We start from the raw sequence: 46668 nt of genomic DNA, 5'->3' as shown, positions 1-46668 counted from the left end.
CCCTAGTACGAGAGGACCGGGGTGAACGATCCACTGGTGGACCAGTTGTTATGCCAATAGCAGTGCTGGGTAGCTATGATCGGACAGGATAACCGCTGAAGGCATCTAAGCGGGAAGCCCCCCTCAAAACAAGGTATCCCTGAGAGCCGAGGTAGACCACCTCGTCGATAGGCCAGAGATGTAAGCGTGGTAACACGTTCAGTTGACTGGTACTAATTGCTCGATAGGCTTGATTTGATCCAGTAGAAGCAAGACTTCAACTTATCAATCAAAAGCATACACATACAATCAGTGGTACATGACTTGGACAAACAACGCTCAGCGCTGCAGTGGTGACCCCGTCGCTCTGCTGCGCAGAGCGCTTTATCAGGAATTTATTTGGTTTGGTGATCATAGCGCGAGCAAAACACCTGGTCCCATCCCGAACCCAGCCGTTAAGTGCCGTAGCGCCGATGGTACTGCGTCTTAAGACGTGGGAGAGTAGGTCATCGCCAAACCTAATAAGTTCCTGATAAAAACAGTATCTCTCCACGATCAACAGAATAACAAAACCGCCGTAGCTATTAAGCTGCGGCGGTTTTGTGTTTTTTTTGGGGGGCGAATGGAGCGTTATCGGCACGTCTCTGTGCCCCCAAACTCACGCGCGAACTTCGGCGAAGCGAAAGTTAAGGGCGCTGCGTAAAATCTCAAGAAAAATCTAAATTCTATGTACGAATGCCCTTGCAGCCCTCGCACTATAAGTCTAAACGAAGGGCATTGGCGCGGGATGGAGCAGCCCGGTAGCTCGTCAGGCTCATAACCTGAAGGTCGTAGGTTCAAATCCTACTCCCGCAACCAGCTTCATTTGCCCGCCGGAGTCATCTTCGGCGGGCAAATCATGTCCAGATCGAGCCCCCGCAACCAGCTTGATTTGCATGAGGTCGTCCGGCGAAAGCCCGGCGGCCTTTTTGCTTGTCTGGCAGAGACTTAGGATACCGGCCAGATCGCCCTCGATGTCCATGACGAAGCCGCTGGCTTCATCGGACGACGGGTGCAGCACGATCCGGTCGATCAGGCCGCGCAGAATCTCCACCGCTTCATGCTGCGCGTTTTTATCGGCGAGTGACTCACGCAGCCGCATCACTCCCTGGCGATAGCGCTCCCCCATAGACGGATGCAGCAACGGCTTTTCCTCCTTGGGCTCGGCCTCAAGTCGTTTCTCGATCTCGGCGCGCTCGGCTTCCAGCGCGATCATGCGGTCCTTCACGCGCTCGGCAGGCACGCCGTCGCAGATGGCATCGATCATCCGGTCAAGCTCCCGGATGACCTTCTGGAGCCGCGCCTCATCCTTCGCGCGGTTGCCGCTCTCGGCCATGCGCAGCGCATTCATGTGCCGGGTGTATTCTTCGCAGAAAACCGCCAGCAGCTTGTCATCCATCAGGCGGTGCTGAAGGCCGTTCAAAACCGAGGCTTCCAGCACGTCGCGGCGGATCGTGCGCTTGCTCTCGCAGGTGCCTTTGTTGCGCGCACTGGCGCAGCCAAAATGTTGCTGGCTGATCTTTACGAACGTGCTGCCGCAGCAACCACATTTGATCAGGCCGGAAAGCAGGAAGCGGGGCCGGCGACGGTCCCAGAAACCTTCTGCTTTGGATTTGTCCTGCTTGCCGAGTGCCGTGGCATCCTGACGCGCTTTCACCTTCTGCCATAGATCATCGTCGATGATCCGCAGATGCGGCACATCCTGCACGATCCACTGATCGGGCGGATTGAGGCGAGACAGGCGCTTGCCCGTCTCGGGGTCCTTGACGTAGCGCAGGCGGTTCCAGACCAGCCGCCCGATATAGAGCTCATTGTTCAGGATGCCGGTGCCGCGATCCTTGTTGCCATGGATCGTGGACGGCCCCCACGTCTTGCCGGTCGGCCCTGGCACGTGCTCGGCATTCAGCGTCTTCGCGATCACACGCGGGGACGTGCCAGCAGCATACTCGTTGAAGATGCGGCGCACGATATCGGCCTGATCTTCGTTGATCTTGCGATCTCCGCGTTCGGGTTCGCCTGCGGCGTTGACCTTGCGGACGACATCATACCCATAAGAATTGCCGCCGCCGGATTTTCCGGCTTCGACACGACCGCGCAGACCGCGCCGCGTCTTGTCCGACAGGTCTTTGAGGAAGAGGGCGTTCATAGTGCCCTTCAGGCCGATATGCAGCTCGCTGACCGCCCCTTCGCTAAGCGTGATGATCTGCACGCCTGCAAAGCTCAGCCGTTTGAAGACGGCGGCAATGTCTTCCTGATCGCGGGAAATTCTGTCCAGCGCTTCGGCGAAAACCACCTGAAACTTGCCCGCCATGGCATCCTGCAAGAGCTGCTGGATACCGGGCCGCATGAGGCTGGCGCCGGAAATGCCGTGATCGGCGTAGTGCTGCGTCACCGCCATGCCCTCGCGCTCCACGCGTTCGGCGCACAGCCTGATCTGATCCTCGACCGAGGAGGCCGACTGCATATCGGTCGAATAGCGGGCGTATATGACGGCTGGAATCATGGCGGCGCTCATGAGGATGAGCCTTTCGGCGAATGCGAGGTCTGGGTTTTGCTTGCCTCATAATCAGCCTCGGCCGCCATTTTGGCAAGAGTCCGAACCAGTGCGCGCAGCTTCTCGTCAACCGCCGCACGTTGCGCGGGGCGCGCCAGTTCTGTTTTCTCCTCCAGCTCGTGGGCCATGGCCATCCATCTTCCGCGCTTGGTTGGCGATCCGTCTTCATCTTTTCAGATAGGTTCATGGTCCCCCCAATACTTGGACACGGATTGGACACCGCCTCCGGCCGTGCAGGCCGGCCGGCCTGCATGGCCGATCGGTGAAAACATTAGGGACGCGGCGCAGGATTTATGCGGATTGCGATTTCGCGCCGGATATTTTGCAGGTTTGCTGCATGCGCGAAGTGCTCGTGCGAGCCCAACTCACAGCTTTCCAGTTGTGCTTGTGCCTGGCGGAACAGGACATGCAGGTCCGGAAGGGATTGCTGCGCCAGCGCGGCGCGGGTGAATATCTCAGTCATAACGGCGACTCCTTGTCTGTATCGAGAGCCCCGACCATCGAGGCCTTTCGCCGTCCCCCGTCATCATCATCGGCCATAGAAGGCCCTCATGGACGGGGTGGAGAACAGATAAGGAGAGAAGTGCCGTGTGGGGTATTCACCAGCCCGATTGCAAATCAGCGAAGCCAACCTCGTATCAAAGTTCGCTACACGCAACCGCTGCAACGTACGGTCAGCGCGCGTTTCGCACATGCAGCAAATATAAAATGCAAAATATTATTAACAGAAAATTAATTACCATAATGGGAAAATGGCATTAGGAGAGCATTACAGAAATGTCCAAGAAGAAAACAGGAAAAGGGCGCGCTGGTATTACCGTTGACTATGCCAAGATGGGCGTCATGACCATCGAAGAGTTGAAGCAAGCGCTTTGGACCGATTTACAGATTCTGAAGGATGAGCGTCGCGTCAAATACATTGTCGCCCCACGGCTCAAGCTCCAGCCGACGGACGAGAGCGGAGACCCCGTGCCGGTGCGCGACCGTGACGGAAAAGCCCTCCACCGCATGCATACGAGCCATTATAGACCGGCGTGCATGGACTACGACTTTAGCTAAAGATGGAAAGGGGGTAACGATGAAGCCGCCATACTACATAGGACTGGACAGCGCGCGCGAAGTTCTTGCCGAGATTGGAATCGAACTTAACGAGCAGCAAATAAAACGGGCTGCCAATCCTGATTTATACGGACGCCGGAAATTGCCGTTTTTCGTTGATCCGATCGACGGAAGGCTCAAAATCGAAAAGCAAAGTCTTGTGGATATCTACAGGCAGGCGCAAATAGATGCAGAAAATAGTCTTCGTGATTGATACTTTATGAACCGTATTTGACAATTGTTGAACCGTTTTTATGAATAGCATTTTGAAATCATGGCAGACATCAGGAGAAGAGAGACGCCAGCGGGCGTTACATATCAGGTAAGGTATCAGAGCAGGTCAACAAAGTCCGGATACCAGTACAAGACGTTTCACTCCCTGAAAGCGGCACGCGCCTTCCTGGAAAGCGGCAAGACGCAAGCTGCAACAGAAACGACCCATCCCGAGATCGACACGGTTGCCAAGGCTGCCGACTGGTGGCTCCGCATCTGTGAAAAGGAAGGGCTGAACGGCCGCGAGCCCGTGACCTACTACACCCTTAAGAACTACAGCTACCGCGCACGGTTCATCGAAGATTATGACTGGAAGAAGGGTCTACGCCAGATCACGGCGCCCGATGTGGTCGCGTTCCGCTCCTGGTTGCTTCAGAGCGGCGTCAGCCGGTCCCTTGCGTCCAAAGTCCTTTCTGTTCTTCATTCGATCATGAAAGAGATGACCATTCGCGGTGTCATCCCGTACAACGTCGCGTCCGGGATCAGCATTCGTCAGGAATCCCGTTACACCGAGCCTGTCACCATCCCCAGTAAGAACGATGTCATGGCCTTGTTGAACACGGCCGACGCGCTCGCCGCATCGACAAACGCCCAGACTGCAAGAACATGGCAGCGATATCGTCCGATCCTCTATCTCGCTGCAGACTCGGGTATGCGGCCTCAAGAATACCTTGCGCTGAGCCGGAGCAGCATCTGCGACAAAGGGGTGTCGGTGGACCGCGCAATCGACGGAAGCGGTCGCACGATCTCGGTGACGAAAACGAAGGCCGGGCGGCGTTTCATCGATCTTTCGCCGGAGACGGTGGCGATGCTTCGCCATTACGTTGAGCACCATAGCGTGCCGAATGACTATGACCTCGTGTTTCCTGCGCAGAATGGAAAATGGATGTGCCGAAAGAACTGGCAGCGCCGCGGATTCAACGTCGCCTGCGTAGAAGCCGGCTTGACCAATATCGAGGTTATCAACGGTAAGAAGGTCGAAAAACCGCGTTATCGCCCCTATGATCTCCGCCATTTCTTCGCTTCAATGCTTATCGAGCGCCAGCTAAATCTAAAGAAGATTCAATCCCTGATGGGCCATAATAGTATTGAGACCACCTTGAATGTCTACGGGCACTTGCTCGAAGATGGCGACGATGATAAAATCACTAACGTCGGTATGCTCGGCACCTTGCTGAATTGACTATTTGTGGCGCAGTTGTGGTCTGAAAGACTTATCTATTAAGGCTTACAGCTATTTTGTCTCAATGGGGTGCAAGGGGTCGGAGGTTCGAATCCTCTCGCTCCGACCATAATAAAATCAATAACTTAGCGGCATATTCTGTAAGGAAACCCCTCATTTCCCCGATTTTTGCCACAAATAGCGACCCGCTGTAACCCGCATGAATCCGCCATTCTCTTTTTCGCTCTGCCACAACTTGTGGCGCGTTTGTGGCAAGACTTGAGAAGCTCGCATGCCGTTTTCGCGGAGCAGCGCTCCCCGTTATTGCAGACAGCTACGGTCATCATCCGGGCGCCTGCCGGTTCCATTCTTGTCATTTGCCACAATGCGCCGCAATTCAGCGCGCGGTCTATCCTGTTTGCAGCGGGTTCAGAATGCACCGGGGCGGGCGTACTCTTGTTTGCGGTATGCCATCCAGAGAACTGTCCTTCCGGACGATGATCCTGTTCGGTGAACAATGCCGGGTTGCCGCGTCGCGGTAACGTTCCGGCACGGTCATGTCGCCTTCCGTAAAGGCGTTCCTCAAGTTTCAGACGCATCAATGGCCGGGCGCGCCGTCCGGTCAACGGCCTGCCCGCACCATCCGTCTCCGCCTTCGGCTCCACCGGACCGTGTTGGCCGTACACGCGCCTGACGGCGCGATGACCAGCCGTCTTATCCGCCCGTCCTTCCGTGACGCGTCTTGAGGAAACGCCAAACGGAAGGAGAAAGACATGACCAGCAAGACCGAAAAGAACCGCGCAGACATCTACACCCGCATCACCAACCAAATCGTCACCGCCCTGGAGCAGGGCATCAAACCCTGGACACAGCCCTGGAACGCCGCGCACGCCGCCGGACCCGTCTCCCGCCCGCTGCGCCACAACGGACAGCCCTATAGCGGCATCAACATCCTGACGCTCTGGGCTTCATCGATGGAACGGCACTTCGGCGCCCCGATCTGGATGACCTTCAAGCAGGCCCGCGAACTTGGCGGCCATGTCCGGAAAGGTGAAAAGGGCTCGCCTGTCGTCTATGCCAATACGCTCACGCGCACCGAGACCGATGAAAAGACCGGCGAGGAAGTCGATCAGACGATCCCCTTCATGAAGGGTTACACGGTCTTCAACATCGAGCAAATCGAAGGGCTTCCGGCGCATTACTACGCCCCCGCCATGTCACAGCTCAATCCCGATCAGCGGATCGAGGCTGCGGACGCGTTCTTCGCCGATACCGGCGCCGATGTCCGCCACGGTGGCAGCAGCGCCTACTACTGCCCCCCGGAAGACTATGTCCAAATGCCCGTCTTCGAGACCTTCCGCGATGCCGAAAGCTACTACGCCACACTCGCGCATGAATGCACTCACTGGACGCGGCACAAGAGCCGCCTGGATCGTGATTTCGGCCGCAAGCGCTTCGGTGACGAAGGCTATGCCCGCGAAGAGCTCGTGGCCGAGCTTGGCGCTGCGTTCCTCTGCGCCGATCTAGGGCTGACCCTCGAAGATCGCGAAGACCACGCCGCCTATATCGGCAGCTGGCTGAAGGTCCTGAAGGATGACAAGCGCGCCATCTTCACCGCCGCCGCGCACGCGCAGCGGGCGACCGATTATCTCCACGGCTTGCAGCCTGTGATCGACGAAACCGACGAGGCCGCCGCATAGGCGGCCTCTTCAACCATCTCAATTGAACTGGCCTCGTGATGGGTCGATTATGAATAGTGAGATTTGAAGTTTAAGCCGAAGGTTTTTACATACAGATGGTTCAGTTTTTTTCGATTTTCTTGCCAAAGTGGGTCTTCTAATATCTTTATATCGCTCTTGTCCCAAGGCTGTTGGTCGAAATAGTTCTTAATAATTTCAGCCATTTGCCGGATAACCATTACCTGCATATGGTCAAACCCTAGCGTTCGTAAATCAACTTCCTCGATATCTATGTCATCGAAGAGAATTGAGTACATTTCCCCCGAGTTAATACAAAAATCCAGATTGTACCCCGCCCAGACCTCTTCTTGGAATTCACGCGAAGAGAACCTTTGCAGTGTCTCCAAAATCTCATTGCGCAATCTTGTTTTGTGATCTGTTTTTCTCATTAAAATTTTACCTAATTAAATCATGGAATTTACTAAGTTTAAATTTGTTTGCCGGTATGTGCGAGTCTTGGCTCGAATTTCTAGTCACTTTTCCCAAGGAATTATAATACTGCCCATCAATTCTGACCTTGACATACGGGCGTCGTTGCGCAGGGAAAGGACTATTCGGGTTTCCTGGCATAGATCGGATTTCATTGTATTCATCCTTTCTATATCTAACACCATTTCCCCTTTTACTTGGCATTCTCTGCCAGCCTTTTGGCGCCTCAATTGCCTTTGCCTTCAGTTTCTTTGAGGGAGAAGAGTTTTGTAACCGAATAGGCTCCTTAGCTCGAAGTCGCATTTTAGTTGAGATAGCATCTTTTGATGTCGAATTTCCCTTTGACCAAATCCGAGCAGAAGCCTTTATGCGTTCACTGACATTCTTCCCGGCAGCGTGACTGACAGATATCCGTCCCGTTGGAAGGGTCGCTTTCGGCATTGCGCTGACACTGCGTTTTTTGGACCTTTGGCCTATGGGTTTTTTCAGCGTCGCAACTGGCTTGGTTCGTTTGGTCGGCTTCTTTGCCGCTTGCTTGAACTGCGCCTGCGGCCGCTTGCCGCCCTTGGCCAATACAGCCGGTGGTTCCGTGGGCACCTCTTCCAGAACCAAATCAGTCAACGGCAACGCGATGCGGTATCTGGCCGTTGCGTCCGTGGTGAACCCGATGGATATGACAAGTATTATTGGAAGAAAGACAATCAGTTTGCGCAAAAACATGAGTGACACCCTCTACAGGCTAGAGCTGACGCAGGGTAACCTCCTAGGCTCATCCTGTGAAGCATGACGGTTCCGGCGCTTATGGGTTGGTACTTGTGTGCTGGTAAGTGATCGGGCAAAGGCGAAAGGGCTGATGGCTTTTCATAGAGCGTGGGGGGCTCGTGGGCACGAAGTATACGACCCACAAAAGTCTGAGGATTGTATTACTGGCTGGGCATCAGACTAATAAGCTACTACGCGCACCCTTGCGCATGAATGCACTCATTGGACGCGGCACAAGAGCCGCCTCGACCGCGACTTCAGCCGCAAGCTTTTCGGTGACGAAGGCTATGCCCGCGAAGAACTCGTGGCCGAGCTGGGCGCTGCGTTCCTCTGCGCTGATCTCGGGCTGACGCTCGAAGATCGCGAAGACCACGCCGCCTATATCGGCAGCTGGCTGAAGGTCCTGAAGGATGACAAGCGCGCCATCTTCACCGCCGCCGCGCACGCGCAGCGGGCGACCGATTATCTCCACGGCTTGCAGCCTATGGTAGACGAAACCGCTGAGGCCGCCGCATAGGCGGCCTCTAGCCGAGGCGGTAACTTGCACCAGGCACCAATGCCAATCATGCTAAGTAATAAGCAAGAACGGCCACTCAAAAAAGTTCCAGAATATCATGTAATAAACGGGGGCAGTTTATCGAAGGAAATGCGATGATTCAGAAATTAGAAAAGAGGTAGTTTTACAAATTAAGATCAGCATTCTCGACACTACAATCATATAAGCGCACCAAGTTATATATAGCTTTGCCATATTTGCTTGATGCGAAATCAGGATCACCTGAGCAATCCACCATGACTGTCAGAACACTGTCAACCATATTCACTCTTTTAGACTCGTCTGTTTCAGCAAGAAAGCTATGAACCTCGCCAGCCATAAGGTCAATAAAGTCAGGATTATATTCTTGCTTAGCCGCCTCTTTTAAGTTCAAGAACAAGAGTGTGACATCACGCTCAGCCGACGTTTTTCTCTCTGCATTTATTTTATTCATAAGTCATTTTATCGTGAAATTGAGAGATTTTGCAAGTTTCGGATTCACCAGGTATATTTGCTCGCCGCCTCCTTTTGAGTGCTTCGTGAAGCCATGAGAATTGCTCTTATCAGCCGCCTTACCAACTAAAACAATTGCGCCTTTCGGGTAAATCATAGTCGATTTTTGAGATAGATTGTTGCTGCCATGTGTTGCCTGATATCTGGCCGCATTGCCGGACTTTTTGTATGTTTGACGCCCAGAATACGGGCTCCCCAATTCACTTGCACCACCTCCCCACCTGCGATGAACAACCATTGGGCTTTCGAGACGGTAGGCGCGGACTTCCCCAGAGAAAGAGGCGGCTGCTTGAGCACGATATGCTTTGTTTTTAATTGCCGAGAAAGCTAGGCTCCCTTTTCCAATTAAGGTGTGGCCCTTTAAGCTGCTCTTCTCGCCTTGTTTGGTCAGTTTTAACCCGAAACCAACCTTTGACTTTTGCCGGAGAGAAGCCTTGACGTCTTTCAGACGTCGGTTCTCTAGCGGTCTTGACTTTCCTAGCTTTGCTGCACCACTAACGGACAAGTTTTTGGTTTGAAACTGTATATTCTTGACGTGATGTGAAACAGAAGGTTTCCGCTGCCCCGCTGTTGGCTTCTTCAGGGTCGCAACTGGCTTGGTGCGTTTGGCCGGCGTCTTTGCCGCTTGCTTGACCTGCGCCTGCGGCCGCTTCCCGCCCTTTGCCAAAACAACCGGTGGTTCCGTGGGCACCGCTTCCAGAACCGAATCAGTCAACGGGACTGAGATGCGGTATTTGGCCGTTGCGTCCGGGGTGAAGCCAATGGATGCGACGACCATTACAGAAATGAAAACAATGAGTTGGCGTAAAATCATGCGTGACACCCTCCACCGGCTAGACCTGACGCAGGGTAACCTCCTAAGCTCATCCTGTGAAGCATGACGGTTCCGGCGCTTATGGGTTGGTACTTGTGTGCTGGTAAGTGATCGGGCGAAGGCGAAAGGGCTGATGGCTTTTCATAGAGCGTGGGGGGCTCGTGGGCACGAAGTATACGACCCACAATAGTCTGAGGATTGTATTACTGGCTGGGCATCAGACTAATAAGCTACTACGCGCACCCTTGCGCATGAATGCACTCATTGGACGCGGCACAAGAGCCGCCTCGACCGCGACTTCAGCCGCAAGCGCTTTGGTGACGAAGGCTATGCCCGCGAAGAGTTCTTAGCCGAGCTTGGCGCTGCGTTCCTTTGCGCCGATCTCGGGCTGACCCTCGAAGATCGCGAAGACCACGCCGCCTATATCGGTAGCTGGCTGAAAGTCCTGAAGGGCGACAAGCGCGCCATCTTCACCGCCGCCGCGCACGCGCAGCGCGCAACCGACTATCTCCACGGCTTGCAGGCCGTGATCGACGAAGCCGACGAGGCCGCCGCATAGGCGGCGTTCCTATAAAGCCGAGATAAAAACTCATTTCCAAAAGTTTTCATACGGATTTGAGATGTTTTCTCCAGCTGCTTCACGGTATTCAGCAAGCTCAGATGCCGAAAACTCTGAGAGACTCCCGTTGGCGCACAGATTTAAAAGATGCTCATAGGCGCGCTGCAAGCCTAGTCGATCAATGACAGTTATTATTTCTTCGATCTTCAAATCAATATGCTCCAATGGAAGCGCAATTAAGTAATCCTCAATTTCATTTTCCGTGATTGCATCTAGTTTTTCGTAGTTTCGCCACTGTATTTCGCTTAACTCTGATAGCGCTTCCAAAATCCTCACATGTTGTTTGTTGCAACCATGCTTCGAGGATTTAGGGATCAACTCTCTAGCGATCGCACCTACTTGATTAGATGGAACAGTCTCAGGCAAGCTGAATATTTTTTCGATGACATCCATTACTTAAAAATCTACCGGAATGTGTGTTTTATTGGAATGCTTATTGTAGAGCTTTCCATCAGTGCCAAGCAACTTGTTTCCGATTTTGATTTGGGCCGTCCAGCCTCTTTGAGAGTTTGATCCCTTTGGAGCACTGCTATCTGGGCTGTGCCATTTGACTTCAACCTGGCGGCCTTTAATTCGGAACTTGTGCTTGTGACCGCTTGATATCCGAGGGCTCTTCTTAAAGCTATTTAATGACTGCTGAGGAACCACGCTCTTTAGAGAGCTCTCACTTATTCTGCCATGAGAAATTGACTTTGTGAAACTCAGTCTTGCCTTTTGATCTCTCAGCTTTCCATAAGCCCCAAATTCCTTGCTCTGATTTGTCCTAATTTTTACTCCATTGGCCCCAGCCTCTCGTAGTTTTCCGGTAGAAACTCGAATCTGCTTTGCTGATAATGGTGTTCTGGCGAATGCTTGGCTATGTGTTCTAAGTTGACTAGAAAAGTGCTTCCCGGCGGTTGGACTAACAGATATCCGTCCAGTTGGAAGAGTCGCCTTCGGCAGTGCGCTTACACTGCGTTTGTTGGCCTTTGCCCCGATCGGTTTTTTCAGCGTCGCAACTGGCTTGGTTCGTTTGGTCGGCTTCTTTGCCGCTTGCTTGAACTGCGCCTGCGGCCGCTTGCCGCCCTTGGCCAATACAGCCGGTGGTTCCGTGGGCACCTCTTCCAGAACCAAATCAGTCAACGGCAACGCGATGCGGTATCTGGCCGTTGCGTCCGTGGTGAACCCGATGGATATGACGAGTATTATTGGAAGAAAGACAATCAGTTGGCGCAAAAACATGAGTGACACCCTCTACAGGCTAGAGCTGACGCAGCGTAACCTCCTAGACTTATCCTGTGAAGCATGACGATTCCGGCGCTTGTATGATGGCCGCCGATCGGATGAAGATGAAAGGGCTGCTGGCTTACCATAGAGCGTGGGGGCTCGTGGGCACGAAGTATACGACCCACAATAGTCTGAGGATTGTATTATTGGCTGGGCATCAGACTATTAAGCTACTACGCCACTCTTGCGCATAAATGCACTCACTGGACGCGGCACAAGAGCCGCCTCGACCGCGACTTCGGCCGCAAGCGCTTCGGTGACGAAGGCTATGCCCGCGAAGAGCTCGTAGCCGAGCTGGGCGCTGCGTTCCTCTGTGCCGATCTCGGGCTGACCCTCGAAGATCGCGAAGACCACGCCGCCTATATCGGCAACTGGCTGGAAGTCCTGAAGGACGACAAGCGCGCCACCTTCACCGCGGCCGCGCACGCGCAGCGCGCGACCGACTATCTACACGGCTTGCAGCCCGTGATCGACGACGCCGACGAGGCCGCCGCATAGGCGGTCTCTATGTGAGACCGAATTGTCCGATTTCTCCGTTCCCTCGCTCGCCAATTAGAAATCCCATTGTTGATGTAACACTTGCCAAGAGCCAATCACAGATTCAGGCCCTCACGCGGGATAATAAAGCCTTCAACCGAAACTCAGCTGCCAAAAACGGTTCTCTGATTGCGGCTTTGTCAAGCGGATGAGCGGTCTGTCCGTCCGGGGTCGCGGGTGCGCCTCATGATAGTTTTCGGTGGTGGATTGTCTCCAATCGAAGTCCACCCGATCTGCCCACTGCGAGCCCGCACCCTTTGGGTGATCCATGATACGCGCCCCTCTCAGCCATCAACACCATGTTTTATATAAAAAAATTCCAAGGTCAGGACAGCGAAATCAGCGCGCTACTTGGGAAATGCGGGGAGGGACCTGGCAGGCTTTGCAGGTTCAATTTCACAGATAGCTAAGTGTTTGAGATATGCTGAAAAAATATTCGTGGTCGCTGCTAGCAAGCAGTCAAATATCGCTTGTGCGATGAGCTGCCGGTACTACCTTATCAAGGCTGTCGGCAAGGTCTGCTCCGTATTCAAGTGGTATTTCTTGGAATTTAGCTGCTCCAAACTTATTAGAGCCAAGCGGGCGACACCAAAAACCAATTTTGACCATATTATCCTCAACGTCTTCAATCCATACCTGCCAAGTTCGACCGGAAGCATCAGCAAATTCAGTCGCAATAATATCATGGCCCTTAAATTTTCGGATCATTTTCAAATTGCGACGATCGCACCAGAAAGAAAACGCACCCAAAATATCTCTTGTTTCCATCGCAATAATCTACCTGAATTCTTTCCCATTCTTAAAATTTCCTCGCGGAATTTTATCTAGAAGAAGAAACTGTTCAGCGCCACCCCTTCTACCAAAAGCACCCAAGGCTCGTGATCTTATCAACCTAGTGCCTGCTGGGACAATAACTTTTTGAATTTTTGTTGCCTTGTTTGATGGAGGAAGCGTCAATGCTTGCTGAGCCCACTCCCTTGATTTCGGCCTTGATTTAGTAAGAAAACCTCCAGTCGTTTTGTCTCCAGAGTAAACGCGATAGTATGTCTCGGTTTTCTGTGTTACAAAGCTGCGAATTCTTCCAGCGGCATATGGTGTGTGCCCAAGCTTTTGAGGGCTCGGCAGGAGTTTTGTTTGCCTCAAAGTTTTTCTAGTTGCCTCGATCGTCTTTGTGATTGAGCGAGCCTTCCCAAGTGTCTGCGATGAATTTTTTATGCGTTCATTGACATTCTTCCCGGCAGCTTGACTCACAGATAACCGCCCCGTTGGAAGGGTCGCTTTCGGCATTGCGCTGACACTGCGTTTTTTGGACCTTGGGCCTATGGGTTTTTTCAGCGTCGCAACTGGCTTGGTGCGTTTGGCCGGGCTCTTCGCCGCTTGCTTGAACTGCGCCTGCGGCCTTTTACCGCCCTTTGCCAAAACAACCGGTGGTTCCGTGGGCACCGGTTGCAGAACCGAATCAGTCAACGGGACTGTGATGCGGTACTTGGCCGTTGCACTCGGGGTGTATCCAATGGTTGCGACGATCATTATAGAAAGAAAAACAGTGAGTTGGCGTAAAAGCATGAGTGACACCCTCCACCGGCTAGACCTGACGTAGGGTAAACGCCTAGACTTATTCTGTGAACCATGGCGATTCAGGCGCTTTTTTGATGGCCGCCGATCGGATGAAGATGAAAGGGCTGCTGGCTTACCATAGAGCGTGGGGGCGTTGATGGGGACGGAGTATAAGACCGACAATAGTCTGGGTGATTATATTACCGGGTGGGCAACCGGCCATTCGTACAATGTCTGGAGTGCTCAAGGTGCTCAACATCACAAGCCTTACACACCGCCTCCGATACCGCGTGCACCGACCAAGAGCTGTACAGTTGTTCCAATGCACCCGGTCACGGTGCCGCTGAATACGGCACCGGAGAAACATATGGTTGACGGTCATGACTATTCCGGGCCATACGGGATAGCCGCATGGGTAACGGATCAGCTTTTTCGCATACTCCTTAAGGTGGAAAAGGCGATAACCCCGTATCTTTGGGCGATTATGCTTGCCGGTGCTTTGGCCGGCGCGACGGCAGCCGCTTACTTCGCCATCGCAATCTTTCCTTCACAGTTGTTGAACCTGGCGGTTGGCGCAGTTTTCGGTGTGGTAGCAACCGGGCTGACGCTGGTCGCGCTGAAAATGTTTGCAACGGTCACGATTTTCGCAATCAACGTTGTTATGAGCTTATCGATCTTTGGCTTGATGCTAGCGGGCATTGCCGCACTCGTTGCGGCGGCCGTCTATCTCATGTCGTTCTTTGTTCCCGAACTCGCAGGGCTTTTTCCTGAATGGTGATGTAAAATGAGAGTTAAGGCGCAAATTCTTGGCTTGGGAGTGTTCTCCGCCCTGGCAACCTTGACAATACCGGCTGTTGCAAGCGCCGAGGAGTTTCAGGACGTTCACGAATGTGACCGGTATGCTGCGCACCCAGGCGATCCTCACCGTTGGGCGGCTGGTGTCGACGATCATGATATTATACCCGGTCCCGCGGTACAATTCTGTCGCCAAGCTGTGGATGAATATCCTGAAACGCCCCGTTTCGCGTTCCAGCTCGGACGCGCCCTCTGGGCTGCGAACAGAACAGACGAAGGTACAGATGTCTTCCTGGCACTCGAAGAACAGTTCGAGTATGGACCCGTCTACGCATATTTAGCCGATGTCTACATGTACGGTCTTGGCAGTGCTGAGGTGGACGAAGAACTTGGGATTTCCCTTTATCAAATTGCAGCAGAAGCTGGATTCGCACCTGCCGCCGAAGTTCTCGCCAACTTGACAGAACTCGGCGACGAAAATGACATAGAACGTGCAGCAGTTCCCGAAAGAACCACGCCTCAAAACCAGCCAGTCGAACAGGTTTTGGCGCCACAGGCTGTCACTTCGCAACAAGAAGCCTTCTTCAATTCTGGGCAATATACGCAGCCGAAAATGGTGGCCGCCCTCTACTCGGGGAACCTATCCGAACTGAAGCCGCAAGGTGTTGGGAAATCAAACTACGCAGGGATATCAAACGCACACGTTTATGTTGCTTCATTTCACAAGGAATTTTCCGGTACAGTGAATTTCAAGGACCAAACTTGTGTAACGCTCTATGACCCAAGGATCACGAGGAATCTCGATGCTAAGGTGACGCGGTTGATGACCGGTACTCCCGGGACCAGTCTTGAAAATAGTCTAAATCAAGGGGCGCAGAGAGGCTGGGAAATGATGGCAGATATTCTGACGGATATGTCAAAGGGCGGCATGGGGGCTCTGGTAGACACACAACAGAATCTTCTGGAGCTTGGGGAAAATGGCGCAATTGATGCCGCTCGTCTGATAGGTCGGCACGGATGCCAAAGCGAAATTACAAAACGCATTTACGCCAACATTCGGGCCTATGCTTTTGGTCAACCCGGAGTTCTTTCTCCTGAGGAGGAGGAGCGACAGGAAAAAGAGAAAGCAAAAAAAGCGCGAGAGCAGGAAGAAAACCGTAAGGCGAAGCTTCGTGCCGATGCTAAACAGAATTGCGTGGCGCAATGGAAGGAGAAACCCCTGTGTCAGTGCATGGTCGAATTATTGGAAAAACATGAAATCTCGGACGGAGATTGGCAGCTTGTCAGAGGGGAATTCAAAAACGTTATATCGCTTTCTGGCCGATATGACGGGCTGCGCGAGGGGCTTCGGGCGTGTCGTACCTAGAGTATAAACGTTTTCTTCCGCTATAAGTATTCAAGGAAGTAAGAGTGATGGCAAGAATATTTACGATTACCGCTATTCAGATTTTTCTTTCGATTTTGTCTGCAAATGCACAGCCAAGCTATAATTGCGGAAATGCCGCTACTGCTTCCGAAATCACGATTTGCTCTTCTGCGCGTCTTGCCGAGCTAGATCAAGCTATAGCGTCGCTATATTCTTCGGCGAAGGCGCGTCTCGCGTCCGGAGATCGGCAAACGCTACTTATAACGCAGCGCTCATGGCTTTCTAAGCGTGATAGATGCCAAGCCGATAGCATGTGCCTTGAGAATGCAATGGAACACCGCCTCGCTGTACTCGGCAACGTGGTGAGTTCAGGGAAAGTCGTGACTGGCCAAGCCGCAATAGATGTTGATGGACCATCGAGCAGCGAGATCGACGTTGCTGCTCCGGGGAGTATTGCAGGTACCTGGGAGGGCGAGGCGATATGCCGTGCCGGTGATACATTTTTCGGGTTGCAAGTTGAAGACGTCCAATCACCGCGCATCACAGGCTTGCTGCAAGTTGCAGGTCCAGACGCTCTTGTGCGGGGGGTCTCTATGTTGAACGTACAAATGCGAAGTGGTTCGCAGCAAGGAGAGTTTGAAGGGGCCGTGGAGTATAGAGGGGCTGCACTTAAATCTTTCTATGTCAGGCGCGGTGACCAGGTTGGCACGATCATAATGTCAGAGGAGGGGTTGGGTTGCGGAAGCATCGAGTTGACCCGCATCAACGCAGAATCTCTATCGCGAAAGCCGACAGCTCATGCGCGCGGAGGCGGAAGCTACTACGCTAGTCAAAGCCCGCAAGAGATATGCGATGCAATAACCGAGCTTCCCAGAACATTCGAACGGGAATTTCCGGACATTCCTATGCGGGAGACCGCAACGGAAAATCTATACCCGAAGCTTGTTTTGCTCTATGCTGACGATGATTGGGTTCCGGTCTTCGGTGCTCCGTTCGATGCCATGCCACTGAATGAGCGGCGTAAAATTCGAACCGATGCGCAGCAAGCATGCTATAATGACCCTTTTTATAGCGATGATTACTATAAGTTCTCAGTTCTGGATCGTGGCCTCGCGGGAAATATAGAACGTCCGTTGACCAGTTTTGGATTACCGGCAATTCATATCGCTATCCGCCAAATCAGGGTGACGCGCCACCGGCTTGAACAGCACGTAAACGAAGTGCTGTCCTCGACCGAAGTTGCTGACGCTGCTGCGAAGGCCCGCACTGCATCTGCGTTCATTAAGAATAATGATGAAAGACTGTGGCCCAGCGAAATTGAGGCGAAAAATAAACAGCTTGCAGACCATGTGGCAGCTTTAGCCCTTCAGAACGTCGAAGCTGAACTCTCCCGTTCCGATGATACATCCAATCCCGCACAACAGCTTGCCGCACTGAGCGATATGGCCAAAGGAGAGCAAGAATATCACCGTTATCTTGATGAGCGGAACATGGCCGATCTTGAGAAGCGCGTGACAGAACGACAATTACAGCTTGCGCGAAAGGTTCTTTCGGATGACCTTTTAGAGATTGAGAATTTACCGCAAGACCGAAGCGGTTTGATCTCGTTGGAAGAGAAAGCATCAGAACTTGATGCGACCTTATCATTGCTCGTGGGCACAGTGGCCGAGCCGTTCCGCGCGCGTATCGAAACAAAGCGTCAGTCGATTCTCGATGCCTTGTTCGAACGAACTATTTCGGCCCTTCAGGCTATAGAGCCAGGGCCGGCAGGGCTGGAGTTTAGTCTTGCGTGGCTGGAAGATTTCAAGGCGCTATTCACACCTTATCAGAACATAATCGCTTTTGAGAAAGCGCTGAATGAATTTGCCGAAAAGCGCGAAAGCCTTTTGGAGGGTTCCCTAAAGCAATTCGAGGTTGATGTTGAACAGGCCGCAACTGCAGGCGGCGAAGCAGAAGTAAATAAGGTCGTAGCCCGATATCTATCGTGGGATGGGGACGAGGAGATTCCGGTATGGCTTGACTATCAACTGGTCGCAGAACTCTACAAATAGATGAACGGGATCAGGTCGTTCCAAGTTGCAATAACGCGGGCAGTAAGTTTCGCTGCTATTACTTTTCCGATTGTTGTAAGCGCCGGTGGCGATCTTGGCGCAGTCTCGGAACCCTATGAACGTTCTCCAACTCTGCTTGAGTCAGTGACCGTTAAGCTCAAAACTACCAGGCTCGCAACGTCTGCGCTCGCCGATCTAGCAGGGCTCTATTGCACAGACGATGGAAACAGCTTCCTGATTGGGCGGCCTGCGGGCAGCAATGCCTTCGAAATCCGGATCACAAGCTGGCAAGGTATGTTCTATTGTGGCATCGAAGGCATGGCCAACGCGACTCAGGATGGCTGGCTTCTGGAAAACCAAGGTTGCAAGCTTCAATTGCGGGAGGAGGACGGCGTCATCGCGCTTGCCGCATCGCCCCATGAAGCCTGTGCGCCTTTCTGCGGGATGCGCGCCAATCTGAACGGTTTGACCTTTCCGCCTTTGAGCCGGGTGACGACAGCCCTCGATCCTTCGCTCTTTGCGCATGATCTCGGCGAGTTGAACCCGTGTTGAGACGGGCTGTGTCGCACGCCACCTGAATTTTTCAGTTCAGTTGTTTGGGCGTCACCGAGTGCAGGCACTCAAAGGTCGGATCATCGACCACCACAAACTTGATGGCGTAGTCTCCTGAAGCGTTGTGCTCTTCCATCAGCAAGCGCCAGACCTGATGCCACAATATTCTTGCGGCCCGTGTTCGCCGGGATTCCCAGCGATATTCGGCTACGCCGATCGGTGAGGGATATCCGCTACGCTCGCATGCGGCTTCCAGCCGCCGCGCCGCATCATAGACCCGGCGCGGGACATAGGTAATCCAATCGGGGTTCGATGGCCTGACACTCATCACGTTTCCCGCTGCTGATCATCTGTGAGCATCGCATCGATCTTCGCCTTGAGCAGAAGGGCACGGCGCTCGTGGCCATCGATGATGGCGACCTGTGTCAGGGCATCACCGTGCTGGAGCAGCACTTCATAGGTGCCTGACTTGCGGCGGCCGACATGGACGGCGCGGCATTCGTCGCGCGGAAAGGTGTTCGGGGTGCCGACCTGGCCGCGCTGAATGCTCAGCGTGTCGCCGCGCAGCTCCACGGTGAGGTGGGGACGATCCGTGAAGTCGCGCCAGATTTGACCGGCCAGTGAGCCGAACATCAGGATGATGAGCGCAAGACCAAGACCGAAGCTCCAGCCCTGGAGATCGGGCGCGGGATCGCTCGGCGTCCATGTGCGCGCAACATCGATGAGCGGGGCGAGCGCGGCCGGAATACCACCGATGATCGCTGCGGGCAGGTCCCCCATTTTTCGAGGTAGTGATGCCAGATCGGCATAGTACAGGGCCGGTGCGCTGATGAGCATGAGCAGCGCGATGACCGTGACCGTCATCAAGAATTTCCGACCCTTTTCGGGGTTCGGGTAGTGGCCTTCGAGACGCATAGCTTCGCCCACGCGCTCGACAACGGGTCTCCCCATGATCCGGGTTTCGAACAAATTTTTGAGAGTCATTGTCTCACTCCTTTTTGGCAGGCCGGCCGCGTTTGCGGGCGGGGCGATCGATGGCCACGTTCAGCCCGTGCTCCTTGGCCAGCATCCTGATCTTCGCCATCGCCTCGCGTTTGCGCTCGGCATCACGCAGCGTCAGTTGATCGCTCGCGACCTTGATCACGAGCCGCAGCTCTTCGTCGCTGGCTTCGGCGAGATCGCGCTCGATATCATTCGGCGTCATGCGCGGGGCGCGCTGCCCGGTTATCGTTTCGTCATGTTCCATCATCATCCTTCCTTTCAGGGTTTGGGTTTCGGGAGGCGCAGCGGCGCCTCGTCCTGCGCGATTTGTGGCGTGCGCGGTGGCGCTGTCGTTTCGATGCTCTTAAGCGTGCCGATCGGCCCTTCGCTGCCGCAGGAGGGCGCGCAGCGAAAATAGAAGCCGCCGCGCCGCCGCTCGGAGCGCCCATCACAGACGAAGGCGCCGCAGCGGCCGCATTTGGTGAATCGTCGCTCTCCGCAGTGCGGGCAGTCCACCGCGTTCAGCTCAAAATACCGGATGTCATACTGCGTCGTGAGAGCAGCACCGGCGGCATCATGGTTTGTCAGCGGCGCAGGCATGCGCACAGTCTCCAGCGTGTAGCGGGGCTTGCCGCACTGGCGGATAAAGACCGCTTCGAACGGCGTGTCCGTCCTGGCGCAGCGGCAGGCAAGATACTGGCGGTCGGTGCGCGCTTCGTCGAAGGCGCGCAGCCGAGATTTTGCGCGCTGGATTGCGCCGCCGGTTGCCGTAAGGGCTGGCAGTCTGAAATTCATGATCGCCCTCCTAGCTCCATCCAAAATGTTCACTGATGCGGTCACGGGCGCGCAGGATCTCCATGGTGTCCGCCGCGTCGCCGCCCTGGTCGGGGTGCGCCCGCTTGATGGCGCGGTGATAAGCGCGTTTGAGATCATCCGGCGTGAACCCGCTTTCGGGGAGGTCGAGCAGGGCGCAGGCGTCCGCGATATCCGAAGGAGCTGGCGGGTCTGCGGGGCCAGCATCGCTGTCACCGCGCTGCCCCGTGTCGCCGCGCGCCGCTTCGCTCGCGATGAACCACAGCAACAGAGCGAGCCGGGCGGTGCCGGAGAAGACGACTGACAGAGCGCGCGCAATGCCGATGCCTGCGGCCGGCACGATCGCCAGCAAGGCGGTGAAAACGAGCTGCGCGAAATTGACCAGAAGCCGGCACAGAACGGCCATTAGGATCGGCAGCATCTGAAAGGCGATCAAACCGGCAAACAGCGCCAGATGCGGCAGCCAGCCTTCGTTAATCACCCAATGCGGCAGCATGTCGATGACCCAGCGCTCAAAGGACATCGCGAACGACCTCCCACAGGCGGAGCAGGCCGTAGCCAAGGCCGGCCAGGTAAAGCAGGGCTGCGACCGGATGCGGCGCGAGCAGAAAGGCTGCGGCATAGAGCGCCTTGCCCCAGAGCCGCCTTGCCAGCGCGCCAAAGGCGGGCGGCGTGCGGCCCGATTGATAGGGGTTGCGGTAAAACCGCCCCCGCAGCGCCGCGCGCTGCCAGTAGCGGGTCTTGCGCAGAACGGCAGGCTTGAGGTTGCCGATGAAGGCGATCTGCTTGTCACCGTCGAAATGCAGGATTTCATCGACGGTCAGGAGCGGGCGCCGCGTCTCGGATGTGGAGGCCTTGCCGTCGGCATTGACCGACCGGCTTTCCGCGGTGCGTTCGCCGACCAGCCGGTGGATATACTCCGCCGTCTCCAGATCGGCGGCGCCAAGAAACTGCCGCAGGCCGCAATTGGCAATGAAGCCCTGCCATTCTTGGCCATAGAGCGCTTTGACCTGACCGATGTTCTGGAAGATCGGCCAGAGCACGACGCGGTACTTGCGCAGCGTGGCGAGCCAATTCGGAAACCGCGATATCTTCCGCAGCGCCGCCGCTTCGTCGATGACGAACAGCACCTTCTTGCGGGCGAGCGGGGCGCGCTGCATGGTCCAGATCGCGCAGCCCATGGCAAGGCGCGGGATCGCGGCATGCGTCTCGCTATATTCCAGAGGCAGGACAACGGCGATGATGCAGCCCTTCACGCGCTGCCCGCGCCGGTCCGTCCCCTTGAGCGCCCCGAAATCCACATCGCTGCGCTTAAGGTTCTGGCGCACGACCGGGTCCGCCAGCCAGCGCAAATCCTGCTGGATCGTGGACATGACGGCCGAGAACTCTTCCGGCGCCTGGGCTTCGCGCCGCTCCATGGCCGAAGCTTCGGCGGCCACAAGTCCGTCGGCTACCAGATTGGCCTGCATCTCTTCGAGCAGCTTCTCCCAGCCGTCCGCCGGCAGGTTGACCAGCTCGTACAGTTTCCCGAGATGATGCTCGTTCCGTGGCCGCGCCGTTCGAATATGGACAATCAGCGCCTGTTTGAAGGTCTGGCCGGTATCCTTGAAGAATTGTGACGACCCGTTCTCACGGCCGCTGCGCGGCGTTAGCATCTCGGCCAGCAATTCCGCATGCGCGGCAAATTGCGGGTCCTTCGGATCGAGAATATCCATCGGATTGAAGCCGTGAAGCGGCAGCGCCCACGGCTTTTCCGGGTGCATCCCGAACGGATTGATAACGGTGACCTTGTAGCCTTGGGCGCGCCACTGCTTGATCGCGATCGCCGCGTTCTCGCCGCCCGGATCGTTGATGAACACAAAGGGACAATCCAGAATGGCCGGAAGGATCGCCGCCGTTCCCTTGCCGCTGCCGGACGGGCCAAAGGTGATCGCGTGCGTATCGTCGTAGTAGACCGGCAGATCGGCGAGTGACCAATCGCCGACGATCATGCCGTCCCGGCGGAACAGGTTCTTCTGAAGCGCTGCGTATATCGAGAGATAAGACGCCGAGCCGAGCGTTGTCGAATCCTGCTTGAAACGACAGCGCAAGAGGGCATAGCACCCCGCACTTACCGCCGCTGATCCCAAAACAATCCCGATCATTGCCGTTTACACCCTTGTCGCTTGAGGATGTACTTGGGAGCTGGCTTCGCTGGTGACGACGACACAGGTTGGACACGCCGGAGCTGGCGCGTCCTGCATGGCCGGACCGGGCTCTAGGCGCTATTGCGCCCCAAGCCTGTCGTCTTGGCCGGAAGGTGACGATCCCTCGCGCGGGAATTAGCCACCGCTACGTTCAAGCAATTTCTTGCAGAATAAGATCTATTTATGTCATAAAGGCTGACTTATTTTATCGGTCTGGAGGCATTAATGGCAAAGATATTTGACGACATAAAGCGACTAGAAGAGATGCAAGAAAAGTTGGATCGGCATTTTAACAAATCCGCACAATATTCCGGTGATAAAGCTGCCAAAATTGCAGCTGGCTATGCCGCTGTCACCGAAAGCATTCACGCGCTAAAAGAAAGTGATGCATTTTTCAACGAAACAATTCGCCAACTTGAAAAGACAGGAACAGAAGAATCCCGCCTAGAGGCTATTCGTATGCGCAGAGAACGTCGCGCGATGAGACCAAAATGTGATCTCGGCGGTGGGCGCGAGCGGACCTTTGAGTAGATCGCTCAGGAATTTTCACACAATAACCCTGGTATCCATGCTCCCGATACGTCCAATATCTACGCACGGCTGTCGTTCAACGCTGTGAGGCGCGTGCCGACCTTTTCCTTCAGTAATGCCACAAGCGTGGGATCGCCGCGCTCATACTCATCCGGGATATGCAGCGTAATGATCCGTTTGTCCGGCGGGCGTTGCTTGAATTTCTTGCGGATGCGTTCGCGGTGGTGGGTTTCCATCGCGAAGATCATGTCGGCGGCCGCCACCAGCTCCTTCGTCAGCGGGCGCGGCGCTTCGGAATCTGTCCCTGCTGATATCACTTCAATACCGGGCATGTCGCAGAAGACATCTTCAGCGGTCGGGCTTCTCAGCTTGTTAGCCGTGCAGACGAACAGGATACGCATAGCGGCATAGTATCAGAGCATCGGAATTTGTGCAGCCCTGCCAGCCCCAGGGGACCGGATTTATCGGCGGCGGTCACTTGCCCGGGCGCATGCGGGCACCGGCATATTGTCCTGCCGCAATTTCGGAAAAACAGGCGCATGGCGTTTTTTTCGCGATCGGATGGCATTCCGACATCCCCGTCTCCTGCCTTTCTGCAAGGGCAACCCGCATTGCCAGACCGTGCGCGAAGCTGGCGCATAACGCGGGGCTCAGCGCTGCAACTTGCTTTGTCGGCTCCCCCGTTCCCTTCGCGCTGCTCCGGTCACGGTCCCCCCAACAATGCGTTGCAGCCGCCCCGGCGCATGCGCCGGACGCGTCGGCATCGGCTGGCATGGGGCCAGCCCGCAACGAAAAGGAGACTGAAAATGACTGACGCAACGCAAACCCAAACGCAGGACAAGCCGTCCGGCACACGCCCAAAATTCCGGGCCTGGCTGGTGCAGGACACGCCGGAAGGCGAAGCCCACTGGACCGAGCTCTCGGGCCTCTGGCCGACAAAATCCGGCAAGGGCTTCAAAGGCAACCTGCGCACGCCGATCGCAGCAACCGAGGGCCGCCTCGTGATCCTGCCGGCCACGTTCAACCCGCACAGCGAGGAGAAGTCCGATGAAACTGATCCCCGCTAGCGAATACCGAAAACTCATCGAGCAAGGCCGCGCGACAGCCGCGGCCTTCGCCGAAGGGCAGGAGCCGCCCGATCACAAACCCGTCGTGAAGCTATTCACGCCCGATGCGAACTGCACCTGGCTGATAGCCGAGCTCGATCCGGACGAACCGGACATCGCCTACGGGTTGTGTGACCTCGGACTCGGCTGCGCCGAACTCGGCAGCGTACGGATTTCCGAGATCGAAAGCGTTCGCGGTGCCCTCGGGCTTCCGGCGGAACGCGACTGTTCCTTCCGAGCCGACCGCAGTCTCGGTGCCTATGCCACCATCGCCTACAAGAACGGGAGGATCGTCACATGAGCACGCATATCACCGATCAACACGTCAGCGCCTTCGAGGCGCTGACATCCGGCGAATACAGCAACTTTGCGCTTCTGTCGTGCCATGTGAACGGCGCGCCCGCCGCGGCCATTGTGGCCGTGAACGAAGACTCCGGCGAATACCGGATCACGCCACTATTCGTGAGCGTCACGCCCGATATGGCGCTGACCGATCATGACGGCGTCCCGGCGGGAGGTGTATCATGAACACCACCGAAACCTACCGCATCGACTGGGAGGGCATCGCCCTCTCAGTCCGCTGGACGCCGCAATGGCTTGGTATCGATCTCGATGGTCATCAGGTCGCGCATCTCGAACTGCTCAGCGACGATCGCATGCCGTTGCCAGTCACCGAGACTGGCTACCGTTCGCACTTCACGAGCCGCGAAGCCGTCGAGACCGAAGGCGGTCCCGTCGCCTATGCCCGCAAGTGGCTCGATTGCGAAGCGATGTCCGACGCGTGGAAAGTGTGCGAGGCCGCCACCCGTCAGATGAGCCTGTTCTGATGCCAGACCGCGCGCGACCGGCCCGCACCGCCTCCGGCGGCGGGCTGGTCGTTGCGCTTTCCGGAATTGAAGTGGAATGATCGACGCCGTAACCTTCGGGCATGGCGAAACTTCCTGTTGTCGAAAAGAGCGAACGCGATGAAATACGCGCGCAACTTCGGACCTATATGGACCGGCACCAGATCGGCGCGCCGCGGCTCTTTGAACGGATGAGCTTCACCCTTGAGCGCATCGATCAGTCCTATATCGATCTGCGGTCAATCCAGCGGTTCTTGCGCGACGAAGTACGCACGGACGACGAAAAGGTCATCCGCTATCGGCGGTTTCTCGCGATTGCGGCACCCGAAATCGTTGCGCCAAGCGGGACAGCAGATGTGCCGTCGCTCGCGGATGTTTTCGCCGACGTCGTCAAAAAGCGCACGGTGCAACCCGTCGCTGTCACCAGCGTGGACGATCCTGACCGCCAGATTCCCTTTTCGGAATTGACGAACCGCAAGTCACTCGCTGACTATGAAGGTCGCTTCGTCGTCAGCGAGCGGGTCTTCGGGACCGATTTGGCCGAAGATGCGCCTGCGGGTATGCATTGGGTGTTATTGCCTGAACCGGACGGGAAGTTTCTCAAAATTTTCATGCTGGCCGAGATGCGCGTAGAGGGCGTGGCCGCCCCGCCGCCGGGCGAAGAACTCTACGAACCGGTTTCCGCTGACGCGTTCATGATCCCCTTTGGCATGGACGAACTCTTAGTTGTCGATGTGCCACCATTGTCAGGGGGCGGCAGCTTCTCGGTTCTCAAGGATGTCAGCGCCGCACAATCATCGAAAATGATGGTGCTTGAAGGGGCGAGACTTGCGACGGTCGCGCCCTGGTCTTCGTCCGCGCCGGTGAGTACCATCCGGCTGGTTCGCATTGAGCATGCCGCTGAAACAGCAAATTCCTGACTGTTCCGCTGCGGTCTCCACGAGTCCGCGACGCCCCGTTTCAGTCCGAATGAGCCATACAGCAGGACAAGTGAAACAGGCGTGTCCAACTCTTGTCGTGCCATAAAATTTGGCGTAAAAGTGAAGGTAAATCAACAGGATCGCAGGCTCTCCGCGGGATAGGGAGCAGGCGTTAAGATTTTGCTAAACTTGTCCCCGTATCCTGAACTCATAGGTCGTTAGCAGGGAGTACAAGATGTGCGCGGGGTCCCCGCGCCATCTTGGGAAGGGGGCTCAATTGCCGCCCCCGTTCCATCCCCGGCTAGTGCGGAAAGCACCATAGAGACCGATTCTCGGCCCCGGTGTTTCCGCAGTCAGCGTTTCGGCGCTGAACCACGACCAAAGAGCCTTCGTGCCCTTTGGAAACCAGACGAGGGGCTTCCGCGCCCCTTCGATCCCACGGCCAGGGTTTTCGCACCCTGGACCACGACCGGTGTTTCGGCACCGGCTTCGCCCAAAGGGAGACGTCAGCTCGCCCTTTGGAAACCCATCGACCAAGGCGTTCGCGCCCTGGACGGCGACCAGCGAATTCGGCGCTGGACCACGAGCACGGAAACGGCCGTGCCGCCGGTGTGAGGAGGGGAAAGGAGAGCGCACATGCCCGGCAGCGGCAGCGAAACCAGACAACGCCAGATCACACTCAAGGCGCGCTTTAACGAGCAAGAAGCCGCGCTCGTGAAATCGCAGGCGGATGCCGCCGGTGTGCCTGTTGCCGGCCTTATTCGCTACGCCGTTCTCGGTCAGACGCCGCTGCGCTCGACCCGCACGCCGCCGATGGATCGCGAGCTTGCCGCGCGCATGATCGCCGCCCTTGGCCCCATCGCTTGTGCGCTGCGGCAAGCGCATGCATCGGGCGATCTTGAGCTTCTGTCCGAGACGATCATTGCCGCGCAGCGTGATCTTTCTGAAATGCGCACGGTGCTGCTTTCGTCGCTCGGCCGGGAACCGTGAGGAGGCCGCCGTGATCCTCAAAGGCAGCGCCCGGTCCGGCGGTTCCGATCTCGCCACCCACCTTCTCAACGCCTACGACAATGAACGCGTCGAGCTTGCCGATATCCGCGGCACGATCGCCGATGATCTGCATGGCGCCTTCGCTGAATTCGAGGCGGTGGCCAGCGGCACGAAGGCGCAAAAGCCGCTCTACAGCCTGTCCGTCAATCCCTCCGAGCCGCTCACGCGAGAGCAGTATATCGAGGCCGTCGAGGCCATCGAAAACAAGCTGGGATTGACCGGTCAGCCACGCGCCGTTGTCTTCCACATCAAGGACGGTCGCGAGCATTGCCATGTCGTGTGGTCGCGCATTGACGGCGCCGAGATGAAGGCGATCCACATGGCCCATGATCGCCGGAAACTGTGCGACATGGCCGTTCATCTTGCCGAGCAATACGGACACGAGTTGCCGGAAGGGCTGAAGGCGTGGAAGCAGCGCGAGCAGTTCAAAAAGGACAAGCTCGAAGCTACGCTTGCCGAGAACGCCCAGCAGAAAAAATCCGGCATCACGCCCGAACAGCGCCGTGAAGATATTACCGCCGCTTATCGCGAGGCGGACAGCGCCAGTGCCTTCCGTCATGCGCTGGAAGCACGCGGCTATATCCTGGCGCGTGGCGATCGCCGCGCCTTCGCCGTCGTGGACCGGTTCGGCGACGTGCATTCGCTGTCCCGCTACCTCAAGGACGTTCCTCGCAAGGAGATGCGGGAGCGCATGAAAACGCTCGATCCCTCATCGCTGCCATCGGTCGAGCAGGCCAAGGAGCAGGCCCGCGCGCAGCAAAAAGCCAGCGCCGAACGCGCCCGCGAACAGCGCGCCGCTCAGGAGGACGCTGTCAAACGCCGGTCTGCCGAAAAGCGTGCCGCTATGGAGCGCGCCCAGGCCGCCCGCTGGCTGGCACTTGCGCAGCGGGAACAGGCGCTGCTGTTGAGGCAGCAACAAGAGCGCATGGCGCTTCATGCGGCGCAGAAGGCGGAAGCTTCGGGCATGATGTTCCGGATGCGCGCGAAGGTGGCCGATCTTGTTGCCGGTACGCCGGCGCTGCAATCGGTGCTCGGGCATATTTCCAGCCGAGCCGGGCTCGATCCGCGTGAGCGGCACAAGCTGGAAGACGAGGCGCTGAACCGGCGGCATGATCGGGAGAAGGTCGCGCTGGAAGGCCGGAAAAAGGCGCTCGACAAGATCGACCGGCGCGAACGCATGGCGCTCGAACGCGATCTCAAGCGCGAAGCTCTGGCCGCCCGGGCCGCACCGGTGGAGCGCGCGGCGGCGCAGCAGCGCGAGAAGGTGGCGCGCACCGACCCGCGCCTGCTTCAGGAAGACGGGCTCGGCGCGGCGTTCAATGACAAGGCGCAGGACGCTCGTGCGACCGGTGGCGACGGTGAGACCGAAGGCGAGGACCGGCGGTTGCGCGACAGTTGGGGCAAAGCGCAGAAGCAGGATAAGCGCCCGCATCGCACTGACCCGCGGCTTCTGGAAGAGGATGCGCTACGGGAAGAATTTGACGAGGCCGCTCAGGCCCGGCGTCATGACAGTACCGATGAAGGTGAGGGCGAGGACGGCCGCAGCCGGCGCAAAAGCTGGAAGCAGCGCGCGCAGGAAAAAGGCCATCGGCGTGGCCGCGGGCGCGGCTACGGCATGAAGCGTGACGGGGATTGATAATTGCAACGCCAACTTGGCAAAATCGACATGAGGCGAGGATGGATTAATGAACGATAACGAAGATGAAGTGACCGTGACGATCACGTTGAGCCGGAAAGCCTATGAGGCGGCCGAGAGGCGCGCGAAGGAGCCGCATGGCCCGATGGGGGAGATGGCAGGGTTTGTGTCCGCCAGGGAATATATCGAGCGCATGGTCGAGGTCGCGCTGGAGGACTGAAAGGGTCACGCGCTCATCCGTTGGTACCAGCCGGAGAGAAGAGCCAGAACTCTCCAGCAAAGCAGGGCGGGCGCGTTCGTCCTGCATCTTCTGCGCCGCCGCACCCCCATCAACAAGTGAGGGGTGACGGACGGCTCCGGCGAAGCAGGGCGATAGATTCCTCCGCGGGTAGTCTAACCTTGTTTCACGGTCGCAGTCTTCGTGCGTTTATATGACGCTTGTGTTGGGAATATGCAGCCCGCGTACCCGTTCGTGGACGGCGTCGCTGATGGTCTCGTGGATGGCTTGCGGGAAGCCGTCCGGCAGGGAAGATGCAACGGCGTCGAGTGCTTGCGAAACTTCCGCTGCGACCGAGTCGAGCAGCCCGAGGACGCGCTTTTTGGAGAGGCCTGCACGGATGCCCGTTTGCACGAAATGCCGTCCATGTACTTCATCCACGCGGTAGTGCCGGCTATTCCCGACCGACATGGCGAGCTTCATCTGTTTGCGCTCTATCTGGCGGGCAATCAGGCTCGGCTGCGCCGAGAGGATGTCGTAGAATGGCGTCATCCGGTAGGTGCCGCCCGGCCCGATGAACACGCTGAAATTCTTCGCATGACCGTCTGTCGCGCCGATGAGCCAGAAGATGATCTGGGCTTTGAGGAATCGGTCCTGATCTTCTGTCGGTGTGTCGCTGCCGGTCAGGAACTCAAGGATATCCGCAACACCGGGACCGCCATCGCTCTGGTACTTCAGCGTCGGGGGCACCGAAAGAGCCTGGCAGCAATCTTCCTGCGGCAAGCGTATAAGCCGGCCGTCCTTTGCTTTGCGGCGATCGAAGCGCTCGATCACGAGCGCCTTGGTGTCGCCGAAGGTATGGATTTCCGCTTTGTTGACCGGGAGTCCGAAGGCTTCGACGAGCTTCAGGCAGTAATATTCATTCTCGACGCTGTCGGAGAGGTCGATGCCGTTTGGCAGCGTCCCGATCTGCGTCTTGAAGATGTGCGTGGTGGGCGTCGTGCCGTGAGGCTTAATCCAATGCCTGTCATGCAGGAGCAGGGCGGTCTTCTCCTGTGCGCCTGCCACGGAAATCCGGAAGTCGTCGTCGCGGTCGAGTCCAAGCGGGGCCTGGCTGAGCCCCTTGAGCAGTTTCTCGATGGCTTCGTCATCGACGGTCTCGCCTTCAAGGGCGCCGGTGGCTTCCGGCGGCTCGTCATCGCCTGCCATGAACTGGAGGGCACCAACGCAGTCATGGCCGATCACAGAAAGCATGCTGTAGGCGTCCGTCCCGCGCGCGCCGACCTTCTCGGCGACACGGCGGCGCAGGGCGTCAGAATCTGGAAGCAAGTTCTCGAACACAGCGGAAACCGGCTCGCCTCGGTAGGGTGTTTCGCGTAGCGGGAGCGAGAGCGAAACCGGCAGCGCTGGTTTCCATGCGAGCCATTCCTCATGATAGTCGAAGCTGATCGCGCCGCTGCTTTCGCGGCGCAGCGTGCCAACGCGGCGGTTGTTCAGATAGACGCGAAGCGGGACATGTTTCGGGCGTCGTCCCATCAGAACAAGTCCTCGATGTCTGAAGACGTGCCCTTCGAGCGCGGCGCGATCGTGAGTTCAAGATCGAGTGCGGCCAGCACCGAGAGGATGGAGTCGAGCTTCGCGGGCTTGTGGCCGTTCTCGATCACGGAGATCGTGCCCTGGCGCAGGCCTGCACGCTCGGCAAGGTCAGTCTGCGTCCAGCCGCGGCCCTTGCGCGCGCTCTGGATGATGGTGCCGATCTGCTTTGGTGTACGGGCTAGCTCATTCATAGTGACATTATGCGCTACAGCGGATAAATTGTCAATATGCGTTGTGGCGTATAAAATGCGATTAATCGCTATAGCGTATAATACGAATTTATCTGTTAAAGCGTATAAGGACAAGAGTGAAGGTTCGGGAGCCCGCCAGCGAAGCAAGACGGTGCTGACGCCTGCTCCTTGTCTCCGCCGTCACCCTCTGCAGGGTGAAGGCTGACGGACGGCTCCGGCGAAGCAGGGCGAATATGCGAGCAATGTTAATAACTTCTGGCCAAAAGTGTATCCATTGGATACACTCTCCCACAAGGTGAAAGATGTCGGCTTCCGCATACGCATCGACAAGGACCTGCGTGAGCAGTTTCTAAAGGTGTGCCGGTCGCAAGACAAACCCGCCGCACAGGTCATTCGCGAGTTCATGCGCACCTATGTGCGTGAAATGGAACATGGTGAATCCGTCCCCGATGCGGCCAATAACGAGCAGAGGGAGCCGAATGGCCATTAAGAAATCAGAAATTTATCGGTCGCTGTGGGCCAGCTGCGACGCACTGCGCGGCGGCATGGATGCGAGCCAGTACAAGGACTACGTCCTGTCGTTGCTTTTCATCAAGTATATCAGCGATAAGTATGCCGGCGAGCCTTACGCGCCGATCACAGTGCCGGATGGAGCGAGCTTCATCGACATGGTGTCGCTAAAGGGCAAGCCTGACATCGGCGATCAGATCAACAAGAAGATCGTCGCGCCACTGGCGTCGTCGAACCAACAGCTCTCCCAGGCCGACTTCCCGGACTTCAATGACTCAGTGAAGCTTGGCGACGGTAAAGAGAAGGTCGACCGCCTCACAAACCTGATCGCAGTCTTCGAGAGCCCGTCTCTGGATTTCAAGGGCAACCGTGCCGACGGCGATGACATTCTCGGCGACGCGTATGAATACCTAATGCGGCACTTCGCAACCGAGAGCGGGAAGAGCAAGGGCCAATTCTACACGCCGGCCGAAGTTAGCCGTATCATGGCACAGATTCTTGGCATTAAGGACGCTTCAACCAGCTCGCAGACAACCGTCTATGACCCGACCTGCGGCTCGGGCTCGCTTCTCCTGAAAGTCGGCGACCAGGCGGGCACGTCGGTCACGCTCTACGGGCAGGAAAAGGATGCGGCCACGAGCGGTCTTGCCCGCATGAATATGATCCTGCACGACTACCCCACCGCCGAAATCCGGCAGGGTAATTCCCTCGCCGACCCGAAGTTTCTCGACGGCGAGGCGCTCAAGAATTTTGACTATGTCGTAGCCAATCCGCCCTTCAGTGATAAGCGTTGGACCACTGGGATGGAGCCTGCCAACGATCAGTTTGAGCGCTTCAAAGCGTTTGGTACTCCTCCAGAGAAAAATGGCGACTACGCCTACCTTCTACATATTGTCCGTTCGCTCAAGAGTACCGGCAAGGGCGCCTGTATTCTGCCTTTAGGCGCGCTTGGACGCGGTAATGCCGAATCTAATATTCGCGAAAAGCTGGTGCGCAAAGGATATATACAGGGAGTCATTGGGCTGCCGGCAAACCTTTTCTATGGAACGCCTATCCCTGCTTGCATAGTCGTTATCGACAAGCAGGGAGCCGCGGACCGAGCAGGCATATTTATGATAAATGCAAACGAGGGCCTTATAAAAGATGGACCTAAAAACCGTCTTCGCTCTCAAGACATTCACCGGATCGTAGACACCTTCTGGAGGGGTGGCGATGTCCCCGGCTACGCTCGAATGGTCCCTTTCTCGGATATCGAGAAAAACGAATTCAACCTTAATGTTGCGCGTTACATTGACAAACAGACTGAAGAGGATAGGCATGATATCGAGGGTCATCTGCACGGCGGCATTCCGGCGGCAGATATCGATGCCTTGCAATCCTACTGGGAAGTCTATCCCACTATGAAGCAAGACCTGCTCAGTGAATGCCGCCCCGGATATTTCGAGCTTAAGGTCGATAATGGTGAGGTCCGCCCCGCAATCTTCGAGCATTCCGAGTTTGTTTCGTTCCGTGAAGGGATGCGAACGCATTACGAGAAGTGGTTGGCGCGCACGGCGTCCTACTTGAAAGGACTGGATGCCGAATGCGATCCCAAGCAAGTGATCTTCGATATATCGGAAGACCTGTTAGCGCACTACACCGGCAAGCCGCTAGTCGATAAATACGATATCTATCAGCACCTCATGGATTACTGGGCTGAGGTGATGCAAGACGATTGCTACCTGCTCGCGGCCGATGGCTGGAAGGCCGAGACGTACCGCATCATCGAGGAAGGCAAGAACGGCAAGCAAAGGGACAAGGGCTGGGCCTGTGACCTTGTGCCGAAGGAATACCTTGTAGCGCGCTTCTTCGCCGATGAACAGGCCGAGATAGACGCCCTGACCGCCGAGCTGGAAACCGTTGAAGCCAAGAAGGCTGTTCTTGAAGAAGAGAACGGCAGCGAAGGCGGCGCGTTCGCTGAGCTGGAGAAAATCAACAAGGGCAATATCAACACCCGGCTGAAGGAGACTAAGGGGGACGCCGATGCTGCCGAAGAAGAGGCCGCGCTGAAGGCGTGGCTGAAGTTGAGCAACCGCGAGAGCGATCTAAAGAAGCAAATCAAGGAGGCCGAGGCAGCGCTCGATAAGGCGGTCTATGGAAAGTATCCGGAGCTAACCGTGGAAGAAATCAAGGCGCTTGCGGTCGATGACAAGTGGCTCAATGCTGTCCAAGGGATGATTCAAGACGAGATGGATCGGATCAGTCATTTGCTAGCAGGACGTATTATTGCACTTGCGGATCGTTACGAGTTTTCATTGCCTGAGATCGTCAGTCGCGTTTCAAAAGAGCGCTCAAAGGTAAAGCAGCATTTGGCGCGGATGGGATTTTTGTGCGAAGGAGGCGACGTTGCCGGCTCTATTGAGGAAAGCTCGATGGTTTCCGCAAACATGCAGCCGTGGGAGGAAGTTCCCATTCTAGATCTTGTATCACTTCCGACGGGGCAAGTCGATCCTCGGAGGCAGCCATACAAGTCGATGCCGCTAATTGGGCCTGAACACATTGAAGAGGGCACGGGGAAATTATTTCAGACGACAACTGCCGCTGACCAGGGCGCAATAAGTGGAAAATACTTGGTGTCTAAGGGGGATGTCATTTACGGAAAGATTAACCCTCATCTTAGAAAGGTGGCAATTGCTCCTTATGACGCTATTTGTAGCGCTGATCTTTACCCGCTTCGCCCAAAGGAGGGGGTTTCTAGTGCCTTTATAGCTGCCACTCTGCTTAGCGACGAATTTAGCAATTTTGCTATCGCACTCTCGGCCCGTAGCGGCATCCCGAAGATAAATCGTGAAGAGCTGGCTGGATATCTAGTCCGAATACCCGTTTCACGCGACGAGCACTGGAGGATCGGCCAGGTAATGCTGGATGGTGATGCAGAAGCAGATGCTTTGGAGGCACTCCTGCGCAAATCGCAACAGATAAAGCTGGGCATGGTTCAAGAACTGCTCTCCGGTAGGGTCCGGCTAGTATGAGTGACGTCCTAAAACCGGAGAAAGTCACCCAGCGCCGTGTGATCGAGCTCTTTCAGGACGAGCTCGGATATAAGTACTGGGGCGACTGGGCCGATCGGCCGGGCAACAGTAACATCGAAGAGCAGCACCTGACGAACTGGCTTGGACGCCGTGGCTACAAGCCAGCGCAGATTGGCGCGGCCCTCCAGCGGCTTCAGCGGGAGGCGAGCAACGCGAGTCGTAGCCTCTATGCGAACAATCAAGCCGTATACAATCTGCTACGCTACGGGGTGGCGGTGAAGATCGAAGCGGGCAAGCCCTCCGAGACCATACAGCTCATTGCCTGGGACGATCCAACGGCAAATGAATTCGCGATTGCTGAAGAGGTGACGCTGACGGGAGGACACGAGCGGCGGCCGGACCTGGTGCTCTATTTGAACGGGATTGCCGTCGGTGTGCTTGAGTTGAAGAATAGCCGCGTCAGCATCGGTGACGGCATCCGGCAGAGTCTTTCCAACCAGCGGCCGGAATTTAATAAATGGTTCTACACCACCGTTCAGTTCGTCTTCGCCGGGAATGACACCGAGGGGCTTCAGTATGGCACCATCGGCACGCCGGCCAAATACTTTCTGAAATGGAAGGAAGATGAGGAAAGCGACGAAGGCTACAAACTCGACAAGTACCTGAAGAAGCTCTGCGATAAAGAGCGCCTGATTGAGCTGATGAAAGACTTCGTCCTCTTCGATGCCGGTGTGAAGAAGCTACCGCGGCCGCACCAATATTTCGGGATCAAGGCTGCTCAGGAGCGTGTCGGGCGGCACGAAGGCGGTATCATCTGGCACACCCAGGGTTCGGGGAAAAGCATCGTCATGGTGCTGCTCGCCAAGTGGATACTTGAGAACAACCCGAAGGCCCGCGTCGCCGTGATCACCGACCGCGATGAGCTGGACAAACAAATAGAAGGGGTCTTTGAAGGCGTAGGCGAGCCGATCAAGCGGGCGAAGAGCGGCCGCGATCTCCTCTCGAAGCTCGGGGAAGCAACACCGCGGCTGCTTTGTTCTCTCGTCCACAAGTTCGCCAAGCGGGACGTCGAAGACTTCGATGCCTGGATCAAGGACATGGAAGGGCAGTCCAGCTCGACCGTCGGCGAGATTTTTGTCTTTATCGACGAGTGTCACCGAACCCAGAGTGGCAAGCTCCACCGCGCTATGAAGGCCATGATGCCGAACGCCATTTTTGTCGGCTTCACCGGCACGCCCCTGCTCAAGAAAGACAAAAAGACCAGCATGGAGGTCTTTGGCCACTACATTCACACCTACAAGTTCAGCGAGGCAGTAGAGGACGAGGTGGTTCTCGATCTTGTGTACGAGGCCCGCGACATCGACCAGCGGCTCGGCTCGGAAGATCGGATCGAGGCGTGGTTCGAATCCAAGACCAAGGGGTTGAATGACTGGCAGCGGGACGAGCTGCGCAAGAAGTGGGGCACTATGCAAAGCGTGCTCAGCTCGAAGTCACGCATGAACCGCGTCGTTAGTGACATCCTATTCGATTTCAGTGTAAAGCCGCGCCTGAACAGTGACCGCGGCAACGCTATTCTTGTGGCCTCCACGATCTACGAAGCTTGCCGCTACTACGAGCTGTTCGGAAAGACCCCGCTCAAGGGCAAGTGTGCACTTGTCACGTCCTACAACCCGAACACGCAGCACGTGACCAAGGAAGAGATCGGGGCAAATTCGGAGACTGACAAGCAGTTCATCTACAACACTTACACGGACTTGTTGAAGGACGTCACGCCGCGCGCTGGCAAGTCCAAGACCGAGACATACGAGGACGACGCTAAAGACCTTTTCACCAAGCAACCCGCAAATATGAAGTTGCTGATCGTGGTCGACAAGCTTTTGACCGGGTTCGATGCCCCGCCATGCACCTATCTTTACATCGACAAATCGATGCAGGACCACGGCCTCTTTCAGGCGATTTGCCGAACCAACCGGCTCGATGGCGAAGATAAGGAGTTCGGTTATGTCGTTGACTACAAGGACCTCTTCAAGAAGGTTGAGAAGGCCATCGCCGTTTATTCTTCGGAGCTCGATGACAGCGCACCGGGTGCCGAGCCGGACGTTCTTCTTCAGGACCGTTTGACCAAAGGGCGCGAGCGGCTCGATGACGCCCTCGAAGCGCTGGAGCTCCTCTGTGAGCCCGTCGAGCCACCAAAGGGCGAGCTTGATTTCATTCACTATTTCTGCGGCAATACCGAAATCCCTTCGGACCTTGAAGAGCGGGAGCCGCAACGCTCGATGCTCTACAAAGCTGTTGCCTCCTTCGCGCGGGCCTATGCCAACCTGGCCGACGATATGGACGGCGCAGGCTACACGCCCGCCGAAATCCAGAACATCAAGAATAGGCTCGACCACTATCTCGCGATCCGAGAGATTGTCCGGAATGCAAGCGGCGAGACTCTCGATCTCAAGGCCTATGAGGCCGATATGCGGTATCTTATCGATACCTATATCGAGGCTGATGACGCACGAAAAATTTCCGCCTTCGACGACGTGAGCCTGCTAGATTTGATCGTGAAAACCGGCATCGCCGATGCGATTGCCAGCAAGCTCGGCAGCATGAAAGGCAATAAGGACGCTATCGCCGAAACCATAGAGAACAATGTCCGCAGCAAGATCATCAAAGAGCACCTCAACGACCCGGATTTCTATGACCGTATCTCGGCACTGCTCGACGAGATCATCCGAAATCGTCGCGAAAAGGCGCTCCAGTACGAGGAGTATCTGCGTCAGATCGCTGATCTCGTGAAGCGGATGGATGTCGGCACAGCCGAAGGAACACCTGAGCGACTTGATACGCCTGGCAAACGTGCCCTCTATAACAACCTGGAGAGCGACGAAGAACTGGCCCTACGGCTCGACGACACCGTGAAACAGAATGCTCCCGATGGCTGGCGTGGCGTGGAACCCAAAGAGCGCGTTATCAAAAAGGCGCTCTACCAAGAGCTCGGCGACAAGGACGAAGTCGAGCGCATTTTCCTGATTATCAAGGCGCAAAGGGAGTATTGATGGCTTCCGAACTGCGCCTTGGCGACATAACGGTGGATGTGATCCTGAAGGACATCAAGAATGTCCATCTCAGTGTCTACCCGCCGACCGGTCGCGTGCGGATTGCCGCGCCGCGTAGTATGACGCTGGAAACCATCCGGCTCTTCGCCATATCAAAGCTCGGCTGGATCAAGAGGCAGCAGCGCCGCCAGCGTGAGCAGGAGCGCGAAACCCCGCGCGAATATATCGAACGCGAAAGCCACTACCTCTGGGGGCGGCGGTACTTGCTGCGGATCGCAGACGATGCCCCGCGCGGCTATGTTGCCCTCTCGCATCGTCACATCGAGCTCGGCGTGCCCGAAGGATCCGATGCCGAAAAGCGGCAGGCTGTTCTGGATGGCTGGTATCGTGAAGAACTGCGAGCGGCTGCACGCGAGCGCGTTTCTTTCTGGGAGGATCGTCTCGCGGTAAGGGTCGACCGGCTCTTCATCCAGCGCATGAAAACGAAGTGGGGCGGCAGTAGTCCCGAGCGCGGTACGATCCGGCTCAATCTTGAGCTTGTGAAGAAAGATGCCGAGTGCCTCGATTACGTCGTTCTCCATGAAATGGCGCATTTTATCGTGCCAAACCATAGTGCCGGATTTGTTGCATTACTTGACCGTCATATGCCAAATTGGAGAAATGTGCGGAAGCATTTGAACGATTTACCGCTTCTGTCTGATAACAACGAGCAGTTAATTAAAGAGAATTTTTGATGCAGGCGCAGATTTCCAAAGACATCCGTTTTCGCTGTAGATGCCGTGATCAGTCGGTTGCCGATGCGGAGAGTCCATGAGCATCGGCCTTCAGTTTACACATAAATGCGGTGACAAGAATGGAGCGGTGCTCGACATCGTGTTCATCCACGGCATAACGGGCGACCCGGACGAGACCTGGACCAATAACGCAGGGGGTTTCTGGCCGTGCTGGCTAGCGGACGACCTGCCTGGTCTCTGCATCCATACGGCCGGGTATCCTTCCAGCTTCTTTGCCAAATGGGCGAAGAAGGAGATGAACATTCACGAACGCGCCTCCAGTCTTGCCGAGCACATGGTTGCTCATGGCATCGGGAAGCGACCACTGGTCATCATCTGCCACAGCCTTGGTGGCCTCCTGGCGAAGGAAATGTTCCGGGCCTGTTGCGAAGCGCAGGACGAGGATTGGATCGCCCTTGGCGACCAGCTCAAGCTCGTTGTCTTTTTCGCCACGCCCCATAAGGGCGCTGCGCTTGCCGCCATCATGAACACCCTCATACCTCGGACCAGTTCGCCCTCTGTCGAAGCGCTGAGCAATGACACCGGTTATCTCACCAACTTAAATAGCGGCTATCGCGACTTGGCCGCCAAGAAAGGACTTACAACCGTCGCCTATTACGAAAAGTACAAGACCAAAAACGTCGCACTTGTTGTCTCGGAGGACTCTGCAGACCCGGGCAACACAAAGACCCGACCTGTAGCTCTTGATGCCGACCACATCGAAATTTGTAAGCCCGGTGCCAAAGACTCACCGGCGTATTTGTCTGTATCCCGTCATATTGGAAAGGTCCTGGAGGGCTGCCCTACGTTGGAGGAAGACGACCCCGATGACGGTCTCGGGCCGTACGATTACTCGAAACCCGCGGAGCATGATCGCCGCACCTTGCAGGAAAAGCTCATTGATGCCGGCAGGGAATATGAATACGCCACTGCGAACAGCCTTCAAAACAGGTTCGCGCGCACCTACTACAGGCTTGGCCTATTCACTGAAGCCAAAACCCGGCATGATACGATCCTCTCGGTTGTCGAGCAGCGCTTTCTGACTCACGTCTACGGCCCAAAAATTTGCGCGGGCGCGCCGGAATCCGAGATCGCGGCGGCCTTGCAGGAGCATGTTATCGATCCGCTTTGTACGTCAGCCCAGTACGGCAGGCTGACAAATAGCACCGTTCTCCAGGCGCTATACTACCTGACCGAGCAATGCCATATACAGTGGGACAAGCCATGACCGGACGGCTTTGGTTTCCGCAGCTCGATGTCTATGACGCCGTCCGTAGGTTAGGCGGACTTCTTGGTTTGTGGAAGGGCAAGACACTGCCATCGCCCGAGCGACTGTTCATCATGGATTTCTTCCTCGCGAATGCGCCGCTTCTCCACAAAACGCATATGCCGCAGGAGGTGCGAAAGGCCTTTGGAGAGCTCGGCGTGCCGCGTCCCGAAAAATCTTTCGTCAGCTATCCCTCACCGCAAATGCTCTTCCAGAAGATGGACGAGGTGCAACGCCAGGCGTTCCGCACTCTGTCCGGCAAGGGCCTGATAGAGCTGCCACAGCTTGAAAGCGGCAATGTCGCTCCGTCCGAAGAGGGGCGCAGGCTCTTTCGCGAAGAGTTCTTGCCCCTCTTTTCCGATCGGGAGCGACAGCTGGGCGCATTTCTGGTTGGCCTGTATGCCCCGGAAACCAGATCGATCTCGGATATTCGCCAGAGTACAGGACTGCGGAGGCTTGTAAGATGAGTTATTCGCAGTTCCATATCAAACGCCTACGGGTCATGCAGGGCGGAGACCCCGTCTATGATCAGACTTTCCATACGGGCGTGAATATCATCCGGGGTGAGAACGGCTCCGGCAAATCGACGATTGCAGATTTCATATTCTACGTTCTCGGCGGTGAGTTTGATAACTGGAAGTCCGTAGCCGCGAACTGTGATGAAGTTCAGGCGGAGATAGGGACGGCGAGCGGTCTCTTAACCGTCAAGCGAAGTATAGACAGGGCTCAGACGCCTGCATCTGTATTCTTTGGCTCGTTCGAGGAGGCCTCGGCTCAGGGTTTGGATGGCTGGCAGAGTTATCCGATCCGGCGGACAGCGAGCGGTAGTGAGAGCTTCTCACAGATCATGTTCAGGGCCTCGGGTATACCCGAAGCCCAAAGCCAGGGCGCGGCCAACATTACGATGAACCAGCTGCTGCGGCTCGTTTATGCGGATCAACGGACGCCGGCCGCGTTCCTCTTTCGGTATGAGTCGTTCGATACCGGCGAGATCAGGGAGGCGGTCGGTGACCTTGTCTGCGGTATCCGTGGCTATGAGTCCTACGAGATCGAGCTCGAACTCCGGAAATTGAACAAACAGTTCGATGAACTGGATGCTCAGTACAAGTCGCTCCTCAAGTCATTACCGGAGGAGGAGGCTCTGGCGCGGGTCGAGAGCATTGATAGCCGGCTCAAAGAGCTGGAAGCCGAATATGCCCGCCTCTCGGAAGAAATCGCCAATGTTGACGATCGTATTGACGACCAGGAAGTCCGCGCCTTTCTCGATGAGAGAAAGAAGGCTGCCGCGGACATCCGCAGGCACCGTGGGCGCATTGCGGAACTTGAACAGCAAATCCACACCAATGACCTCGAAGTTGCGGATTTGACGAACTTCATCGCCCATCTCGAAGAGTTGTCGGAAAAGCTGCCGAAGGCGAAGAAATCGTCCGAGATTATTGGCAGTATCGAATTTACCCACTGTCCGGCTTGTCTGGCGCCGCTCAACGGTACAAGCGATCCGGACCATTGCGTTCTTTGCGGCAGCGAGACCGATCCGGAACAGGAGCGCTCCCGGTATCTCCAGATCAAGCTCGACCTCGATATCCAGATCAGGGAGTCGCGCCAGCTTCTTTCGGACAAGGAAACCGGTACGTCGAACGCCAAGAAGGAACTCAGGCGGCTTCGTTCTGACTACCAAGAGCAGCTTTCCGAGTTCACGGTACGCTACGAGATCAGCAACGGGCCGCGCGAGAGTTTCGTGGCTGAACGCTACCAGCGGCTGGGCCAGATTGATAGGGAGCTGACCCAACTCTCACGGCTGCGCGAACGTGCGGGTGAACTTGAAGGCATAAGTACGCGCAAAGCCGCCGTGCAGGCCGAGATCGACAAGAAGAAAGACCGCCAGAAGGCGCTCGACGCTGCCAGTTCGCGTCGACGGCGCATCGCGCTTACCCATGTCTCCGAGAAGGCAAAAACCTTCCTGAGGCAGGACCTCGACCGTCAGGACGAATTCCGACATGCGGATTCAGTGGAGGTGAACTTCAGGGATAACTCGATCCTCGTGGATGGTGACCTCAATTTTGCCGAGAGCAGCAATGTGATTGTGAAAAACTCCGTGATCCTCGCGCTTTTCGCGGCCGCCACTGAAGACGAAGAGTTCCTGCATCCGCGCTTCCTGCTCATGGACAATGTCGAAGACAAGGGCATGGAGGACAAGAGAAGCCACAATTTTCAGGACATCATCGTGAAGGCGTCGAAAGCCGCCAAGCTCGATCACCAGATCATCTTTACGACGTCGACGATCAATCCCGAACTTGCTGGCGATGACTACACCATCGGCCCGCACTATACGCACGACCACCGCACGTTGCGGAACGTTGGCGACAGCGATGAGGAGTAGTCCTATGGTTTATCTCATCCTCGCCCGGATCGCTGACAAATGACGCTGAGCAATGTACAGGTGCCGGCCGGTAGGGCCATCAGTGATGCCGAGGCGTTCTTGGGCAGCAAGCACAATGCGCTAGGCGCCTATCAGTCTCTTGAGCACCTGGTCGTCGATGGCGAGGATCAGGTTGATGCAGGCACTTTCCGTGGCCTAATGCATCATATGCTGGTGATACGTTCCGAGTTGGCGAAAGCCCTTTGGAGGGCCGAGCTCTATGTCGGTATATCGATTATCGACGAACTTGTCTTTCAGTCGGTTAAGAAAGGGCCTGGGCCAATCGTGCAGGACGTTCTGTCCTATTTGACAACTACTCAGGTCGGTGCGCCAGGTTTCGTGCTGTACCCGCTCCACGGCTTCGGAATAGAGAGGGAATCGATTTTCGACATGGGCCGGGGTGCGAATTCGTTTCTACACTTCAGGCAAATGGGGGTGTGCCTTGCAGCACAAAGCAACGACTTCGATGCGACTGTCGATACAGTTTACAGGATGGCATCGAGACTCGGTGTTGAAGGGAAAATTGATCCGTCTGACTTGGGCCATCATACACGCGCCGGGAGTATGGACTGGTTTACAAGAAACCCGCTTATGATGGTGCGGCTGGCATCGCACACCGGGGCATACTACGAGAACCAGTTTGTCTATACATTAAAAATTCGGGTTTCGTCGGCACTGGCTGCGATGCTGTATGCTCTCGGCGCTGACCGCGGCAATAAGAGCGATGATTTTCATTCGTCTGCCAGAGTCAACAACTGGCAGACGCTCGATATCCACCATTATCTCATCGGAGAGTCACGCGGGGCCAAATCCGATCCTGTCGACCTGCGGCGCGTGCCGATGAATGTTGCAGCACTTGACCTCGCGCTGTTGTCCGACCTGACTCTTACGCTTAGCCCGGACACGCTGAAGTCAGCGTTCCTGAGAAAAGCGCAGAGACAATTTGCGAAAGCGCTCAAAGTTGTAGAGGCGGGGCACCTCGCCCATGTGAACACGACAAGCGATGACCGTGTGAGGCGTAAGGTTTATGCGAGGATTGTAACAGCACTCGATTGGTACCGTCGTTCGTTCAGCGCGCGTGTCACCGACGACGAAGCCGTTGTCTCATTGGCCGTTGCCTTCGAGACCCTCCTGACGGACGGCTACTTGAGGGGAGGCGTGAAGGACCGTGTGGAGAGACGACTTCGCATTTCTCTTCGCGGCAAAAGAGGTGTCGGTGACTATGTCGATGCTGTAATTTCAATTATGCAGGCAAGAGGTGAAATCGTCCACAACGGGTCGACGTTGCAGGAAGCGGAGGTCATCAAGGCGCAAGCGGCCTTTGCTCTATGCTTTGAGGATGTCGTTGGTCGACTGCCCGGGCTCGGGAGCAGTCTGGATCAGCCAATCGGGAAAGTACTGGGTGACGCTTGATCAAACTGGTTTCGTTTGCAGGCGGAGCAGGTATCGCGACAGTTCGGATATTTATCTCCTAGGGAATCATTACAATGAAATCGTCCGGGGGTCTGTAGAGTAGCGAGCGCTTAATCCGTTTTTCATCGAACCCGGTTTTGGCAACGATCTCGTCTTTGAACGAACGATAATCCTTGTAGGTCATTCGTGGATCAATCATCACCTGATCAAAGACTTTGTGCGGATCGAGCGGGTACTTGTAGACGCCGTTCTTGTGCACTGCTGAACTGCCTTCGAAATAAACGAGGCGCACTTCTTTCTCGTGTTCGAAGGCGCTTCGCTTAACAAGTAGCGAGTTTGCAACTGATCGAGCGGATAGGTCGTCCTTGAATACAGTACGCGCGAATTTTCGAAGCCCTGCTTCATTCGGGTAGGTCACCCGGCCAATGAAGCAACTGTCGTTTTCCATTCCTTTGTTGGCGCTACACAGGCTATCGAGAAGCCTTCCAACCGTTGTCCTTATGCGCACGGCGTCTTTCCCGGGCGAGTAGATGCGCCACATAGCATCAGACGCTTTATGCAGCGTCCAGCACTGACCATAGACATCGTCGTGAAACGCAATATCTCCAATTTCGCCGTTTGATCGCTTCACTGGCGATCTCAAAATGAAGTTCTCGAAGGGGTCTTCCCACTTCGTCGGCCATACAAGGGCATTCTGCCTTTTCCCGAACAACTCAAAGAACCGATTCCGGGGGAATACCCTGTAAATTGTGGTTCTTCTGGTGATGTCGCCGATAATAGTTCCTCGTGGCATCTATTAGGCTCCTTTGACGTCGAAGCCGAGAAAGCGCAGGGCTTTCGCCATGCGGCCGTTCATGGGCGGGCATTCTTGGGGTTTGATCGTGCCATAGAGTTCGAGGGCGCAGAACTTGGCGAAGAGCTTCACTTTCATCGAGCGTTCATAGAGCACATCGTGCAAGCGCTGGATAAAGTCGCCCGGGCCGTGAAGCAAGTAGGCAAGCGTTTCTCGCACGTGGGCGATGTCGTCGTTATTCTGCTTCCAGAATTCCGCCGGTAGATTCTGGAGGCCACCTTTGACGAAGCGCATCTGTTCGGTGAAGGCGTGCAGCGACATGAGACCGGCGGTGAGAGGTTCCTTGTCCGCCTCCTCGATTGCTTCCCGTGTCCCGAAGGTCTGTTTCACTGTGTGCAGCCAGGCGACGTAGTCTTGCGGTACCTTGTTGTCCGCAGCCTCTACCCACTCGCGAGCGTAGCTTTCGATCGTTTGTCTTCGCTCGGCAGGGCTGCGTAGGGGGGCGGTCTTCCATGCCTCGTCGCCGATGACGTGGGTCAGCCGGACATAGTTCAGGAAGCGGTTGGTCTCGTTCTCGATGCCGACCTCTTTGAGATCGGAACGTCGAAAGCCGCCGTCCCGGAGGATGGCTGTGACTTCACCGAAGGCCGGGCGATATTGCTCGTAGACCTCCTGGCGTAGCGCTTCGAGAAAAACACGCTCGCTTGACCTCTGGCGGCTGGCGACATTGATGTTGTGCGGTTGGGCCTTCCCGAGGGCGGCTTCGATTTCTTTCTCAGTGTCGGGCTGTCTGCGGCGGAGTTCCTTCCAGGTCTTCTCGAATTCATCGAGTTTCTCGCGCGTCAGAACCTGACCGGCATCCCAGAGTTCGACGAAGAGCGCTCTCACGTCTTCGAGGTCTTCAGCGTCCTCGTTGCGGTCAAGCCGGATCACGGCTTCGCGGTTCGCCTGCAGGCCGCCATCGGTGAGATTGGCGGAACCGAGAAGCGCAGCGTTTTCGAAGATGAAGATTTTCGCGTGGAACCGGCTGGTCAGATAGCGGATCGCAATGCCCGGGACCTCATGAATCTTGCGTAGGGCTTGTGGGCTGGTCGCTTCGTTGAGGCCGATAAGCAGTTGCACGGTCTTGCCTTTCCGTGCTGCTTCAAAGATTGGGTCCGCCTGCGTGAAATAGGGCGCTGCGAGATGCATGTGCTGGGAGCCATCGAGCAACTGGGCAAAGGGGTTGATGACGAAATCCTTCTGCGGCCCGTTCGAAAATAGTCTGCTCATTATGCTCCTCTCTGGCGCTTCGGTCTCATGCCTGTGCGCTTTTCTGAAATCATAACATGGAGTTAGGTGCTTGTCGCCCGTCCGGATTCCGGTACGGCAGTCCGGTCGTCCAAGGTCTATAGCTTCCGTGAAAATACATTGGTTTCAAATGAATGTGCCGAAACTTAGTCGCGTAGGGCGGCGATCGATTTGATCGTGCCGTCGCTGTCCTGGAACTTCCAGTTCCCGTTCCAGACATTTTCGTTGCCTGCGGCGATCGAGGCGTTGAGCTGGTTCAGCGTGTCATAGGTCTGGCCGGTATCGGTGCGGTGCCACATGCCGTTCTCTGCCACAGCGTTGTACTGCTTGCGCTTATAGGTCCGGAAGATCGTGAAGCCGGGCGGGAAAGTGACGTTGTTGCGGCGGTCGACAAAGCCTTCGCTGATGTCGGTGGCCTGGGGGGTGTCTTGCGTAGCGGTGTCGGGGGCGGGCTGGCATTTGAAGATACGCCGCAGAATGGCGTCTTCGGTCTCTTCGCCCTCCTGGCGGTGGCTCCAGATGGCAGCGAAAACATCTGTCGAAATAGGTATCGTGCGGTTCATGATCTATCTCCTTTGCTCTTGTGATTAGTAATTAGCAAATAGTGCTATGCAGTGTCAAGCGTAGAATCTTGATGTGGTGGGGGTGCGTCCTGCCGGCTGCGCGTCGGCGGCAGGACCGGGCTCTCGTGAACCGGACCCGCGCCGTAGCCTTGGCAACAGCGGGCTCCAGCCCTCCGGCTTCGATCCCTCGCACGGACATGCCCCGGCGAGACGGGCCTTATTGACGAAGCTGTTTGGGAATCAGCGGCGCTCTAATACGAACCTCGACAGTCCGACCTCTTGGGCTGCGCTATTGATGGACGGAGTCCATATGCTGCAAACGGCAAACAAAGTCCAAGGCGCCCTCCCGCAACCAACTTTAGCGAACTTTCGCTTTCAGTAAGGCCCGCCTCACCGGCGGGCCTTACTGCTGTTGATTGTCACTGAGAACTGACCCGGTAGCCCCATAAATTGTCACTGAGAATTGACCCATGTGAACACACTTCCCCGACGGTTTTGGTTGGGGGGATTTGGAGTGATCGACATGGGATTTTTGAGTGTCATTCGACGCTGGGCATTGCGTGACAAGATGCCAATCAGGGAGATTGCCCGGCGGACGGGTTTGTCTCGGAACACGATAAAGAAGTATCTGCGTGAAGGTGCGGTGGAACCGCAGTTCAAGACGCCCAAGCGTCCAAGCAAGCTGGATCCCTATTCGGATCGGCTGTCAGCCTGGCTTTTAATCCAGACGCGGAAGTCACGCAAAGAGCGGCGGACAGTGAAGCAAATGCATGCTGATCTGGTGAAGCTGGGATATGATGGCTCCTATGAACGCGTAGCAGCTTTCGCCCGGGCATGGCGTGAAGATCGGCATCGAGCGGAACAGACGAC

48 protein-coding genes, 1 tRNA gene, 2 rRNA genes and 3 pseudogenes are annotated in these 46668 nt (G+C 56.2%); 32 read left to right on the top strand and 22 right to left on the bottom strand.

Annotation, left to right across the window (positions count from 1 at the left end; translation table 11 throughout):
• The 3 genes from A3722_RS22730 to A3722_RS22720 all read left to right on the top strand — a co-directional run.
• A 23S ribosomal RNA gene (locus A3722_RS22730) occupies positions 1 to 237 on the top strand; the annotation flags it as partial.
• A gap of 145 nt (positions 238 to 382) precedes the next feature.
• Positions 383 to 497: ribosomal RNA gene (gene rrf / locus A3722_RS22725) — 5S ribosomal RNA — on the top strand.
• 263 nt (positions 498 to 760) lie between these two features.
• Positions 761 to 837: transfer RNA gene (locus A3722_RS22720), tRNA-Met, on the top strand.
• On the opposite strand, the gene A3722_RS23735 is transcribed toward A3722_RS22720, so the two are convergent.
• Both A3722_RS23735 and A3722_RS22705 read right to left on the bottom strand, forming a co-directional pair.
• Positions 794 to 2482 carry a recombinase family protein gene (locus A3722_RS23735; protein WP_330220246.1) on the bottom strand — a complete coding sequence of 563 codons (1689 nt, stop codon included), beginning with the start codon at positions 2480 to 2482 and terminating at the stop codon, positions 794 to 796. The two genes, A3722_RS22720 and A3722_RS23735, sit on opposite strands and share 44 nt — an antisense overlap.
• Positions 2483 to 2843: 361 nt before the next feature.
• Complete coding sequence (locus tag A3722_RS22705) at positions 2844 to 3035, bottom strand: hypothetical protein (protein WP_067625820.1); 192 nt, start codon at positions 3033 to 3035, stop codon at positions 2844 to 2846.
• A gap of 314 nt (positions 3036 to 3349) precedes the next feature.
• Between A3722_RS22705 and A3722_RS22700 the strand changes: the two genes are divergently transcribed.
• The 4 genes from A3722_RS22700 to A3722_RS22685 all read left to right on the top strand — a co-directional run bounded on the left by A3722_RS22700 (position 3350) and on the right by A3722_RS22685 (position 6805).
• Entirely contained in the window at positions 3350 to 3631 is a 282-nt protein-coding gene (locus tag A3722_RS22700) for a hypothetical protein (RefSeq protein ID WP_067625818.1), read from the top strand.
• Between the two features lie 19 nt (positions 3632 to 3650).
• Complete coding sequence (locus tag A3722_RS22695; RefSeq protein ID WP_067625817.1) at positions 3651 to 3884, top strand: hypothetical protein; 234 nt, start codon at positions 3651 to 3653, stop codon at positions 3882 to 3884.
• Positions 3885 to 3944: 60 nt separating this feature from the next.
• Complete coding sequence (locus A3722_RS22690) at positions 3945 to 5126, top strand: tyrosine-type recombinase/integrase (protein WP_067625814.1); 1182 nt, start codon at positions 3945 to 3947, stop codon at positions 5124 to 5126.
• 752 nt (positions 5127 to 5878) lie between these two features.
• Positions 5879 to 6805: an ArdC family protein gene (locus A3722_RS22685; protein WP_067625811.1), complete on the top strand. Its 927-nt coding sequence runs from the start codon at positions 5879 to 5881 to the stop codon at positions 6803 to 6805.
• 47 nt (positions 6806 to 6852) lie between these two features.
• On the opposite strand, the gene A3722_RS22680 is transcribed toward A3722_RS22685, so the two are convergent.
• Together A3722_RS22680 and A3722_RS24205 are read right to left on the bottom strand one after the other, a co-directional pair.
• Positions 6853 to 7233: a hypothetical protein gene (locus A3722_RS22680; protein ID WP_150120053.1), complete on the bottom strand. Its 381-nt coding sequence runs from the start codon at positions 7231 to 7233 to the stop codon at positions 6853 to 6855.
• Positions 7234 to 7240: 7 nt separating this feature from the next.
• Positions 7241 to 7993, bottom strand: a complete 753-nt coding sequence (locus A3722_RS24205) for a hypothetical protein (protein ID WP_150120052.1) — start codon at positions 7991 to 7993, stop codon at positions 7241 to 7243.
• Positions 7994 to 8234: 241 nt separating this feature from the next.
• Between A3722_RS24205 and A3722_RS22670 the strand changes: the two are divergent.
• A pseudogene (locus A3722_RS22670) lies at positions 8235 to 8552 on the top strand (zincin-like metallopeptidase domain-containing protein); the annotation flags it as partial.
• 163 nt (positions 8553 to 8715) lie between these two features.
• Here A3722_RS22670 and A3722_RS22665 read toward each other — a convergent pair.
• Complete coding sequence (locus A3722_RS22665) at positions 8716 to 9024, bottom strand: hypothetical protein (RefSeq protein ID WP_067625799.1); 309 nt, start codon at positions 9022 to 9024, stop codon at positions 8716 to 8718.
• Positions 9025 to 9027: 3 nt separating this feature from the next.
• Positions 9028 to 9897 (bottom strand): hypothetical protein, encoded by an 870-nt coding sequence (locus tag A3722_RS22660; protein ID WP_067916482.1) that lies wholly within the window; start codon positions 9895 to 9897, stop codon positions 9028 to 9030.
• Positions 9898 to 10138: 241 nt separating this feature from the next.
• Here A3722_RS22660 and A3722_RS23730 point away from each other — a divergent pair.
• A pseudogene (locus tag A3722_RS23730) lies at positions 10139 to 10456 on the top strand (zincin-like metallopeptidase domain-containing protein); the annotation flags it as partial.
• Positions 10457 to 10486: 30 nt separating this feature from the next.
• On the opposite strand, the gene A3722_RS22655 reads toward A3722_RS23730, so the two are convergent.
• Complete coding sequence (locus A3722_RS22655; RefSeq protein WP_067628266.1) at positions 10487 to 10909, bottom strand: hypothetical protein; 423 nt, start codon at positions 10907 to 10909, stop codon at positions 10487 to 10489.
• 3 nt (positions 10910 to 10912) lie between these two features.
• Entirely contained in the window at positions 10913 to 11737 is an 825-nt protein-coding gene (locus tag A3722_RS23725; protein ID WP_082849596.1) for a polymorphic toxin type 30 domain-containing protein, read from the bottom strand.
• 213 nt (positions 11738 to 11950) lie between these two features.
• Between A3722_RS23725 and A3722_RS22645 the strand changes: the two are divergent.
• Positions 11951 to 12280: pseudogene (locus A3722_RS22645) on the top strand (zincin-like metallopeptidase domain-containing protein); the annotation flags it as partial.
• Positions 12281 to 12778: 498 nt separating this feature from the next.
• On the opposite strand, the gene A3722_RS24200 reads toward A3722_RS22645, so the two are convergent.
• Together A3722_RS24200 and A3722_RS24195 are read right to left on the bottom strand one after the other, a co-directional pair.
• Positions 12779 to 13087, bottom strand: a complete 309-nt coding sequence (locus A3722_RS24200) for a hypothetical protein (RefSeq protein ID WP_150120212.1) — start codon at positions 13085 to 13087, stop codon at positions 12779 to 12781.
• 9 nt (positions 13088 to 13096) lie between these two features.
• Complete coding sequence (locus tag A3722_RS24195) at positions 13097 to 13885, bottom strand: hypothetical protein (protein WP_150120211.1); 789 nt, start codon at positions 13883 to 13885, stop codon at positions 13097 to 13099.
• 313 nt (positions 13886 to 14198) lie between these two features.
• On the opposite strand from A3722_RS24195, the gene A3722_RS22635 reads away from it, so the two are divergent.
• From A3722_RS22635 to A3722_RS24190, 4 genes are read left to right on the top strand one after another with little or no spacing between them, the layout of a single operon-like run.
• Positions 14199 to 14654 (top strand): hypothetical protein, encoded by a 456-nt coding sequence (locus A3722_RS22635; RefSeq protein WP_150120210.1) that lies wholly within the window; start codon positions 14199 to 14201, stop codon positions 14652 to 14654.
• Positions 14655 to 14660: 6 nt separating this feature from the next.
• On the top strand, positions 14661 to 16037 hold the full coding sequence (locus A3722_RS22630; protein ID WP_067628254.1) for a tetratricopeptide repeat protein: 1377 nt from the start codon (positions 14661 to 14663) through the stop codon (positions 16035 to 16037).
• 47 nt (positions 16038 to 16084) lie between these two features.
• Positions 16085 to 18088, top strand: a complete 2004-nt coding sequence (locus A3722_RS22625; RefSeq protein ID WP_150120209.1) for a lysozyme inhibitor LprI family protein — start codon at positions 16085 to 16087, stop codon at positions 18086 to 18088.
• On the top strand, positions 18089 to 18640 hold the full coding sequence (locus tag A3722_RS24190) for a hypothetical protein (RefSeq protein ID WP_150120208.1): 552 nt from the start codon (positions 18089 to 18091) through the stop codon (positions 18638 to 18640). It abuts the gene before it with no gap.
• Between the two features lie 31 nt (positions 18641 to 18671).
• On the opposite strand, the gene A3722_RS24185 is transcribed toward A3722_RS24190, so the two are convergent.
• From A3722_RS24185 to A3722_RS22595, 6 genes are read right to left on the bottom strand one after another with little or no spacing between them, the layout of a single operon-like run.
• Complete coding sequence (locus tag A3722_RS24185; protein ID WP_150120207.1) at positions 18672 to 18968, bottom strand: hypothetical protein; 297 nt, start codon at positions 18966 to 18968, stop codon at positions 18672 to 18674.
• A complete protein-coding gene (locus tag A3722_RS22615; protein WP_067628247.1) occupies positions 18968 to 19624 on the bottom strand; it encodes a hypothetical protein in 657 nt (218 codons plus the stop codon). The genes A3722_RS24185 and A3722_RS22615 overlap by 1 nt, the downstream gene beginning before the upstream one ends.
• 4 nt (positions 19625 to 19628) lie before the next feature.
• On the bottom strand, positions 19629 to 19889 hold the full coding sequence (locus A3722_RS22610; protein WP_067628244.1) for a hypothetical protein: 261 nt from the start codon (positions 19887 to 19889) through the stop codon (positions 19629 to 19631).
• An 11-nt stretch (positions 19890 to 19900) separates the two neighbouring features.
• Positions 19901 to 20416, bottom strand: coding sequence for a hypothetical protein (locus tag A3722_RS22605; RefSeq protein ID WP_067628240.1), 516 nt, complete (start codon positions 20414 to 20416; stop codon positions 19901 to 19903).
• A 10-nt stretch (positions 20417 to 20426) separates the two neighbouring features.
• Entirely contained in the window at positions 20427 to 20930 is a 504-nt protein-coding gene (locus tag A3722_RS22600) for a J domain-containing protein (protein WP_150120205.1), read from the bottom strand.
• Between the two features lie 16 nt (positions 20931 to 20946).
• Positions 20947 to 22578, bottom strand: a complete 1632-nt coding sequence (locus A3722_RS22595; RefSeq protein WP_067628233.1) for a type IV secretory system conjugative DNA transfer family protein — start codon at positions 22576 to 22578, stop codon at positions 20947 to 20949.
• Positions 22579 to 22845: 267 nt separating this feature from the next.
• On the opposite strand from A3722_RS22595, the gene A3722_RS22590 reads away from it, so the two are divergent.
• Positions 22846 to 23151 carry a hypothetical protein gene (locus A3722_RS22590; RefSeq protein ID WP_067916478.1) on the top strand — a complete coding sequence of 102 codons (306 nt, stop codon included), beginning with the start codon at positions 22846 to 22848 and terminating at the stop codon, positions 23149 to 23151.
• A 59-nt stretch (positions 23152 to 23210) separates the two neighbouring features.
• Here the strand turns inward: A3722_RS22590 and A3722_RS22585 are convergent, their stop codons facing one another.
• The gene (locus A3722_RS22585; protein WP_067628227.1) at positions 23211 to 23552 is read right to left on the bottom strand and encodes a low molecular weight protein tyrosine phosphatase family protein; all 342 of its coding nucleotides are present in this window, start codon (positions 23550 to 23552) and stop codon (positions 23211 to 23213) included.
• Between the two features lie 405 nt (positions 23553 to 23957).
• On the opposite strand from A3722_RS22585, the gene A3722_RS22580 reads away from it, so the two are divergent.
• The 8 genes from A3722_RS22580 to A3722_RS24460 all read left to right on the top strand — a co-directional run bounded on the left by A3722_RS22580 (position 23958) and on the right by A3722_RS24460 (position 28928).
• Complete coding sequence (locus A3722_RS22580; protein WP_067628224.1) at positions 23958 to 24218, top strand: hypothetical protein; 261 nt, start codon at positions 23958 to 23960, stop codon at positions 24216 to 24218.
• Positions 24199 to 24558, top strand: a complete 360-nt coding sequence (locus tag A3722_RS22575) for a DUF2958 domain-containing protein (protein ID WP_067628223.1) — start codon at positions 24199 to 24201, stop codon at positions 24556 to 24558. Before A3722_RS22580 ends, A3722_RS22575 begins: the two co-directional genes overlap by 20 nt.
• Positions 24555 to 24785, top strand: coding sequence for a hypothetical protein (locus tag A3722_RS22570; protein ID WP_067628222.1), 231 nt, complete (start codon positions 24555 to 24557; stop codon positions 24783 to 24785). Before A3722_RS22575 ends, A3722_RS22570 begins: the two co-directional genes overlap by 4 nt.
• The gene (locus A3722_RS22565; protein WP_067628220.1) at positions 24782 to 25084 is read left to right on the top strand and encodes a hypothetical protein; all 303 of its coding nucleotides are present in this window, start codon (positions 24782 to 24784) and stop codon (positions 25082 to 25084) included. The genes A3722_RS22570 and A3722_RS22565 overlap by 4 nt, the downstream gene beginning before the upstream one ends.
• 101 nt (positions 25085 to 25185) lie before the next feature.
• Positions 25186 to 26022, top strand: coding sequence for a hypothetical protein (locus tag A3722_RS22560; protein WP_067628217.1), 837 nt, complete (start codon positions 25186 to 25188; stop codon positions 26020 to 26022).
• Between the two features lie 636 nt (positions 26023 to 26658).
• The gene (locus A3722_RS22555; protein WP_067628214.1) at positions 26659 to 27012 is read left to right on the top strand and encodes a plasmid mobilization protein; all 354 of its coding nucleotides are present in this window, start codon (positions 26659 to 26661) and stop codon (positions 27010 to 27012) included.
• A gap of 10 nt (positions 27013 to 27022) precedes the next feature.
• Positions 27023 to 28708, top strand: a complete 1686-nt coding sequence (locus A3722_RS22550; RefSeq protein WP_067628211.1) for a relaxase/mobilization nuclease domain-containing protein — start codon at positions 27023 to 27025, stop codon at positions 28706 to 28708.
• Positions 28709 to 28757: 49 nt separating this feature from the next.
• The gene (locus tag A3722_RS24460) at positions 28758 to 28928 is read left to right on the top strand and encodes a hypothetical protein (RefSeq protein ID WP_161487372.1); all 171 of its coding nucleotides are present in this window, start codon (positions 28758 to 28760) and stop codon (positions 28926 to 28928) included.
• 207 nt (positions 28929 to 29135) lie between these two features.
• On the opposite strand, the gene A3722_RS22545 is transcribed toward A3722_RS24460, so the two are convergent.
• Both A3722_RS22545 and A3722_RS22540 read right to left on the bottom strand, forming a co-directional pair.
• Positions 29136 to 30461 carry a type II toxin-antitoxin system HipA family toxin gene (locus A3722_RS22545; protein WP_067628208.1) on the bottom strand — a complete coding sequence of 442 codons (1326 nt, stop codon included), beginning with the start codon at positions 30459 to 30461 and terminating at the stop codon, positions 29136 to 29138.
• Positions 30461 to 30712, bottom strand: a complete 252-nt coding sequence (locus A3722_RS22540; RefSeq protein WP_067628205.1) for a helix-turn-helix domain-containing protein — start codon at positions 30710 to 30712, stop codon at positions 30461 to 30463. Before A3722_RS22540 ends, A3722_RS22545 begins: the two co-directional genes overlap by 1 nt.
• 274 nt (positions 30713 to 30986) lie before the next feature.
• Here A3722_RS22540 and A3722_RS22535 point away from each other — a divergent pair, with 274 nt between their 5' ends.
• From A3722_RS22535 to A3722_RS24605, 8 genes are all read left to right on the top strand, one after another.
• Positions 30987 to 31202: a hypothetical protein gene (locus A3722_RS22535; protein ID WP_201722098.1), complete on the top strand. Its 216-nt coding sequence runs from the start codon at positions 30987 to 30989 to the stop codon at positions 31200 to 31202.
• On the top strand, positions 31192 to 34233 hold the full coding sequence (locus A3722_RS22530) for an N-6 DNA methylase (protein WP_067628201.1): 3042 nt from the start codon (positions 31192 to 31194) through the stop codon (positions 34231 to 34233). Before A3722_RS22535 ends, A3722_RS22530 begins: the two co-directional genes overlap by 11 nt.
• Positions 34230 to 37280 carry a type I restriction endonuclease subunit R gene (locus A3722_RS22525; protein ID WP_067628198.1) on the top strand — a complete coding sequence of 1017 codons (3051 nt, stop codon included), beginning with the start codon at positions 34230 to 34232 and terminating at the stop codon, positions 37278 to 37280. Before A3722_RS22530 ends, A3722_RS22525 begins: the two co-directional genes overlap by 4 nt.
• Positions 37280 to 38014 carry a M48 family metallopeptidase gene (locus tag A3722_RS22520; RefSeq protein WP_067628195.1) on the top strand — a complete coding sequence of 245 codons (735 nt, stop codon included), beginning with the start codon at positions 37280 to 37282 and terminating at the stop codon, positions 38012 to 38014. Before A3722_RS22525 ends, A3722_RS22520 begins: the two co-directional genes overlap by 1 nt.
• A gap of 76 nt (positions 38015 to 38090) precedes the next feature.
• The gene (locus A3722_RS22515; protein ID WP_067628192.1) at positions 38091 to 39281 is read left to right on the top strand and encodes an ABC-three component system protein; all 1191 of its coding nucleotides are present in this window, start codon (positions 38091 to 38093) and stop codon (positions 39279 to 39281) included.
• The gene (locus A3722_RS22510) at positions 39278 to 39787 is read left to right on the top strand and encodes an ABC-three component system middle component 5 (RefSeq protein ID WP_067628189.1); all 510 of its coding nucleotides are present in this window, start codon (positions 39278 to 39280) and stop codon (positions 39785 to 39787) included. The genes A3722_RS22515 and A3722_RS22510 overlap by 4 nt, the downstream gene beginning before the upstream one ends.
• A complete protein-coding gene (locus A3722_RS22505; protein WP_067628186.1) occupies positions 39784 to 41700 on the top strand; it encodes an AAA family ATPase in 1917 nt (638 codons plus the stop codon). Before A3722_RS22510 ends, A3722_RS22505 begins: the two co-directional genes overlap by 4 nt.
• 39 nt (positions 41701 to 41739) lie before the next feature.
• Complete coding sequence (locus A3722_RS24605) at positions 41740 to 43152, top strand: HEPN domain-containing protein (protein WP_067916475.1); 1413 nt, start codon at positions 41740 to 41742, stop codon at positions 43150 to 43152.
• Positions 43153 to 43210: 58 nt separating this feature from the next.
• Here the strand turns inward: A3722_RS24605 and A3722_RS22495 are convergent, their stop codons facing one another.
• From A3722_RS22495 to A3722_RS22485, 3 genes are all read right to left on the bottom strand, one after another.
• Positions 43211 to 43945 (bottom strand): DUF2971 domain-containing protein, encoded by a 735-nt coding sequence (locus A3722_RS22495; protein WP_067625420.1) that lies wholly within the window; start codon positions 43943 to 43945, stop codon positions 43211 to 43213.
• A 3-nt stretch (positions 43946 to 43948) separates the two neighbouring features.
• Positions 43949 to 45217: a phospholipase D-like domain-containing protein gene (locus A3722_RS22490; protein WP_067625422.1), complete on the bottom strand. Its 1269-nt coding sequence runs from the start codon at positions 45215 to 45217 to the stop codon at positions 43949 to 43951.
• Positions 45218 to 45381: 164 nt separating this feature from the next.
• Positions 45382 to 45798, bottom strand: coding sequence for a hypothetical protein (locus tag A3722_RS22485; protein ID WP_067625426.1), 417 nt, complete (start codon positions 45796 to 45798; stop codon positions 45382 to 45384).
• A 523-nt stretch (positions 45799 to 46321) separates the two neighbouring features.
• Between A3722_RS22485 and A3722_RS22480 the strand changes: the two genes are divergently transcribed.
• Positions 46322 to 46668 (top strand): helix-turn-helix domain-containing protein (locus A3722_RS22480; protein ID WP_150120582.1); only part of this gene is annotated, 347 nt, incomplete at its 3' end.

The organism is Sulfitobacter sp. HI0027, assembly GCF_001634775.1.
Lineage (GTDB): Bacteria > Pseudomonadota > Alphaproteobacteria > Rhodobacterales > Rhodobacteraceae > Sulfitobacter.
The sequence above is the reverse complement of the archived record's forward strand: the minus strand, read 5'-3'. Positions and strand labels throughout refer to the sequence as shown.

Coding starts and splice junctions, on each gene's coding strand:
- A3722_RS22680 (WP_150120053.1), bottom strand. CDS start 7,233: ATGAGAAAAACAGATCACAAAACAAGATTGCGCAATGAGATTTTGGAG.
- A3722_RS24185 (WP_150120207.1), bottom strand. CDS start 18,968: ATGAGTGTCAGGCCATCGAACCCCGATTGGATTACCTATGTCCCGCGC.
- A3722_RS22545 (WP_067628208.1), bottom strand. CDS start 30,461: ATGGGACGACGCCCGAAACATGTCCCGCTTCGCGTCTATCTGAACAAC.
- A3722_RS22485 (WP_067625426.1), bottom strand. CDS start 45,798: ATGAACCGCACGATACCTATTTCGACAGATGTTTTCGCTGCCATCTGG.
- A3722_RS22495 (WP_067625420.1), bottom strand. CDS start 43,945: ATGCCACGAGGAACTATTATCGGCGACATCACCAGAAGAACCACAATT.
- A3722_RS22685 (WP_067625811.1), top strand. CDS start 5,879: ATGACCAGCAAGACCGAAAAGAACCGCGCAGACATCTACACCCGCATC.
- A3722_RS24460 (WP_161487372.1), top strand. CDS start 28,758: ATGAACGATAACGAAGATGAAGTGACCGTGACGATCACGTTGAGCCGG.
- A3722_RS22555 (WP_067628214.1), top strand. CDS start 26,659: ATGCCCGGCAGCGGCAGCGAAACCAGACAACGCCAGATCACACTCAAG.
- A3722_RS22625 (WP_150120209.1), top strand. CDS start 16,085: ATGGCAAGAATATTTACGATTACCGCTATTCAGATTTTTCTTTCGATT.
- A3722_RS22510 (WP_067628189.1), top strand. CDS start 39,278: ATGACCGGACGGCTTTGGTTTCCGCAGCTCGATGTCTATGACGCCGTC.
- A3722_RS22540 (WP_067628205.1), bottom strand. CDS start 30,712: ATGAATGAGCTAGCCCGTACACCAAAGCAGATCGGCACCATCATCCAG.
- A3722_RS22515 (WP_067628192.1), top strand. CDS start 38,091: ATGAGCATCGGCCTTCAGTTTACACATAAATGCGGTGACAAGAATGGA.
- A3722_RS22705 (WP_067625820.1), bottom strand. CDS start 3,035: ATGACTGAGATATTCACCCGCGCCGCGCTGGCGCAGCAATCCCTTCCG.
- A3722_RS22580 (WP_067628224.1), top strand. CDS start 23,958: ATGACTGACGCAACGCAAACCCAAACGCAGGACAAGCCGTCCGGCACA.
- A3722_RS22525 (WP_067628198.1), top strand. CDS start 34,230: ATGAGTGACGTCCTAAAACCGGAGAAAGTCACCCAGCGCCGTGTGATC.
- A3722_RS24190 (WP_150120208.1), top strand. CDS start 18,089: ATGAACGGGATCAGGTCGTTCCAAGTTGCAATAACGCGGGCAGTAAGT.
- A3722_RS22490 (WP_067625422.1), bottom strand. CDS start 45,217: ATGAGCAGACTATTTTCGAACGGGCCGCAGAAGGATTTCGTCATCAAC.
- A3722_RS22690 (WP_067625814.1), top strand. CDS start 3,945: ATGGCAGACATCAGGAGAAGAGAGACGCCAGCGGGCGTTACATATCAG.
- A3722_RS24200 (WP_150120212.1), bottom strand. CDS start 13,087: ATGGAAACAAGAGATATTTTGGGTGCGTTTTCTTTCTGGTGCGATCGT.
- A3722_RS22560 (WP_067628217.1), top strand. CDS start 25,186: ATGGCGAAACTTCCTGTTGTCGAAAAGAGCGAACGCGATGAAATACGC.
- A3722_RS22610 (WP_067628244.1), bottom strand. CDS start 19,889: ATGATGGAACATGACGAAACGATAACCGGGCAGCGCGCCCCGCGCATG.
- A3722_RS22575 (WP_067628223.1), top strand. CDS start 24,199: ATGAAACTGATCCCCGCTAGCGAATACCGAAAACTCATCGAGCAAGGC.
- A3722_RS22590 (WP_067916478.1), top strand. CDS start 22,846: ATGGCAAAGATATTTGACGACATAAAGCGACTAGAAGAGATGCAAGAA.
- A3722_RS22570 (WP_067628222.1), top strand. CDS start 24,555: ATGAGCACGCATATCACCGATCAACACGTCAGCGCCTTCGAGGCGCTG.
- A3722_RS22630 (WP_067628254.1), top strand. CDS start 14,661: ATGAGAGTTAAGGCGCAAATTCTTGGCTTGGGAGTGTTCTCCGCCCTG.
- A3722_RS24205 (WP_150120052.1), bottom strand. CDS start 7,993: ATGTTTTTGCGCAAACTGATTGTCTTTCTTCCAATAATACTTGTCATA.
- A3722_RS22585 (WP_067628227.1), bottom strand. CDS start 23,552: ATGCGTATCCTGTTCGTCTGCACGGCTAACAAGCTGAGAAGCCCGACC.
- A3722_RS22505 (WP_067628186.1), top strand. CDS start 39,784: ATGAGTTATTCGCAGTTCCATATCAAACGCCTACGGGTCATGCAGGGC.
- A3722_RS22635 (WP_150120210.1), top strand. CDS start 14,199: ATGCACCCGGTCACGGTGCCGCTGAATACGGCACCGGAGAAACATATG.
- A3722_RS22700 (WP_067625818.1), top strand. CDS start 3,350: ATGTCCAAGAAGAAAACAGGAAAAGGGCGCGCTGGTATTACCGTTGAC.
- A3722_RS23735 (WP_330220246.1), bottom strand. CDS start 2,482: ATGCAGTCGGCCTCCTCGGTCGAGGATCAGATCAGGCTGTGCGCCGAA.
- A3722_RS22615 (WP_067628247.1), bottom strand. CDS start 19,624: ATGACTCTCAAAAATTTGTTCGAAACCCGGATCATGGGGAGACCCGTT.
- A3722_RS22665 (WP_067625799.1), bottom strand. CDS start 9,024: ATGAATAAAATAAATGCAGAGAGAAAAACGTCGGCTGAGCGTGATGTC.
- A3722_RS22695 (WP_067625817.1), top strand. CDS start 3,651: ATGAAGCCGCCATACTACATAGGACTGGACAGCGCGCGCGAAGTTCTT.
- A3722_RS23725 (WP_082849596.1), bottom strand. CDS start 11,737: ATGTTTTTGCGCCAACTGATTGTCTTTCTTCCAATAATACTCGTCATA.
- A3722_RS22530 (WP_067628201.1), top strand. CDS start 31,192: ATGGCCATTAAGAAATCAGAAATTTATCGGTCGCTGTGGGCCAGCTGC.
- A3722_RS22595 (WP_067628233.1), bottom strand. CDS start 22,578: ATGATCGGGATTGTTTTGGGATCAGCGGCGGTAAGTGCGGGGTGCTAT.
- A3722_RS22600 (WP_150120205.1), bottom strand. CDS start 20,930: ATGCTGCCGCATTGGGTGATTAACGAAGGCTGGCTGCCGCATCTGGCG.
- A3722_RS22660 (WP_067916482.1), bottom strand. CDS start 9,897: ATGATTTTACGCCAACTCATTGTTTTCATTTCTGTAATGGTCGTCGCA.
- A3722_RS22605 (WP_067628240.1), bottom strand. CDS start 20,416: ATGAATTTCAGACTGCCAGCCCTTACGGCAACCGGCGGCGCAATCCAG.
- A3722_RS22655 (WP_067628266.1), bottom strand. CDS start 10,909: ATGGATGTCATCGAAAAAATATTCAGCTTGCCTGAGACTGTTCCATCT.
- A3722_RS24195 (WP_150120211.1), bottom strand. CDS start 13,885: ATGCTTTTACGCCAACTCACTGTTTTTCTTTCTATAATGATCGTCGCA.
- A3722_RS22565 (WP_067628220.1), top strand. CDS start 24,782: ATGAACACCACCGAAACCTACCGCATCGACTGGGAGGGCATCGCCCTC.
- A3722_RS22520 (WP_067628195.1), top strand. CDS start 37,280: ATGGCTTCCGAACTGCGCCTTGGCGACATAACGGTGGATGTGATCCTG.
- A3722_RS24605 (WP_067916475.1), top strand. CDS start 41,740: ATGACGCTGAGCAATGTACAGGTGCCGGCCGGTAGGGCCATCAGTGAT.